42 protein-coding genes, 2 tRNA genes and 2 pseudogenes are annotated in these 48445 nt (G+C 39.0%); 18 read left to right on the top strand and 28 right to left on the bottom strand.

The annotated features are described in order from the left end of the window. Positions 1–96 precede the first annotated feature (96 nt). Positions 97–735 carry a SprT family zinc-dependent metalloprotease gene (locus tag GQR52_RS09030; RefSeq protein ID WP_165728270.1) on the bottom strand — a complete coding sequence of 213 codons (639 nt, stop codon included), beginning with the start codon at positions 733–735 and terminating at the stop codon, positions 97–99. Positions 736–1072: 337 nt separating this feature from the next. Between GQR52_RS09030 and GQR52_RS09025 the strand changes: the two genes are divergently transcribed. After that, positions 1073–4405: an MHYT domain-containing protein gene (locus GQR52_RS09025; RefSeq protein ID WP_165728207.1), complete on the top strand. Its 3333-nt coding sequence runs from the start codon at positions 1073–1075 to the stop codon at positions 4403–4405. Positions 4406–4408: 3 nt separating this feature from the next. Next, positions 4409–5401 (top strand): two-component system response regulator, encoded by a 993-nt coding sequence (locus GQR52_RS09020; protein ID WP_165728206.1) that lies wholly within the window; start codon positions 4409–4411, stop codon positions 5399–5401. Here the strand turns inward: GQR52_RS09020 and GQR52_RS09015 are convergent. Continuing rightward, on the bottom strand, positions 5398–5838 hold the full coding sequence (locus GQR52_RS09015; RefSeq protein WP_024590998.1) for a VOC family protein: 441 nt from the start codon (positions 5836–5838) through the stop codon (positions 5398–5400). The genes GQR52_RS09020 and GQR52_RS09015 overlap by 4 nt on opposite strands. 1 nt (position 5839) lies before the next feature. After that, on the bottom strand, positions 5840–6496 hold the full coding sequence (locus GQR52_RS09010) for an HD domain-containing protein (protein ID WP_165726322.1): 657 nt from the start codon (positions 6494–6496) through the stop codon (positions 5840–5842). Between the two features lie 139 nt (positions 6497–6635). Between GQR52_RS09010 and GQR52_RS09005 the strand changes: the two genes are divergently transcribed. Further along, complete coding sequence (locus GQR52_RS09005; RefSeq protein ID WP_007581068.1) at positions 6636–7826, top strand: class I SAM-dependent methyltransferase; 1191 nt, start codon at positions 6636–6638, stop codon at positions 7824–7826. 30 nt (positions 7827–7856) lie between these two features. Here the strand turns inward: GQR52_RS09005 and GQR52_RS09000 are convergent, their stop codons facing one another. The 13 genes and pseudogenes from GQR52_RS09000 to GQR52_RS08940 all read right to left on the bottom strand — a co-directional run bounded on the left by GQR52_RS09000 (position 7857) and on the right by GQR52_RS08940 (position 24210). Further along, positions 7857–8153, bottom strand: a complete 297-nt coding sequence (locus GQR52_RS09000) for a PilZ domain-containing protein (protein ID WP_007581065.1) — start codon at positions 8151–8153, stop codon at positions 7857–7859. 9 nt (positions 8154–8162) lie between these two features. Then, positions 8163–8543 carry a response regulator gene (locus tag GQR52_RS08995; protein WP_007581064.1) on the bottom strand — a complete coding sequence of 127 codons (381 nt, stop codon included), beginning with the start codon at positions 8541–8543 and terminating at the stop codon, positions 8163–8165. A 75-nt stretch (positions 8544–8618) separates the two neighbouring features. After that, positions 8619–12506, bottom strand: a complete 3888-nt coding sequence (gene hrpA, locus GQR52_RS08990; RefSeq protein WP_346774282.1) for an ATP-dependent RNA helicase HrpA — start codon at positions 12504–12506, stop codon at positions 8619–8621. Between the two features lie 272 nt (positions 12507–12778). Continuing rightward, positions 12779–13135: pseudogene (locus GQR52_RS08985) on the bottom strand (isoaspartyl peptidase/L-asparaginase); the annotation flags it as partial. 126 nt (positions 13136–13261) lie between these two features. Beyond that, on the bottom strand, positions 13262–13588 hold the full coding sequence (locus GQR52_RS08980) for a hypothetical protein (RefSeq protein WP_197176904.1): 327 nt from the start codon (positions 13586–13588) through the stop codon (positions 13262–13264). 167 nt (positions 13589–13755) lie between these two features. Continuing rightward, a pseudogene (locus GQR52_RS08975) lies at positions 13756–14433 on the bottom strand (isoaspartyl peptidase/L-asparaginase); the annotation flags it as partial. A gap of 289 nt (positions 14434–14722) precedes the next feature. Next, positions 14723–15427: a SapC family protein gene (locus GQR52_RS08970; protein WP_002961447.1), complete on the bottom strand. Its 705-nt coding sequence runs from the start codon at positions 15425–15427 to the stop codon at positions 14723–14725. Between the two features lie 336 nt (positions 15428–15763). After that, on the bottom strand, positions 15764–16474 hold the full coding sequence (gene pgl, locus GQR52_RS08965; protein ID WP_007581060.1) for a 6-phosphogluconolactonase: 711 nt from the start codon (positions 16472–16474) through the stop codon (positions 15764–15766). A 2-nt stretch (positions 16475–16476) separates the two neighbouring features. Further along, positions 16477–17949 carry a glucose-6-phosphate dehydrogenase gene (zwf, locus tag GQR52_RS08960; protein WP_101163306.1) on the bottom strand — a complete coding sequence of 491 codons (1473 nt, stop codon included), beginning with the start codon at positions 17947–17949 and terminating at the stop codon, positions 16477–16479. A gap of 268 nt (positions 17950–18217) precedes the next feature. Further along, a complete protein-coding gene (pgi, locus tag GQR52_RS08955; protein ID WP_165728204.1) occupies positions 18218–19864 on the bottom strand; it encodes a glucose-6-phosphate isomerase in 1647 nt (548 codons plus the stop codon). Positions 19865–20531: 667 nt separating this feature from the next. After that, on the bottom strand, positions 20532–22787 hold the full coding sequence (locus GQR52_RS08950; protein WP_165728203.1) for an aminotransferase class V-fold PLP-dependent enzyme: 2256 nt from the start codon (positions 22785–22787) through the stop codon (positions 20532–20534). Positions 22788–22922: 135 nt separating this feature from the next. Next, a complete protein-coding gene (locus GQR52_RS08945) occupies positions 22923–23999 on the bottom strand; it encodes an AI-2E family transporter (protein ID WP_165728202.1) in 1077 nt (358 codons plus the stop codon). Then, positions 23992–24210 (bottom strand): sulfurtransferase TusA family protein, encoded by a 219-nt coding sequence (locus GQR52_RS08940; protein ID WP_002961455.1) that lies wholly within the window; start codon positions 24208–24210, stop codon positions 23992–23994. Before GQR52_RS08940 ends, GQR52_RS08945 begins: the two co-directional genes overlap by 8 nt. Positions 24211–24355: 145 nt before the next feature. On the opposite strand from GQR52_RS08940, the gene GQR52_RS08935 reads away from it, so the two are divergent. The 5 genes from GQR52_RS08935 to GQR52_RS08915 are packed head-to-tail and all read left to right on the top strand — an operon-like array spanning position 24356 to position 27875. Then, positions 24356–25021, top strand: coding sequence for a hypothetical protein (locus GQR52_RS08935; RefSeq protein WP_165728201.1), 666 nt, complete (start codon positions 24356–24358; stop codon positions 25019–25021). Between the two features lies 1 nt (position 25022). Continuing rightward, the gene (locus tag GQR52_RS08930) at positions 25023–26480 is read left to right on the top strand and encodes a M48 family metalloprotease (protein WP_165728200.1); all 1458 of its coding nucleotides are present in this window, start codon (positions 25023–25025) and stop codon (positions 26478–26480) included. Positions 26481–26533: 53 nt separating this feature from the next. Then, a complete protein-coding gene (gene arsC, locus GQR52_RS08925) occupies positions 26534–26881 on the top strand; it encodes an arsenate reductase (glutaredoxin) (RefSeq protein ID WP_165728199.1) in 348 nt (115 codons plus the stop codon). Beyond that, complete coding sequence (gene wrbA / locus GQR52_RS08920) at positions 26881–27435, top strand: NAD(P)H:quinone oxidoreductase (protein WP_165728198.1); 555 nt, start codon at positions 26881–26883, stop codon at positions 27433–27435. Before arsC ends, wrbA begins: the two co-directional genes overlap by 1 nt. After that, complete coding sequence (locus GQR52_RS08915) at positions 27432–27875, top strand: DUF2069 domain-containing protein (RefSeq protein ID WP_165728197.1); 444 nt, start codon at positions 27432–27434, stop codon at positions 27873–27875. The genes wrbA and GQR52_RS08915 overlap by 4 nt, the downstream gene beginning before the upstream one ends. Positions 27876–27957: 82 nt before the next feature. Here the strand turns inward: GQR52_RS08915 and GQR52_RS08910 are convergent, their stop codons facing one another. Then, the gene (locus tag GQR52_RS08910; RefSeq protein WP_165728196.1) at positions 27958–29295 is read right to left on the bottom strand and encodes an ankyrin repeat domain-containing protein; all 1338 of its coding nucleotides are present in this window, start codon (positions 29293–29295) and stop codon (positions 27958–27960) included. A 230-nt stretch (positions 29296–29525) separates the two neighbouring features. Further along, positions 29526–30119 carry an ABC transporter substrate-binding protein gene (locus GQR52_RS08905; RefSeq protein WP_007583914.1) on the bottom strand — a complete coding sequence of 198 codons (594 nt, stop codon included), beginning with the start codon at positions 30117–30119 and terminating at the stop codon, positions 29526–29528. A gap of 244 nt (positions 30120–30363) precedes the next feature. On the opposite strand from GQR52_RS08905, the gene GQR52_RS08900 reads away from it, so the two are divergent. Together GQR52_RS08900 and GQR52_RS08895 are read left to right on the top strand one after the other, a co-directional pair. Further along, positions 30364–30900 (top strand): acyloxyacyl hydrolase, encoded by a 537-nt coding sequence (locus GQR52_RS08900; RefSeq protein WP_165728195.1) that lies wholly within the window; start codon positions 30364–30366, stop codon positions 30898–30900. Positions 30901–31026: 126 nt separating this feature from the next. Further along, positions 31027–31173: a DUF2897 family protein gene (locus GQR52_RS08895; protein WP_165728194.1), complete on the top strand. Its 147-nt coding sequence runs from the start codon at positions 31027–31029 to the stop codon at positions 31171–31173. Positions 31174–31226: 53 nt separating this feature from the next. Here GQR52_RS08895 and GQR52_RS08890 read toward each other — a convergent pair whose 3' ends face one another. Both GQR52_RS08890 and bamC read right to left on the bottom strand, forming a co-directional pair. After that, a complete protein-coding gene (locus GQR52_RS08890) occupies positions 31227–32597 on the bottom strand; it encodes a YjiH family protein (RefSeq protein WP_165728193.1) in 1371 nt (456 codons plus the stop codon). A gap of 66 nt (positions 32598–32663) precedes the next feature. Next, positions 32664–33725 carry an outer membrane protein assembly factor BamC gene (bamC, locus tag GQR52_RS08885; protein ID WP_165728192.1) on the bottom strand — a complete coding sequence of 354 codons (1062 nt, stop codon included), beginning with the start codon at positions 33723–33725 and terminating at the stop codon, positions 32664–32666. A 359-nt stretch (positions 33726–34084) separates the two neighbouring features. Here bamC and GQR52_RS08880 point away from each other — a divergent pair, with 359 nt between their 5' ends. The 4 genes from GQR52_RS08880 to GQR52_RS08865 all read left to right on the top strand — a co-directional run bounded on the left by GQR52_RS08880 (position 34085) and on the right by GQR52_RS08865 (position 37355). Beyond that, the gene (locus GQR52_RS08880; protein ID WP_149591933.1) at positions 34085–34618 is read left to right on the top strand and encodes an ACT domain-containing protein; all 534 of its coding nucleotides are present in this window, start codon (positions 34085–34087) and stop codon (positions 34616–34618) included. A gap of 11 nt (positions 34619–34629) precedes the next feature. Continuing rightward, a complete protein-coding gene (bcp, locus tag GQR52_RS08875) occupies positions 34630–35109 on the top strand; it encodes a thioredoxin-dependent thiol peroxidase (protein WP_002963124.1) in 480 nt (159 codons plus the stop codon). A gap of 373 nt (positions 35110–35482) precedes the next feature. Next, the gene (locus tag GQR52_RS08870; RefSeq protein ID WP_165728191.1) at positions 35483–36613 is read left to right on the top strand and encodes an ATP-binding protein; all 1131 of its coding nucleotides are present in this window, start codon (positions 35483–35485) and stop codon (positions 36611–36613) included. A gap of 1 nt (position 36614) precedes the next feature. Then, the gene (locus GQR52_RS08865) at positions 36615–37355 is read left to right on the top strand and encodes a hypothetical protein (protein ID WP_165728190.1); all 741 of its coding nucleotides are present in this window, start codon (positions 36615–36617) and stop codon (positions 37353–37355) included. 255 nt (positions 37356–37610) lie between these two features. Here GQR52_RS08865 and GQR52_RS08860 read toward each other — a convergent pair whose 3' ends face one another. Next, positions 37611–38354, bottom strand: coding sequence for a class I SAM-dependent methyltransferase (locus GQR52_RS08860; protein ID WP_165728189.1), 744 nt, complete (start codon positions 38352–38354; stop codon positions 37611–37613). A gap of 272 nt (positions 38355–38626) precedes the next feature. Continuing rightward, a complete protein-coding gene (gene queE / locus GQR52_RS08855) occupies positions 38627–39292 on the bottom strand; it encodes a 7-carboxy-7-deazaguanine synthase QueE (protein ID WP_002960417.1) in 666 nt (221 codons plus the stop codon). Between the two features lie 145 nt (positions 39293–39437). Here queE and queC point away from each other — a divergent pair, with 145 nt between their 5' ends. Continuing rightward, complete coding sequence (queC, locus tag GQR52_RS08850; protein ID WP_007583902.1) at positions 39438–40094, top strand: 7-cyano-7-deazaguanine synthase QueC; 657 nt, start codon at positions 39438–39440, stop codon at positions 40092–40094. Between the two features lie 93 nt (positions 40095–40187). On the opposite strand, the gene GQR52_RS08845 is transcribed toward queC, so the two are convergent. Then, positions 40188–40637, bottom strand: coding sequence for an isoprenylcysteine carboxylmethyltransferase family protein (locus GQR52_RS08845; protein ID WP_165728188.1), 450 nt, complete (start codon positions 40635–40637; stop codon positions 40188–40190). A 208-nt stretch (positions 40638–40845) separates the two neighbouring features. On the opposite strand from GQR52_RS08845, the gene GQR52_RS08840 reads away from it, so the two are divergent. After that, positions 40846–41088, top strand: coding sequence for a hypothetical protein (locus tag GQR52_RS08840; protein WP_007583900.1), 243 nt, complete (start codon positions 40846–40848; stop codon positions 41086–41088). 4 nt (positions 41089–41092) lie between these two features. Here GQR52_RS08840 and GQR52_RS08835 read toward each other — a convergent pair whose 3' ends face one another. The 5 genes from GQR52_RS08835 to GQR52_RS08815 form a co-directional block, all read right to left on the bottom strand. Then, on the bottom strand, positions 41093–42115 hold the full coding sequence (locus GQR52_RS08835) for a hypothetical protein (RefSeq protein WP_165728187.1): 1023 nt from the start codon (positions 42113–42115) through the stop codon (positions 41093–41095). A 101-nt stretch (positions 42116–42216) separates the two neighbouring features. Beyond that, complete coding sequence (locus GQR52_RS08830) at positions 42217–42897, bottom strand: tRNA (adenine(22)-N(1))-methyltransferase TrmK (RefSeq protein ID WP_165728186.1); 681 nt, start codon at positions 42895–42897, stop codon at positions 42217–42219. Next, the gene (locus GQR52_RS08825) at positions 42898–43836 is read right to left on the bottom strand and encodes a class I SAM-dependent methyltransferase (RefSeq protein WP_165728185.1); all 939 of its coding nucleotides are present in this window, start codon (positions 43834–43836) and stop codon (positions 42898–42900) included. It lies immediately after the preceding gene. Positions 43837–43838: 2 nt separating this feature from the next. After that, entirely contained in the window at positions 43839–45833 is a 1995-nt protein-coding gene (gene uvrB, locus GQR52_RS08820; protein ID WP_165728184.1) for an excinuclease ABC subunit UvrB, read from the bottom strand. Continuing rightward, positions 45830–47209: an MATE family efflux transporter gene (locus tag GQR52_RS08815; protein ID WP_024591018.1), complete on the bottom strand. Its 1380-nt coding sequence runs from the start codon at positions 47207–47209 to the stop codon at positions 45830–45832. The genes uvrB and GQR52_RS08815 overlap by 4 nt, the downstream gene beginning before the upstream one ends. A 1050-nt stretch (positions 47210–48259) precedes the next feature. Between GQR52_RS08815 and GQR52_RS08810 the strand changes: the two genes are divergently transcribed. Then, positions 48260–48336 (top strand) — tRNA-Asn (locus GQR52_RS08810). A gap of 21 nt (positions 48337–48357) precedes the next feature. Then, positions 48358–48434 (top strand) — tRNA-Asn (locus tag GQR52_RS08805). Positions 48435–48445 lie beyond the last annotated feature (11 nt).

The raw sequence follows: 48445 nt of genomic DNA, 5'->3' as shown, positions 1-48445 counted from the left end.
CCTATATTCCTATATTCCTATATTCCTATATTCCTATATTCCTATATTCCTATATTCCTATATTCCTATATTCCTATATTCCTATATTCAGTAACATCAAAACACCCACTGTAAACTCATACCATTTTGTTTTAACCAATTAGATGATGTTTTGTAATCGGGGAGAAACGCCTCTACGCGCTGCCAAAAAGCTTTGCTATGATTTAAATACTTTAAGTGGGCAAGCTCATGAACAATCACATAGTCTATAGCGTGGTAAGGAGCACCTATAAGATGTAAATTAAAAGTGAGTTCTCGCTTGCTATTACAACTCCCCCACTTTCGTTTATAAACACCTATTTTTAAATCATTTGGCAACTCTTCACCCATTTGAGTACAAAAATACGCTAAACGCATCTCTATGTATGCAATAAGCTGCTCTTTTAAATAAGTCTCTAATAGCTGTCGATAATTTTGATAAGTATTTTTAACTCGAGGAGATATTGTGATAAGCAAGTGGTCATCATACGGGGTTACTTTGGAATCTTGGCCTGAGTCCAGTTTCAAACAAATAGTTTCTGAAAAAACCCTGATTTTTTTAGATTCAAAGGGGTACTGCTTAGTGTCATCAATTGACGATTGTTTTTTTAATTGTTCTGCAACCCACTCTTGTTTGTCAAATAACCAAGTATCAATGTGTTTTTTTGCGACAAAATGTGGCGCATACACAGTTACCTTTTGACTATGCACTTTTATTGCGACTGTTTTGCGTCTAGTACTCTTTTTTAGTTGATATTCAAACACGACCTAAACTCTAAATATTGCATCCGTTTATATAATCCATATTACCATCAATTTTAAACTCTTAAGCATAAAGTCGCACTTAACTCCTAATCCGCTTTATTATAATAAGCTATAGATTGAGCCGTCTGTTTTATTTGAATTGAAAGTTAAAATATTTTATTTACTTCAATAACAAAAAATAAATAAACTTGGTTAAAATTCGTCACTTTATAGCGCGATTAGAAATAACGGTTCATTTATTAGTAAATTAGATTAAACTTGTAAAATAAAGATTATATTTCGAGCCGTTATGCTATCAGCTTTCTTCATTACAGACCAAGATCCAAGCCTAATACTCAATGGGGTTTACGACCCTCTTCTAGTCTCAATGTCTGTATTAATAGCCATTTTTGCTGCTTTTTTTACTACTAAGCTCATTGATTTAGCAAAAGAGACTAAATTCCCTCGTTATCAACGCTTAGCAAATATAACTGCAGCAACTGTATTTTCTTCTGGTATTTGGAGTATGCACTTTATAGGTATGTTAGCTTTTTCGCTATGTACTAATATAAGCTACGATCCAACAATCACACTACTCTCTTTTCTTCCTGCTTTATTAGCATGTCAGTATGCGGTATCAATACTTGTAAATAGTGATGGAAACTTTAGAGTGCTCAGCATTTGCTCCATCTTACTAGGGGCTGGTATTGGTACAATGCATTACAGCGGTATGGCTGCAATGGAGCTTTCCCCAATGTTGCGCTATGACCCACTGACCTTTGGCCTTTCAATTTTAGTTGCCGTCGCTCTTTCGTTTATAGCGTTATATAGCCGCTTTAATCTTGAAAAATTTTTTCCAAAACTATCATACCTACAAAATAGAGCCATCAGCGCTACAATATTAGGCTTTGCTGTTGCTGCTATGCATTATATGGGCATGGCATCTACACGCTTTGTTGCAACATCTCCTCTTTTATATGACGACGCAAATGCTTCTGCTGGGCTCACTTTTGTAGCCATCGCGGTTGCAACTGCAACGATTGCCATTACAAGCGTAGTAGCGGTACTTAATGGCATGGTCAGATATAAAATGTTACTTGAAGAAAAGTCAGCCGACGAGTCTCGCTTAAACGCAATTTTAGGCACAGCCATTGATGGAATCGTAACGATTGATCACACCGGCATTATTTTGAGCTTTAACGAATCAGCCAGTAAAATTTTTGGCTGGCACGAAAATGAAGTACAAAATCATAATATTAAAATGCTAATGGATGATGCTATCGCGATGCATCACGATAGCTACCTTTCTAAAGCTAAAAATATTGATTTAGGTAAAGTAATCGGTGTTAACCGTGAAATTTTTGCAAAGCATAAAAATGGCCACTTATTCCCGATTCGTTTGGGGATTGGAGAAGTTAATCAGCCAGGGCAAAATCCTCTATACGTAGGCTTCATAACCGACTTATCAGAGCAACGAGCTTTACAAAAAAGCCTTGAAGAAAAAGAGCAAAAATACCGCTCTTTAATGGATAACATGCCAGGTGTGGCTTTTAGGTGTAAATTTGATGATAACTGGACCATGCTTTTTATCAGCCCGAGCATCAACGAGTTAACGGGTTATAACCCTAATGAATTTACTGAACATTGCATTGAATTTAACGATCTAGTTTTAAAATCAGACCAGCAACCTATTGTAGATGCCGTCACAAAAGCCGTAGAAGAAAAACGTCAGTATTCAATCGAATACAGAATTCGCCACAGAAGCGGTAAAATCTTATGGCTTTTAGATAAAGGCAGCATCGACTTTGACCCCCAAGGCCAAGCAAAGTGGATTGATGGTGTTTTAGTTGATATTACAGAACGCAAAGAATATGAAGAAAAACTAGAGCAAGCTAAATTTAAAGCTGAAGAAGCTGCTTATGCAAAGCAATCTTTTATGGCTAATATGAGCCATGAAATACGCACCCCAATGAATTCTATAATAGGTTTTAGCGATCTATTAATGGACACTCCACTTGATCAAGAACAACAAAAACATTTAGTGACCGTAAATAATGCAGCGCGTTCATTACTTAGATTATTAAATGAAATTCTCGATTCCGCAAAACTAGAGCGCGGTAAGCTCACTATTGAGCCTATACACTTTAGTTTAAAGCCAGTAATAGACAGTATTATTTCTACTTTTTGGCTAGAAGCTAAAAAGAAAGATTTAGAACTTAAACTTCATATTAAAGAATCAGTAAGTGCTACTTATTACGGTGACCCAGATCGACTCAGGCAAGTACTTACTAATTTAATTGGTAATGCTATTAAGTTTACCGAAAAAGGCTCTGTTACCGTAACTGTTGCTATAACACAAAATCAGCATCTGTTTTTTGAAGTGCAAGATACCGGTATTGGTATTGCAAAAGATCGTATTCAAGCAGTGTTTCAACCTTTCGAACAAGCCGATGGTACTACTACTCGCCGTTTTGGTGGTACAGGTCTTGGTACTACCATAAGCAAACAACTTGTAGAGCTTATGGGCGGAACAATAAACTTAGTAAGTGAACTAGGTAAAGGCACCTGCTTTTACTTTTCATTGCCGCTTACTTTAGGTGACGAAACTAAAATAGATCATTTTGATGGTCTACACACACAACTGCCTGCACTTAGGGTGTTAGTAGTTGACGATATAGAGCAAAATACAGAACTACTTTCTTTACTCCTGTCACGCGATCAGCATGCAGTTACCAAGGCATCTAACGGACTTGAAGCGATTAAAGTGTTTGAAGAACAAGACTTTGATGTCATTTTAATGGATATACATATGCCATTGTGTGATGGCATAGAGGCAACACAAAAAATAAGAGCAATAGAAAATCAAAGACAAATTAAATACACGCCAATTATCGCGCTCACAGCCAGTGTATTACAACAAGATAAGCTTACGGCTAAAAAAGCAGGCATGAATGGCTTTGCAAATAAACCCGTCGATATAAATCAGCTAAACCAAGAAATAGCACAAGTGCTTGGTCTTGGTATTGCAAAAGAAATGGTTATATCGCAAAGCGATCCTAAAGCGCAGCATATAGATTTTGAAAAAGGGTTAGCTCTTTGGGGTTCTAAATGTAAGCAACTTACAGAGATTACTAAATTTATTAGTGGCAGTAATAAACGGTTCGAAACATTATTCAGTGATAAATTATCAAACATAAAAGATGTCGATAGCACCATTCACACACTTAAAGGTGTTGCTGGTAACTTAGGCCTAATAACATTAATGAAGTTATTAACCGATTTAGAGCAAAAACAAAGTGACGCTAAAGTTATTAGTACTTTAGAGGATATAAAAAACGAGCTACTTGTCATCTCACAATTGCTATCATCTAATACTTGCGATAAGCCAAGTAGTAAGCCTGAAGATAATAGTTCTGACACGCTATCAATTGATGAAATTAAGTCACTGTGTAAGACGCTTTATCAAGATGCACAAAATGCAGAGCTAAATGATGAGCTATTAGCAAAGCTGCAACGCGGCGCATCTTCAATCTATAAAAATGAAGTTGATGCTATAGCCGAGGCCTTTGATGAATTTGATTTTGATAAAGCACACGTAATACTAGAAACCTTACTTGAAAAACTAACAAACAATGAGTATTAATTAATGGATTTTACAACAGATAGGCCACGAGTATTAATTGTTGACGATGAGCCTGCAAATCTAAAAGTAATGCGCGAAGTGTTAGGTAATCAATATCGTATGTCGTTTGCTAAATCGGGTGATGCCGCATTGGCACTACTTGAAAAAGAACTACCAAAGCTAATCTTGCTCGACATAATGATGCCAGATATGAATGGTTTTGAAGTATGTCAAATAGTTAAAGGTAACCCTAAAACATCACACATCCCAATTATTTTTGTAACTGCACTTGGTGATGAAAGCGATGAATATAAAGGTTTTGAGTTAGGCGCCGTAGATTATATTACTAAGCCAATAAGCCCTGCTATTGTAAGAGCTAGAGTTAAAACTCACTTGTCGCTAGTGCAAGCTGAGCAATTAAAACAAGCACATGTAGATTTAGTACAACGCCTAGGCCGTGCTGCTGAATATAAAGATACTGACACTGGCGAACATATAGTGCGTATGAGCCAATACAGCAAAGTATTAGCATTAGCGCTAGGTATGGATGAGCAAAGTGCAGAGCTTTTACGCCAAGCCGCCCCAATGCACGATGTTGGGAAAATAGGTATCCCTGATGCTATCTTACTCAAGCCAGGAAAGTTAACTTTTGAAGAGTTTGAACATATGAAGAAACACGCCATAATTGGTGCACAAATATTAGCAAATTCTTCATCGCCATTATTACAACTCGCTCATAAACTTGCTATTGAACACCACGAAAAATGGGATGGTTCAGGCTATCCTAACGGGATCAAAGGCGAAGAAATATCAATTGAAGGTAGAATTGTTGCCGTTGCTGACGTTTTTGATGCTCTGACTTCAAAACGCCCTTATAAAGAGGCATGGAGTGTAGAGAAAACAGTTTTGCATATGCAAGAGCAAGCAGGAGCTCATTTTGATCCCGCTCTAATCGAACTATTTGTGAAAAACTTAGACGATATTCTTGCTATAAAAAATTCAAATCAAGAAAGCTAATTCTTTTTAGCGCTGTGAGAGCCAAGCTCAACATTTGGATAGTAAGACTTTATATAACGATAGTCATGTGAGGTAATTTCATGGCTATTACCGCTTTCATCTTTAAAGTACATAGAAAACGTTACACCATGATCCGCTAGCACTGCTTTTATGTTTAAACCCTCAAGATGATTACGCCATTGAATAAATTGATCCCCTGAGGCCAAAAATGCAATCCCTTTACTACGCCCCTCACCTTCAAAAAGTGCTAAACGAGTTGTTGAACTAGTATCTTCAAGTGTTAAAGGGCCGCGTCCGTCCTCATCCCAAAAGGCAAGCTCGGGTACTACACTAAAACCTAAAACACGCTCATACCACTTAACGGCATCAACCAAGTTATCAACATTTAAATGGCAATGATCAATCCCAGATAATTTAGGTATGCTTGTATTATTCACGTTACTCACCTATTTCTGACTTTAATTGCTCTAAAAAGTCATGCATATACCTTGTACGCCTGTTCGCTTCTGCTTTAGCAGATGGCGTATTCATACTATCGGCAATATGTAATAACTTTATAAAAAAGTGATCAAGCGTGTATGTTTTATCATCAGCCTCGCGTTCAACACAAAAAGGGTCTTCTGGATTGTACAATAGCCGAGAAATTGATCCGCCTACTTTCATGCATCGACTCACCCCAATAGCGCCCAATGCATCCATTCTGTCAGCATCTTGTACTATTTGCGCTTCAACTGTTTTAATTTTTATATTTGCGCTGAAACTATGAGCGGCAATGGCATGATGAATCTCATCAAAAAGTGACTCGTCATAATTAATAGATTTTAAAAATTCCAATGCCTTATCGGCTGCCATAGTAGAGGCTTTTGCACGATCAGGGTGGTTTTTAGCCACCGCCACACAGTCGTGCATCCACGCTGCAGGTAATACAACTGACATGTTTGCCTGCTCCGCATTACATAACTGTATTGCAACGCGCACCACGCGTTCTATATGGGTAATATCGTGAGCAACATCGGCATGCACTAAAGAGGTTATAAATTCTCTACATTGTGAATTAAGTATTTTTAAATCGGGGCTTAAAACGGCGTCAGGCACTATTAGGTTCCAAAAGCTAATGAATCGATAAATTATCCGTACTTTACCGTGCTTTATGCCCACCTTGCAAAACATTCATTGTATGTTGCTCCTTGCTTGACTAAAATACAGCGCTTATTTATTACTACTGAGAAGCCTTATGTCATCTGCCGTTTACCTACAAGCTGGTCGCGATAAATCATTAAAAAGAAAACACCCTTGGTTATTTTCAAAAGCCATCAAAAAAATTAAAGGTAAACCTGGATTAGGCGACACAGTAACGATTCACGATAGCGAAGGTAAGTTTTTAGCAACTGCTGCTTACAGCCCTCACTCACAAATTCGTGCACGTGTTTGGAGCTTTGACGAAAAAGAAGTAATTGATCAAAACTTTTTTGAACGCCGTTTACGTCGCTCATTAGAAGCACGTAGCCAAGTAATAGAAGAAGGCGGATTAACAGGGTTTCGATTATGTGCTGCTGAATCTGATTACTTACCAGGCGTTACAATCGATAAGTTTGATAATGTATTAGTGTGTCAGCTACTAAGTGCGGGTGCCGAGCGTCATAAAGGCGAGATTGTTGGCGCGTTGATGTCTATTTTCCCAGGTTCTAGCATTTACGAGCGCTCAGACGTAGAAGTACGCACTAAAGAAGGCTTAGAGCCAATAAAAGGCGCTCTTTGGGGTAACGAACCAACACAGCCGGTACTTATTGAGGAAAACGGTTTTAAAATTGAAGTCGATATAATTGATGGACATAAAACAGGCTTTTATTTAGACCAGCGCGATAGCCGCGCCGCACTTGAGCGCTTCTCAAAGGGTAAAACGGTACTTAACTGTTTTAGTTATACAGGTACATTTTCGTTGTACGCCCTGCGTGGTGGATGTGAGCATGTAACTAACGTAGACGTATCTCAACCCGCTTTAGATACAGCAAAACGTAATGTTGAGCATAATAACTTAGATTTAAATAAAGTAAGTTTTGTTAAGCAGGATGTATTTAAGTTACTACGCCAATACCGCGACGAAGGTAGACAGTTTGATACCATCGTAATGGACCCACCAAAGTTTGCTGATAATAAAGCGCAGCTAACCGGTGCGTGTCGTGGTTACAAAGATATCAACATGATTGCCATGCAAATACTAAAACCAGGTGGAACATTACTAACGTTCTCATGCTCTGGTTTAATGGAACAAAACTTATTTCAAAAAGTAGTAGCCGATGCAGCACTTGATGCAGGTAAAGACCTACTTATAATGGAGCGATTAAACCAGGCAGCTGATCACCCAATTGCTGGCAGCTACCCTGAAGGCTTTTACTTAAAAGGCTTAATCTGTAAGGTTTTTTAATATCTACTATTGAGTTTAACTGGATTCAAGTTAGTTAAACTGAATGATTTCAAGACCTGCTGTTACCGTGCCATCATCTTCTTTGCTGGCACGTATTACTTTTGCTGTTGCATTTAAAGGCGCAATACTTGGGTGAGTTGAATCAATGTTCACCGTCAGTAATGTATTAGGTTCAAGTAATTCATCTAAATGAATTGATAAACCTGTTGCACTTAAATCCACGCACTCTGCGGCAAAACTTAAACCCGCTATTGGTTCTATCGTTGTTAAATTTGCAGGTGTATTGATCTGCATGCGTCTAAAATTTCGCTTATCATCAGTAAACATACGTTACCTCTAAAAAACCGTGTTAATTTCTTCCAACAAAGCACCCACTGAAAATGGCTTTACAACATATGCGTTACAACCAGCGTCAAACCCTGCTTGTTTTTCAGATGGAGACTCTAGGCCCGATACCATAACAACAGGAATATTTTTTGTTTCAGGTGTGTGTTTCAGCATTCGGCATGTATCATAACCATCAAGACCAGGCATACAAACATCAAGCAAAATTATATCTGGCGGACTCGCAATTGCCGATGCAAGACAGCTTTGCCCTGAATCTGCATAACTAACATCAAATTTCGACGCGAGTGCTGCTTTGAGCATTTCAAAATTAAAATACTCGTCGTCTACCACTAAAAGTCGCTTTGTTTTATGTTCAATCGATGAGGACATAACTATGTCACTTCCTTTTCAAAACAAAAATAAATCCTCCTATTAAGGTACTAAGCTTAATAGAAAATGCAAGTTTTATTCTATCTCTTTTATCGCATTGAGTACCCGTTTAGCAGATATTGGGTAAGGCGTGCCGAGTGTTTGAGCAAATAGCGACACTCTAAGCTCTTGTTGCATCCAAAAAATAGCGGTTACTTCTTGTGGAATAGGCAAGCCTTTAGGCGTTTTATTAACTACTTTTTTGTACTCTTGAGCAACTTTATCCAACTCTAGTACGCATAACCTATCACGATTTGGATCCACAGGCAGCTTCTCTAAACGTTTTTGAATCGCTTTTAAATAACGAATTAAATCCGTTATTTTATCTGCGCCATGCGCGCTCACAAAACCTTTAAATATAAGTGACTCAAGCTGTGATTTTATATCGCCATGCGCGGTTATCATGGTTAAATCAACGCGCCCTTTCATTTTTTTATGCAGTGCGTGCGCAATACTTAATACTTGCTCAACTTGCGTTGCAATCGATACAACGGCATCACCTAGCTCACCTCGTATTTGCTCTTTTACTGTTTCAAATGCTTTTTCGTCGCGTATATCGCCGTGTTTCACTAATAAGCTATCAACACCTGCGGCGATACAATCATCAATTAAATCAGCTATTTTACCAAATGGATTAAAGTACAAACCCAGCTTTGCCTTATTCGGTAAGTTTTGTTGTAAGTACTTAATTGGCGACGGCACATTTAACAATACTAAACGGCGCAAACCTTGTTGATGCGCTTGCTGCGCTTTTGCTTCACTATCAAAAAGCTCCACTGCAGCGGCTGATTTTTTATCCACCAGCGCAGGGTATGCTTTTATTTCGTATTGACCTTGTTTTTTAACATATGACGCTGGCAGCTCACCAAAGTCCCATTGTGTTAGGTCTGATTTTTCAATGCCTTTATCGGCTACTTTAGACAGTGTTTCGGTTACTTCACCTTGCAGCTCTGCTTTAAGTTTGGCTAAATCAAGTCCACGAGCAAGTAACTTATCGTGTTCATCACGTACTTCAAACTGCAATCGTAAATGCGGTGCAAGCGCGGTTAAATCCCACGCTTCTGCATCAACTCTCACACCTGTCATTCTTAATAAGCGCGTAGCTAAAGCATCAATTAAGCTACCTTGCATTGGCTCAATAGCTGCAAGTACTGCATCTGCATAATTTGGTGCTGGCACAAAATTACGGCGAAGCGATTTAGGCAATGACTTTATAAGCCCACTTATTAGCTCATGTCTAAATGCAGGTATATGCCAGTCAAAACCACTCTCTTGTACTTGATTCAACAGTGCTACCGGTATTTGCACCGCAACACCATCAACCGCTTGTCCTGGGTCAAAATGATAAGCAAGCGGTAATATAATATTGTCTTGCTGCCATGTGTCAGGGTAGTCAAACTCAGTGATATTACTTGCACCATGCTGCATTAGCTCTTCACGGGTCATGTGTAAGTAATGTTTATTTTGTTGTTTTTGTGTTTTATACCATTTTAAAAATGCAGCGCGGTTATTAATTTCTTTGGGTATTTTTTTATCGTAAAACTCAAATAACGTTTGCTCATCAACTAAAATATCACGACGACGAGACTTATTTTCCAGTACTTGAATATCTTCAATAAGCTCACTGTTAAACGCTAAAAAGCCCTCGTTTAAGCCCAGCTCTTGCTCAACTAATGCAGTGCGTACAAAAAGCTCTCGGCTCACTTTAGGGTCAATATTGCTATAAACACAGCGGCGTTTATTTACAACAAGTAAGCCGTACAAAGTTTGCTGCTCAAACGCGATTACCGCACCTGGCTTTTTCTCCCAGTGTGGCTCTGTGTAGCTACGTTTTACTAAATGCTGTGCTAATGGTTCTACCCAGTTAATGTCTATTTTTGCATTTGTGCGGGCATATAATTTACTGGTTTCTACCAGCTCCGCTGACATGATCCATTTAGGACTCTTTTTAAATAAACCTGAACCCGGAAAAATATGAAACTGACTATTACGTGCACCTTTGTATATTTGCTTCTCATCTTTAAAGCCAATATGGCTCAGCATTCCGCTTAATAACGCTTTATGAACAAGTTCGCCATCAGCCGCTTGGCTGGTTGCTTTCATGCCCATTTCGTTACACACAGTACTTATTTGATAAACAATATCTTGCCACTCACGCAAACGCATATAGGCTAGGAAATCTTTTTGACACAGCTTTCTAAACTGGCCGTTAGTCAGCTCGCTTTGCTGCTCTTCTAAGTAATTCCATAAGTTCAAAAAAGCGATAAAGTCTGAATCTGGGTCGTCAAAGCGACCGTGTTTTTCGTTAGCTGCAGCACGTTTTTCTTGCGGGCGTTCGCGTGGATCTTGAATCGACAGCGCCGCTACAATAACAATCACTTCACGCAATGCGCCAAGTTTGTGAGCTGTGAGCACCATTTTAGCTAAACGAGGGTCTACCGGTAATCGGCTGAGTTCTCTACCTGAAGCGGTTAAACTCGTTTTACTATCACGTTTGTCTGGTTTTACTGCTTGTAGTTCTTCTAATAACGATAAACCATCACTTATATTACGGCTATCTGGTGCTTGCACAAACGGAAATTGCGCCATATCACCAAGCCCGAGTGCCAACATTTGCAAAATAACTGAGGCAAGATTAGTACGCAGTATTTCAGGGTCGGTAAACTCTGGGCGCGATAAAAAATCATCCTCAGAGTACAAGCGAATACAAATACCCGCTTCAACACGTCCACAACGACCCATACGCTGATTAGCACTTGCTTGCGATATAGGTTCTATTGGCAGGCGCTGAACTTTTGTACGATAACTGTAGCGGCTTATACGCGCAGTACCTGGATCTATGACATAACGAATACCAGGCACGGTTAGTGACGTTTCGGCTACGTTGGTCGATAAAATAATATGACGACGAGAATGTGGCGCAAATATACGGTTTTGCTCTGCGTTAGATAAGCGCGAGTAAAGTGGTAATACATCAGTGTGTTTTAAATTACGCTTGCTAAGTGCATCAGCGGTATCGCGTATTTCACGCTCACCGTTTAAAAATATCAGTATGTCGCCAGGACCTTTCGCGCACAGCTCGTCAACAGCATCAAAAATACCTTGTAGCTGATCGCCCTCGGCTTCCATATCTTCTTTATTAATATCGGCCGTTGGGTTGTAACGCACATCAACAGGGAAAGTACGGCCCGATACTTCTATAATGGGCGCATCATTAAAATGCTTTGAAAAGCGCTCAGGATCGATGGTTGCAGACGTAATTATTATTTTTAAATCGGGACGTTTTGGAAGTAGGTTTTTTAAGTAACCTAAAATAAAGTCGATGTTTAAACTACGCTCATGCGCTTCATCTATAATTATGGTGTCGTATTGGTTTAAAAATCGATCTTGCTGAATTTCTGCCAGTAAAATACCGTCAGTCATGAGTTTAACGTACGTATTATTAGAAACCTGATCGCTAAAACGAATTTTAAAACCGACTTGCTGACCAAGTTCGCACTTCATTTCTTCAGCAATACGGTTAGCCACCGTTCGCGCAGCGAGTCGGCGTGGTTGAGTATGGCCTATTAAGCCATCAACACCACGACCAAGCTCTAAACACATTTTAGGTATTTGAGTTGTTTTACCTGAGCCCGTCTCACCGGCAATAATAACCACTTGGTTATTTGCAATGGCGTCTTTAATTGTTTCCTTTTTTTGACTTACTGGCAATTGCTCAGGGTAAGTCACTTTAGGAAGGCCCGCTAAGCGTTTATCGCGTAATTCTTGGCTACGGGTTATATCAGCCGCTATTTTTTCAAGCGCGTTGGCATGCTTGTTTTCATCCGTTATTTTTTTTACGCCATGTAAGCGTTTTTTGAAAATGAATTGATCTTTTTTCAAGCACGTTTTTAGCTCGCCAAACAACTGACCTAGGTTTACCACCCGCATACCTTACAAAATTAGTTAAAGAGCCATAATTGTATCAAATTAAACGGCCGGGGTTAATCCTACAAAATGCATAACACGGGGTTGTTTGTTATATAAACGCTGCGATTCACCTAAACTGCGAATAATAAATCTATCTCAAGCAGTTATTTTCAGCGCTAACTGCACTGAAAATAACTGGCTAGCAATAAATGAATTAAAATATCATTGTGGTTCAATATGTTAGTAAATCTCTTAACCAGAGTTGAGGTTAATTAAATTACTTTGGCTTATTCGTCGTTAAAAATGCCCACGTAGGTCGCTTGCGTATTCGATTTACTTGCCCGATACATGCCAGAGGTATTAAACGGCAAGCTAATATTCCCCTTAGTATCAATAATAATAACGCCACCAGTGCCACCAATTGGCTTAAGCACACCGTTTATAACTTCATCTCCAGCTTCAGCTATGGTTTTACCTTGATACTTAACACGCGCACATATATCGCTCGCTACGTTATAGCGAATAAAATATTCACCGTGCCCTGTTGCCGATACTGCGCACGATTCGTTTTCAGCAAATGTCCCAGCACCAATTACCGGCGCGTCACCTACACGGCCATAACGTTTTGCCGTCATACCACCTGTAGGTGCTGTGTACATAAAGCTAAACTAAAGCTTGCTAAATTAAAATATCTGCTGAGTATGGGAACCTGAAACTCCAATGTATGCCAAAGAAAAACCTTTACGAGTTTCAAAATCCCACAGTGTCACTTAATCCAAAGCTTTAAGGAGCTCTAATAAAAAGCCCCTCCCTTTGTCGGTCAAGTAAGCTCGTCTTACTCTATAATCATTAGGATCATGTCTTAAAGTAACCAGATACATACCCTCTTTGGTAGGGGTGGCCCTGTCACTTAACATACGTAAATTACGGCTAACTGTAGCCTTAGGCATACCAAGCTTTTCTACTAACTCTGATGAGCTAATACCCTCTGAACTACTTACCTCGATAAAAATAGCCAACCCATTAGGAGGGAAGTCAGCATGGTATTTACGTAACAATTTTGCGAGGTTCATACCTCTCTTAAGTTCTTTCTGCATATTTAACCCGTATAGATCTTAATTAAATGTGATTGAGTTATCTTGAATGAAATTTCTTAGGGGAAGGATTCTACAATCAAAAAATTTACTTTTGTAGCTAGAAGATTGAACTTAAAACAATTTATTTTAATAAACCTGAATGGCTATGTTTAGCTAAATCTGACATCCGTGGATGTACCTGCCGCTAAATTACCGTTTTTATCAAGCGCCACTGCGCCAACCGTGCCCATTTTGTAAGAGTTAGGCAATGCTTTGTGCGCGGCTTGGTACTCTTTACTGGTTGCTTTGGCTTTATCTAATTTTTGTTTTGCTTTTAAAAGCGCTTTGTAACGAGGCTCGGTATCAAATAAGTTATTTTCGACAAGTTCAACACCTTGCTCTTTAGCAAACTCCTCAGCGCCTTGCCCACTAAGCATTACGTGTACAGAGTTGTTCATGACCAAACGCGCTAATTTAATCGGGCTCTCAATATGCTTTACACCCGCAACTGCACCTGCTTCACGGTTTCGACCATCCATTATGGATGCATCAAGCTCATGCCCGCCATCGTAAGTGTATACCGCTCCACGCCCTGCATTAAAATAAGGCGATTGCTCTAATACTGTAATTGCCGCAGTTACCGCATCTAAACTTTCACCGCCTTGGTGCAATACTTTATAACCTGTCTCTACGGCCTCTGTTAATTTAGCGCGGTACTGCTTTTCTTGAGCGGGTGTAAATCGTGCTTTTTCTATTGTCCCTGCCCCACCATGAATTGCAATGGCAAAAGGAGTCTCTGCAGCGAATACGCTATTACTTAAAGCAAAAAGGCTGCTCGCAAAAATTGCTAATAAGGGTGTTTTCATAATGAGTTCTTTTATGGGAAAGTTATAAACTAATGTGAATGGTTGCGGGCTTAATTTCAACTAAAGTGAGTTTAATGGCATAAAAAAAGCGCCTTAAGGCGCTTTTTAAAATTTTACGTGTTTGTAATACCAATTTTATTAAAAACATGATCATTCTAGCGTATTAAATAGCTCACTAACTACGTTGAAAATTATTTATATAGAACAACTATGTATCATAATTTTAGCCTTGTTATTGAGCCATTTCGTATCGCTATAATAGATCACTAATTTAATGCAATTGGTATAATTAAGCTTGTTTAGCTTTTAAACGCGCTAAACGTGCTACTTGATGAGTAGACGTTAAGAAAGAATAAATTGGTGCTAAGTAACCACGTTTACGAAGCTCTAAGAAATCAGCATCGCTTAACTCGTTTAGCTTTTTCTCATCGATAAGGTAAATACCGTTGATGTCTTTTTTCTCGCCTTTAATGTCTACTGTAAGCGTTTGCGCAATTAGTAGCTCTTTATCAGCAAGGAATTTAGTGAACGCTTCAGTTACTTGAGAAAACTCAATAAAAGATACAAGCGCTTCTTTACGACGTTTTAGGTAATCTGTTTCTTCGCCGTTTTCAAATAATGCATTACCTTCGTCTTCACCAACAAGCGCACTTGCTTCGTCAATTACGATACCGTATTGATCTTGATCTGGGTGTTTAACTAAGCCCAGTGGGTAACGAGTAGATGCCATAGGTGCAAATGCTGCAGTCCATTTACCATCTTCTACAAAAAGGTTTTCGCCTGGCTCTAAGCCAAACATAGCAACAGCTTGAAAAGTGCCGCTTTCGTTGTTTTTAACGAATGACATTGGAAACTCGTTTGCTACGCGTGCAAACTCATGTGCAACTACTGGCACTAAATGTTGAGTTTTCATGAATTCTACATTGATGCCGTTTTGAATTTTAGTGTTGGCATGTTTTTCGTTGTGTAAAGGCTGTACTTGTTGCTCCGCCATGTTACTGCTCCGTTTATTTTAATTTATATGTTTCATTGTTAATACCTTTAGGCTAATGCTTTTGAGCTAAAAAAGGAAGGGAAACTTTTATGACAACGACCATGAAAAAATAAAATTTAACTAAATCTGAACGTTGCTAAAAAACATACAGCTCAAACTCATAAATTTTGTTCAAAAACAACACACTTCATGGTTGATTTTAATACAAACCAAAGTTATTCATTAACATTGGTTAACAGTTAAGGACTGTTTTTTTGCGGTGTTTAGGCTTAAATTTGAGCAAATAAAAAAGGCCGCTTATATAAGCGGCCTTTAAAAGTTAAATTAGCACCTAAATTAAGGCGCCCAATATACTTCAATATTTATACTTGGGTGATTAAGCACAGCGCGAAGTGGCATGTCATTAACATCGCCGCCCGCTTTTGCTTGCTTATAAACAGCGAGTTTTTCTTCACCGCTAATTAAAAGCTTAACCACTTTAGATTGCGCAATAGCATTTAACGTAAGCGTCATTCGCTCAGTGATACTACCCGTCACATCACTTTGTATCGCATTAATTGCACATACTGTTTGCTCAGTTGTTAAACCGTGCTCTAAACCTTCTGCATTTGGGAATAACGACGCTGTATGACCATCTGGGCCCATGCCTAGAATAGTTACATCGTATGGCGCTTTTAAAGCACTGTAAGCGGCTTCACACACTTCACTGCCTTGCTGCGCGGTTGCAGCATCGTTTTTCATGGTTATAAAGTTTGCAGCACTGCCAAAATTTTGTAATAACGTGCTTTTAATAAACGCTTCGTTACTTTTTTCATGGCTTGGGTCTACCCAGCGTTCATCAACCATAGCAACATCAACATGTTGCCAATCTAAATCAAGCGTTGATAAATGCTTATAAGCGGGCGCAGGAGACGAGCCACCCGACACCATTAATACAGCACGGCCATCATTTTTAATACCATCACGTAGTGATTGCTCAAGCGTTGCAGAAAGCTCAGCTGTTAACGCATCTTTATCGTCAAAAAATTTTTCAACTAGTGTTGCCATGCTTATACCTTATCGCCTGTGTTAAACCACACGTGGCTTTTTTCTGCCAATAGTTCATCAGCATCCTCAGGACCCCAGCTACCAGCACGGTAAAGCGCAGGCTTGCCTTTGTCTTGCCAACGGTCAATGATTGGATCAATCCATTTCCACGCTTGACGAACTTCATCACGGTGAATAAATAATGATGGGTTATTTGCAGCGGCATCAAGCATTAAACGCTTGTACGCATCTGAGTGAAAACCATTGCTGTAAGCTTGTGAAAGCTCAATATTCATTGTTACTGGTTCAAGTTGCATTTGAAGGTTATCAAGACGCTTAGACATAAGCGTTAGTTGAATTGTTTCCTCTGGCTGCAAACGAATAACAAGACGATTGGGCTCGATATTACCCACGTTATCTTCGTAGATATTGTGAGATACTTTTTTGTATTCAACCACAATTTCTGCACAGCGCTTAGCCATACGTTTACCCGTACGAAGGTAAAATGGAACACCCGCCCAGCGCCAGTTATCAATATGCGCACGAATAGCTACAAACGTTTCTGTTTTACTAGAACCTTCATTTAGCTCTTCTAAGTAACCCGGTACAATTTTACCGTTTAAGTCACCTGGTACGTATTGACCACGCACAATATTTTCATCAACATCACCACCTACTAGTGGGCGAAGTGCTTCTAATACTTTTAATTTTTCGTTACGAATGCTGTTAGCGTTAAGCTTATTAGGCGACTCCATTGCAACTAAACAAAGTAGTTGTAATAAATGGTTTTGAACCATGTCACGAAGTGCACCGGCTTTATCGTAAAAACCAGCACGGCTTTCAAGGCCAACAGTTTCTGATAAGCTAATTTGGATGTTATCAATAGATTTAGCATCCCACATATTTTCAAACAATGAGTTTGAAAAACGTAGCGCCATTAAGTTTTGTACTGTTTCTTTACCTAAGTAATGGTCAATACGGAAAATTTGCTCTTCATTAAAAAATTCTGCAATTTTTCCATTAATTGCTTCAGCAGAATCACCGCAATAACCAATAGGCTTTTCAACAACAACGCGTGATGTAGGTGTAATTAAACCTTTAGTCGATAATATTTCACAACATGTGCCGTAAACAGCAGGCGGAAGCGATAAATAAAACACGCGAGACTTAGTGCTTTCGTGCTCATCTAAAATGCCTTTTAGCACATCCCAGTTGTCATCTGCTTCTGTAACATTACTTACCACTGGCACTAAAAAAGTAGAAAATGCTTTCCAATCTTTAGCGTTAAACTCACCTTTGCTTAAAAATTCTTGTAATGCTTTATGCGCTGTTTCTATGTATTCAGCACGTTTCGATTCTTCGCGTACTGTTGGTAGGATACGTGAGCCTTCAGGTAAGTTACCTTCTTGATATGCTCTGTACATTGCAGGTAGCAATTTGCGTAACGCAAGATCACCACCGCCCCCAAAAATTATAATATCAAAAGGATTAAGCATAGTTACTCTCTACGTTGTGATACCCAGTACACTTTATAAATGCGCGGGTATGCCTATTTATTGCTAGATTAGATGGCTTTTATAGCTGTATTTAAATAAAAGCCTGCTGAATTGTTCTGTATCGATGATTTATTATTATTTTTATCATTGCGCTTATTAAATGAGCCTTAGGGGCCCTGTATCTCCTCTCACAAAAATACAGACCCTAAGCACTCCAGCGCTACCCGTTCAAAGGTACTCGGTTTACTTACTTGCGTAAGCGAATTTTTTACTGCGTACGGTTTTGTTTGTAGTACGCCATTAAGCCGTTTGTCGAACTATCATGAGCGTGTTTAACGCTTTCATCAGTAAGTTCACTCTCAATTTTAGATGCTAAACCTTTACCCAGTTCTACACCCCATTGGTCAAACGAACATATTTCTAAAATAATGCCTTGGCAAAATATCTTATGCTCATACAGTGCAATTAAACGGCCCACTGTTTTAGCATCTACTGTATCTAATAGCATAGACGTTGTAGGACGATTGCCTTGATGAATTTTATGATTTAATAACTCATCAATCTCTGCTTGCGATTTACCCTTAGCGGTTAAATCAGCAGTAACTTGCGCTGCATCTACACCACTCATCATCGCTTCTGTTTGTGCAAAGAAGTTTGATAATAAAATATCGTGATGCTTATCAACATTCACTTGTGGTTTAACTGATGCAATAAAATCTGCAGGTACAATTACATTACCTTGGTGTAAACACTGATAAAACGCGTGCTGACCATTAATACCCGTCATGCCCCAAATAATTGGAACTGTAGTATAAGGTACCGTTTCGCCTGCAAAGTTAACGTGTTTACCGTTACTTTCCATTTCGCCTTGCTGTAAATACGCAGGCAACATATGCAGTGCTTGGTCGTACGGTAATATAGCTTGCGCTGTGTAGCCCAAAAAGCTCGTATTCCATACACTAAGCAACGCCATAATTAATGGTATATTTTGCTCAAACGGCGCAGATTTAAAGTGCTCGTCTATTTCAAACGCGCCTTCTAAAATTGCTTCAAAGGCGTCGTAGCCTAAATATAAAGCAATTGGTAAGCCTATCGCACTCCAAAGTGAAAAGCGACCGCCAACCCAATCCCACATAGTGAATACGTTTTCGTCGCTGATACCAAAGGCTGCCGTTTTTTCTAAATTTGTACTTACTGCAACAAAGTGTTTTGCAATTGTACTTTCATCTTTTGTTGTTTGTAAAAACCAGTCAACCGCTGTTTTAGCGTTTGTCATAGTTTCTGACGTAGTAAATGTTTTTGACGAAATAACAAATAATGTTGTTTCAGGGTCAATGGCTTTTAATATAGACGAAATTTGTACACCGTCAGCATTAGATACGTAATGAACATTTAACGTATCATCAGCAAGTGCTTTTAATGCCTCGGTTGCCATTTGTGGGCCAAGGTTAGAACCACCTACACCAATACTTACCACATCTTTTACCGCTTTACCGGTATAGCCTAACCATTTACCGCTACGAACTTTTTCTACAAACACTTTAATTTTAGCTAATTCGTTGTCTACGGCTTGTGTTACGTTTTCGCCATCCACTATTAATGGAGTGTGAGCACGATTACGAAGTGCCGTATGTAGTACTGAGCGATCCTCGGTGATATTGATTTTTTCACCGCTAAACATTTTATCGCGCCACGATGCAATATCGCATTCTTTAGCAAGCGACATTAAGTTATCAAAAACATCGTTATCAATAAGTTGCTTAGAATAGTCGAATAATACGCCTGATACTTGAGTCGAAAACTGAGAAAAGCGCGTGTCATCTTGTGCAAATAACGTTTTCAGATGTGTTTGTTTCATCTTAGCTGCACTTTGTTCTAGTGCTTGCCAACTTGCTAGTTGCGTTCGGTTAGACATGGAAATATCCTCTAGTTTTTTCAATCAATTGATTTAAAAATGTTTTTTATAAAAGCAAAACTCTTAACACTGCTTATTTACACTAAAATTAAGCGCCGATAGTATAGCTAAAAATGCAAAAAAAGTGTTGTTTTTATAATTTTAGATGCCGATGATAACGCAATTTTTAGCTTTTGACACCGGTATCATAAAAATTTTATAAATTAATTTACCCGCAATTTTAAAGGCAACGGGATAGCTTAATCAATCAAAATGAAATATTAATGAATTTTTATAAGCACAATAATTACTTTTTATAGTTATTCACTAATTATTAGGGCCTGTTTATCTTTCGAAGTTAAATTTGCAGCAGTGTGTTTGGCATTTAGGCAAGGCAGAGCCTATGTAGTGTGGTTATTCCCCATAAATAGGCGATAACGTGGAATAAATGCCAAACATGCGCTGCCCGAAGGGTTCTGCCTAGGGGCAATTTACTCTTTGTTACTCGGTTTTTACTTAGCCCACTAGGTTACAAACCTCACGCCGCGATTAAATAGCCCCTAGATTGAACAAATTTTAATCCTGAAAGGTCAACAGGCCCTAGGGCTTGTTTACCTTGCGAGCAAATAAACCTTAAAAACAAAAAAATCGGCCCTAAAGCCGATTTTGTATAAATTACAATCTTTGTTTAATTACTAAGCGCTAACCCGCCGCTTAGGTTATAAACCGTTTTGTATCCTAGTTGCATTAAATTAGTTGCAGCAATTTTTGAGCGGTTACCACTACGGCATAATAAAATGTACTTGTTATTTTTGTTTAATTGCCCTTCAAATACCGCATTTGCCATTCTACTAAGTGGTATATTTAATGTTTTTTCATCTAGCGTATTAAATAACTGAGTAACATTATTTGCTCCATGCTCATACGGCTCCCGAGTATCTATTAAATATGTATCGCTGGTGTTTAACATTACTTTAGCGTCATCAAAATTTAATTGCTGTGTATCAACCTCAGGTAACGCATTTACATAACCACACAATTGCGTGTTATCTACTTGTTTTGAAGCGTCGTACTGCTGTTTTTGTATTGCAAATTCATCAACTGAAATACTGCCGCTCACTAACGCATCAAGAAGTGGCGTTTGGTTTTGCTGTACAGCCCAGTTCATGGCAAAACATTGTTGGTAGTCGTGCCCTGAGCAAATAATACTGGTGCTATTAAGTTGCTCGCTCATTGCTAAAATAGAGCGTGCCATTGCTTTTGCATCCCCACCTATAAGCGATGTATTGCCAAGCCCTGCAGGCAGTATTAAATCGCCACAAAAACAGTAACGCGTTTCGCCATTACTGTTTTTTAATAAATAACTTACACTGTCTTTGCTGTGCCCAGGTGTAACTACTTTTTCAAGTACGTCGTTTGCCAAGTTAATACTTGCTGTATTTAGCGGCCAACCTAGCGAATCAACCTCACCTTTTATAACTCTTGAGTCAAGAACGCTGGTTAGTAAATTAGTCGCTGACTCTCGCTCTTGATGTAGATGGGTATTAAGCACCGCTGAAATAGTTAAGTTTTGTGTATTAGCTATTTTTTCAAAGCGCGGAATAAGCTCAATAATAGGATCGATAATTACAGCGTGCTTATCATCGCTCACATAAAGCCAACTACATGCACCTTGGTGCCTAAATTGAGTAAGGCCCAGTGCGCATACTTCTTGTTGTGGTGTGGTGCTGTCAGATACGATTAAACAGTTTGCCTGTAATATTGCTTTAAGAGCGCGAATACGCACACAAGCATCATCAATATCGTGTTGTGTTGCAGCAGGTCCATACGATAGCCTAATCGCGTTTTCGCTTTGCCACTTACTTGCACCCATTGCATCTAAAACAAAACTTGTTGATGCGCCTGTACTGCAAGCCGAGCCACCACTTACGCGAATGCCCGCAGCGTCAAATAAATCAATCACTTCTTTGCTCGTTAAATCGTTAACAGCAAAGTTAAGTGTGGTAGGCACGCTATAAGCAAAATCATGATTGAATGTAATATCGCCAAAGGTGTCTTTTATAGCGTTTTGTAACTGGCTTCGATAAGAGTTAAGTACGCTAACAGACTTAAACGTGTTGTCTGATTTATCAAGCAACATACTAAATAGCTTATTTAACCCTGCAATACCGGGTAGATTTTCGGTGCCTGAGCGCATTCCACTTTCTTGACCGCCACCCGCTATAAAAGGCGTGTACGCACTACCACTTCGAATATATAAAAAGCCAATACCTTTAGGTGCATAAAGCTTATGTCCCGAAAAAGGGGCATAATCTATTGTTGTATCGCTCAGCGCGAGCGCTTGTTTACCCAGCGCCTGAACGCAATCCACCATCCACGATACATTTTTATTACGGCGACGAATTACCTGCTCTATAGCGGGTAAATCTTGATACACACCGGTTTCGTTATTAACGGCCATGGTGCAAATCATCAATGCGTTATCTATATGCTGTGCTATAAAATCTAAATCTAAAATACCGTTGCTATCAACTGGAATAGCAAGTACCTCAGCATTAACGTCAAGTACGCTATTCCAGTGCTTAAGTGTGTTTGGCACCGCTTTGTGCTCAGTAGCGCCATATAATAATACGGGGTTTTTAATCGGGTGTTTTTTAGCCTCTATTAGCGTAGAAACCACCGCAGTTTGAATGCCTTCTGTTGCGCCAGAGGTAAATAAAATATCGCCATTACTTGCGCCAATAACCGTGTGTGCTTTTTGACGTGTTTGTTCTAATAAATGCTTGGCTTGTATACCTGTAATGTGCGGACTTGAAGGATTACCAAAACATATTTGCATGGTATGAGAAACAACATCAGCAATACAAGGCAACACAGGGGTCGTTGCGTTTGCATCAAGGTAAACCTGTTTTACTGGCTCATCGTGCAATAAAAACTCAGACATTAAAAAACGCACCTTATTACTAAAAAATATATCTTATTACCAATAGTACATAAATTTACAGGTAATGAGTAATAATCAATTAGCACTAGAGGTGCGTTTACTATTCTTTTTTAGACTAAAAGTCTGTTTACTTAATTATTCACTGGCCTCTTTACTTATCTCTTCATGCGTTGACGACCAAGCTGTTATTAGCGCTTTTACTAATGAAGCCAACGGGATGGCAAAAAATACGCCCCAAAATCCCCACAAGCCACCAAAAAATAATACCGCGACAATTATAAATACCGGATTTAAATCAACCGCCTCAGAAAACAGCAGTGGCACAAGCACGTTGCCATCAAGCGCCTGAATAATTCCGTAAATAATTAAAATGGTCCAAAACTGTGTTTCTAATCCAAACTGAAACAGCGCAACTGCCGCTACCGGAATAGTGACGAGTGCCGCGCCAATAAATGGAATTAATACCGACAAGCCAACAAGCACACCAAGTAATGCGGCGTAGCGTAAATCTAAAACAGTAAATGCAATAAAAGACACACCACCAACAATTAAAATTTCAAACACTTTACCGCGAATGTAATTCATAATTTGTTGATTCATTTCGTGCCACACTTGCAAAATTAAGCGTCGTTGCTGCGGGATCAGTTTAGCAATACTCCCCGTTAGCTCCAGCTTATCTTTAAGCATAAAAAACACCAGTAACGGCACAAGTACTAAATATATAAGCCATGCAACAACATCTTTTAATGACGTAAGTGAAAACGACAATACAGTTTGACCAAACTCAATGATTTTAGCTTCTACCGTTGCAACAATAGCTTGTACTTGATCTATGTTAATTAAACTTGGGTATTGTTCAGGTAAAGCCATTAAATAAGACTTCCCTTGCTCTAACATATGCGGGGTTTCTTGCACTAAGTTACTGGTTTGCTTCCAAAGCACTGGGCCAATAACCAAAATAAGGGTGAGCATAATGCTAATAAATATCAACATTACAATAATCGTTGCAGTAAAACGTTTTAAGCCAACGCGCTCTAAATGAATAACCGGCCAATCAAGTAAATAAGCAATAACCAATGCTACAAGCACAGGAACAATTAACGAGCCAAAAAAGTAAAGTAAGGCCACTGAGGCTAATAATAAAAATAATAAGGTAGACGAATGAGGATCCGAGAACTTCCTTTCGTACCATGTTTTTACGTATTCAAACATGTAATGGCTCCACTAATAACAACCCACGTTGTTTATCAAAATTGTAACTATAAGCATTTTTTTGCAAAAAACGTTCAATATCGTTCGCACTTTCACCTTTATTAAGACTAAAAGTGATACGTTGTTTTGAAGATTGCGCACTTCGTAGCGCAAGTTTAAACTGCACAAATTGCTGAGGGCATTTAAACTCTTTTAAATCGCGCTCTACCATAACTACTTTATCCGTATAGTAAATGAATAATAAGTCGCATATTGTCGGTCAATATACTTATATACCCAAACCGTTGTAACTTTTTGTTAAAACAATACCTGCAATAGTTTATCCTTATAACATAACTAGCAGTAAGGATAAGTTAATGCCTGGCACGCATAATAAAGCGCAACTACCCAGTAATCCAACACTCAAAGAGATTAATTGGTTTAAAAAGCAAATTAATTGGGGCGAACTACCTCCTTTTTATCACCTTGTTGCCTCATCAATAAGCGAATCTGAAGGGATTTTAGATCATGGATTCGATAATGCAGTTAAACAACTTATAGATAAACGCAATTGGAACTTAGATTTATTAGAAGGCCATGAAGACAGCTTTGGTGTAATACATACTAAACATAAGCCACGTATAGCGCTGCACCAAGTATTTACCGACAGAGGCTTTGAGTTATGGGCACAGCCTTATGCTAAAGATGTTATTGTTGACCAATACGTAAAAGATAATCGCTTTATGGAATTTAGAGTGTGGGATCCGCATTCAATGAAAAATCTAATCAGAATAAATCAATTACATAAGTTTATTGGCTTTTATTTTGAACGAGGCGACAAAGCAGATAAAGCCATTATTTTACATGCACATAAAGTAGTACATAAAATTATTACTTTTTTGCAGCGAGAATTGAACGTTGTAAAGCTTGATGGAGTCACAATAAAAGAACTATACCAATTGTGCGAAAAAGACAGCCGTGCAAGCAGTGACGAAATAGACATAGCCAAAATTGCAATTGGCGAACCAATTAACAAGGAATAAAATGCAGCTAAAATCAGCATTTATCACTTTATGCAGTGCCGCGCTTACGTTCAGCTTATTAGTAAGCGAACCTTTAAAAGCGCAAACTAACTTTACTCTTCCTGATTTAGGAACATCTGCATTACAAGCGCTGCCACTTGAAAAAGAAAAAGCTATTGGCGAAGTAATGATGATGCAAATACGCGGTTCATCGCCCGTTATAAACGACCCTGTGCTAGATGAATACCTCACGACTATTGGCCGTAAACTTGTTGCTAATGCTAACGATGTGCGCTTTCCGTTTTCGTTTTTTTGGATAAACAACTCAGAAATAAACGCCTTCGCCTTTTACGGCGGGCATGTAGGTGTGCACACAGGGTTAATAGCACAAGCCGATAACGAGAGCCAGTTTGCCTCTGTACTTGGCCACGAAATTGCTCACGTAACACAGCGCCACTTAGCACGTAGAATTCAACAACAACAGGATAACAGCGCGCTGACCATTGCCGGTATGATTGCCGGTATACTGGCAACAGTTGTTGCACCCGACGCCGGCATTGCCATTATATCAGCGAGCCAAACGCAGTCTGCTTTTAGTCAGTTAACGCATAGCCGCTCAGCCGAGCAAGAAGCCGACCGTATAGGTATGCAAACTCTTAATAATGCGGGTTTTGATGCACGTGCATCGAGCGAATTTTTAACTAAACTTGCAGCGCAAATTCGCTATAAATACAAGCCACCTGCGTTTTTGCTTACTCACCCATTACCAGAGAGCCGCGTATCAGACGTACGCTTGCGGGCAGAGCAGTATCCTCAACGCCATATAAACGCGAGCCTTGAGTTTAGTTTAGCAAAAAGTCGCGTACTGGCACGTTATTACAACAAACCAGAAAAAGCGGAAGACCTATTTAGAAAGCTCCTTCGCGAAAACACCTACAACAATACAGCATTAAAATACGGTTTAGCTATTAGTTTGCTTGATCAAAAAAAGCTTGATGAAGCAGCGCCAATGTTAGATGAGCTTTTAAAAAACGATCCTAAAAACCTATTCTATATAGACACTCATACCGATTTACTCATCGCACAAAAAAAGGCAGATGAAGCCGTTAAATTTTTAGCGGATTTAAATCAGTATCGCCCTAATAATCAGGTAATTACACTTAACTATGCCAACTCAGCACTTGAAGCTGAGCAATATGAACTTGCCGAAAACATTTTAAAGAGTTTTTTGCTTGAAAAGCCAGATCACAACTTAGGTAAACAACTCCTTGCTGACGCGTATAAAAAACAAGATAAATTAGCCTCTTACCACGAAGCTAACGCTGATGTATTAGCGCAATATGGTGCTTACTTAAAAGCCGCTGATGAAATCCAAAAAGCGCTTAATTTCGTAGAATCAACAGAACTTGTAAAACAACAGCGTTTAAAAGCACTGCTTACTCAGTATCGACTTTTACAAAAAGAGCTAGCGAGGCTTTAAGTCTGCAAGCGCTTACCCTAAAATAGACGCAATTCACACTTTGGAATCATTTTATGTCTGTTACTATTTACCACAACCCTCGCTGCTCTAAATCGCGCGAAACGCTGGCGCTACTGCAAAGTAAAGCGGTAGAGCCAAATATTGTAGAGTATTTAAAAACGCCTCTTACTCACGAGCAAATTTCAATGCTTGTAAGTCAGCTTGGTTTTTCATCAGTACGCGAACTAATGCGCACTAAAGAAGATGCTTACAAAGAACTTAATTTGAAAGATGAAAGCAGTGAGTCAGCATTAATAGACGCCATGGTACAAAATCCAAAGCTAATTGAACGCCCTATTGTTGTTAATAACAATAAAGCAGCTATTGGTCGTCCGCCTGAAAACGTACTAAGCGTTTTATAATGAGCGAAACCATTGTGGTACTTTACCACTCAAGCCATGGCTCAGTTGAAGCAATGGCTCACGAAATAGCAGAATCAATTGAGCAACAAGGCGCAACTGCCCTGCTGCGTACTTTTGTAGCTAAAAATCCGCACGACATTGTAATAACCAAAGATGATTTAATAAATTGTGATGGTTTAGCATTTGGTACGCCAACGCGATTTGGCATGATGGCCTCTCAAGCTAAAAGCTTTTGGGAAACTACCAGCGACTTATGGTTAAAAGGTCAGCTAATAGATAAGCCAGCGTGTGTGTTTTCGTCATCAAGCAGTATGCATGGTGGTAATGAAGCAACCTTACTTAACTTATCTCTGCCACTATTACACCACGGTATGATGCTACTGGGCGTGCCGTACGATGTACCCGAACTACTTGCAACACAAACAGGTGGAACACCATACGGTGCAACACACGTTGCTGGCAGCGCTAATAGTGCACAGCTAAGCAAAGACGAAATTAAAATATGCCAAAGCGTTGGTAAACGCCTTACTCACATTGCGAGAAAACTTAAATGAATACCGCTGACAACCCAGCTAAAAAGCCGATTACAGTAAAGTTTCAGCGTGCCGCACTATTTGGCTATGTAGGTTTACTTGTTCTTATTCCACTGTGGATGTATTTTGTGCCACCTCTAAATGGTAATGCGAGTTTAGTGTCTTTATTTGTACCTATTATTCCGTTACTACTGCCGTTAAGAGGCATAATTAAAGACAGTACATACACTTATGCGTGGGCTAACTTTGTTGTAATGCTGTATTTTATTCACGGGCTTACCATGCTGTGGGCAGCGCCAGATGAGTTAATTTGGGTATTGCTAGAGCTTGTGTTTGCCTCTTCAATGTTTATTGGCTGTACGTATTATGCAAGGCATCGCGGACAAGAGCAGGGGTTAAAAATCCGTAAGCTTAAAGAAGAACTAGCTGAAGAAAAAGCAGCAAATGAGCACGGTAAATAAGGCTTAACCATAAACGGTTATAAATACAAAAAACGCGCTTAAATTGCTTTAAGCGCGTTTTTTATTAGCTGTTTAAAAGTGACTAAACTAAATCACTTAAGGCAGCTAGCACCACAATGCTCGCTAACCCTATTTGAGCCACTAAGCTAATAAACGAAAAGCCCCTAAGCACAAATAAACCCCAAGGGTGTTTAATATGCGGATATAACGCGCAACGTTTTAAAGTGGTTGCAAAGAAAAAACAAATCACCGCCGCCATAGTTAAACCCAGCGTCAGCTCACTTTTAATAGAGAGTGTTTCATCAAAAAAGAAGAACAACTGTAAAGGCAGCAGTATAGTGACGATAGCGTGCAGCACATGTACTTTTTTAATGCGATCAAACTGCCCTTCTGGCGAAAGCTCTTTAATACCAAAGTCACGTTCTAAGCATTTAACTAAGTTATTGGCTTTTATACTTACCGCTAAACGGTAACAGCTTAAACCTTCTTTATTGCGCGCTCTAAAGTCGTATCCGGCTTTAATTAGCAGTACCATAAGTGATTCATTTTTAGCAAATACAGCATAATGAAGTGCTGTATTACCTAAATTATCAACCGCTTTTTTGTCTTGCTTTGCAAGTAGCGTTTCAACCACATTTACAAAGCCTTTTTCGGCGGCCCACATAAAAGCTGTTTTATTGTTTTCATCAGCAAGAACACCTGTAGCGCCTTGCTCAATAAAGCGCATTGCCATTGTTTGCTTGGCTGTTTTTTTACGCAGGTGCGTTAATAATGCTTTTTCTAGCAGTACAACAGAGTCAACATCAGGAGAAACCTGTGTAAGCAACGTAAAATAATCTTTACCCGCTGCTACTTTTTCGCTGGCAAGTTCAGAAAGAGTATCTAAATCAGCAATAGACTCTGGAATAAACGCACTTAAACGCTCTCTAAAATCAACTTCTTTCCAAAGCGCTAATGTATCCTTTGCCGAAAGCTTACTGTTATTATTTAGCGCATGCTCAATTAACGTGAAATAGCGCTTACTAAAAAACAAATCAACTAAAGACAGTGGCGTATCTATGGTGTTTTGCGCAGCCACACTTGCGTATTTTTCAAGGCGTTGGCATAGCATAAGCACTAAGCTTTCAGGGGTGTATTCATTATCGTAGTAATGGCTTTTAACCGCACTAATATACGCTTGTGCGTCTTCGTCATATTCAGAGATATGTTGAAAGTAACATTCTTCAAATGGTTCTAGCGGGGTTAGCCATGCCAAATAATAAATAGGCGGTAACACGGTGGTGCATACACCATCGTCTTCATTTGTAGAACGACAAGCAGGCCAAGCTTCCAAAGCATCTAAAATAAAGGCACCGTTTTGTTCTACCAGTCCTTTAATAAGTAATGGGTATTCCTTTGGCCAAATCAGTACATTTTCCATTAAAACAACACAACTCCAGTGTGGCTTGGGGGTGGTAAGTTATATCAGTTTTTAGCTGACACCACGCTTAATCAAAGTGTCGATATTCTAGCACACCTTTGTTTTGCTGCTAGCGCAAAATTACGCAATAACAACAATCCTTTACTTACAAATATAAAAACGGCCAAGTACATAAGTAATTGGCCGTTTTTGAGGTTGGAGTTGGGCTTAATCAGAGCCAGACAAATAGTCTATTTACTTTTTAACTCGCTAATAACTTGATCTAAACCCACTTCAGAAATACGTTGAATAATCTCTTTTTGCTTAGCACTTAATAGTGAAATGCCTTCGGCAACAATATCGTATACTTTCCACTCATCATTTTTACCTAAACGAAGCTTAAAACTTAAGTCAATTGTAGGCGCATTTGGCTCAATAATTTGTGTATTAACTGTTGCGTACTCAGAGTCACTTTTTGCGTTATTACGCTCAAATACTACTTTTTGACCTGTGTACTTCATTAGTGCACCAGCGTATGTGCCTGTTAAGTAATGCTCTACTGCATCTATAAATTGAACAGCCTGTTCGCGCTCAATGCCTTTAATGTGCTTACCTAATAATTTAAACGACACAAACTTAACATCAATATGTGGCATTAAACGTTTTTCAACAATGGCAGCCATCGCTTCTTTGCTTGCTGTGCCTTTTGAATTTACTTGGCCAATGTCTGCAAATAGCTTATCGGCTACTGATTCAAGTAACTGATCTGGCGATTGCTGAGTTTGTGCAAATAACGAACTACTAAAAAAAGCAGTGGCTAAAACGAATAGTTTAAAGAGTTTCATAATTGTATATGTCTGTGTGATTAAGATGGCTGTAATTTACGCGAACTATACGCAATAAAAAAGGCACAAATAAGCAACTTATTAATGCCCAAATCGCACCAATAAAATAACTAAAATAAATTCAAGCAGTTAGAAAACTCCATTAACAGGCCATATACAACCGGCATTTTGTCCTCATTGTAATTGTTAATAGGTCGCCCTTATCATTTAGTTATCACTTGAATCAAACAGACATTTGGCACCTATGAAAACGTCACTTAAAACACTTATTATCTCTTTTGTATTAGTAGTTTCACTTTTTGGCAAATTTGCTTTTGCTCAATCGAACCACGGTTATGCCGTTGATTTTCTCAAAGGCGAAGGTAACGTAAACGGCGTTAAGCTTGCGTATCAGTATCATGCACCTAGCATGCAAAATATAATTGGTGATGCACGCTTTTACTTTGAAACCAGCGTAAATATGTGGGAATACCGCCACGGCGATGAAACACAATCAAACCTAGTACTTGCTATGTCACCTGTGCTGCAATTTCCTGCCTTTAGTTTTAACAACACCCCATTTTATGTAGAAGCAGGGATTGGTGTATCACTGATTGATGAAACGCAGTTTGCCGGTAAAAACATAAGTACTCACTACCAGTTTGAAGACCGCATAGGCCTTGTTGCCGACTTTGGTCATACTAACGTTGCCCTTAGAGTTATTCACTATTCAAACGCAGGCTTTAAAGAGCCAAACCCAGGGCTTAACTTTTTAACGCTTTCGGTAGCTAGACGTTTTTAAGGTTATTGATTGTGTTTAAGGTTATTGATTGTTTTTAAAGTTATTGATTATGTTTTGAGTAATTTAATTGCTGTTATAGCGTAAAACGGTCACACTTAAACGTACTAAATATTAAGTGATACTGCGATGCAAACTTGGCATATTGTAATTATTGTCGCCGTTGTTTTTACTATTGTCATTGGTAATATTGCGCTGATTAAACTCTCTGCAAAAACGGAGTTTAAAAAGCCCAACGCCAATATTAAAAATACAACAGACACAAAAAAGCCCTGATTAATCAGGGCTTTTTTAATAATACCAATTCGCTTAATTATATTTTCGTTAATTTAGCCTACTAACCAATGCGCCATTAGCGCAATAACAGGTAAAGTAATTAGCGTTCGCAAAATAAATATAATAAACAACTCTAAAATATTTACCGGTATTTTACTGCCAAGTAAAAGTGCGCCCACCTCAGACATATAAATAAGCTGAGTTACACTCATTGCGGCAATAATAAAGCGCGTTACATCACTTTCAATTGTTCCTGCTGCTAATATTGACGGAATAAACATATCAGCAAAACCAACCATAATAGTTTGCGACGCTGCTGCCGCTTCGGGTACTTGTAATAACTCTAAAAATGGCACAAACGGCATACCTAAATACTGAAATATAGGCGTATGCTCAGCAATGATCAGTGCAAATGTACCTACCGCCATAACTACAGGCAATACACCAAACACCATATCAAGCGCGTTATGTAAGCCCTCTTTTATAGTACCTTTAACACCCGTTGAGTTATCTGCTTTAGCTAATGCAACATCTAACGAATGACCAAATAAGGTTTTATGACCCGGAATTGTTTCAGCGTCTCTATCTGGCTCAGTGCCATCAATCAGTAAGTCTTTTTTAAAGCGCAGTGGAGGTAATCGCGGCACAATAATAGCGGCAACAATACCGGCTAAACATACCGTTGCGTAAAACGGTGCAAATAGGTATTCAAGTTTAACTTGCCCAAGCACCACTAAACTAAACGTAATTGAAACCGCTGAAAACGTAGTACCAATAATAGCCGCTTCGCGTTGTGTATAGTGCTTTTGATCGTACTGCCTTGCAGTCATCAAAATACCCACACTACCATCACCTAACCACGATGCAGTACAGTCAACCGCGCTTCTACCAGGTACACCAAATACAGGGCGCATTACTTTAGTCATTAACGTACCAGCAAGCTCTAGTAGACCAAAGTTAATTAATAGCGGCAGTAATAAGCCCGCTAAAATAAATACCGAAAACAACACCGGCAATAAGTCATTTAATACCAGCGCGCCAGTATTGGCCGAGGTAATCATCTCGCTGCCTAGGCTTAAGTACGTCATTAAACCAAACGCCATACCAAATAAGCGCACCACCAGCCATGTCCAGCTCACATCAAATAAATGCTTTAACAAAGATGAGTTACATATAGCGGCGGGTTTAAACACTTTAGTAATTACAGAAATAACCCCTGTAATACAAATAATGAGAGTAATAATTGCTTGAGCAGAGCCAAGCATCATTGCTTGAACCGCTTTTGCCATAACGGCAATAGGAATGGTCATCCCTTGCGAGGTACTAATGGGTGTCATAAATAAAAACACACCAATTAACGAAGGAACCAAAAAAGTAAACCAAGTGCGCCACGTGTAGTGTGAACGATGAGGTAGCTGAGACATATTTATTAACCTATAAAAACCACAAAAAGAGCATAGCGCTCTTTTTGTGGTAAAACTTATTATTATTTAAATTTTAATGCCGCGCTGAATGAGTGCTGCTTCTAATGCTTGTTGTAAACCATTCATAGTACCTGGCTCAAGCGTTTCGCCTTTGTCATCCATCCACGTTAAGCTAGTACCGCCTTCTTTAGTTTTACTTACTAAAATTTGGTATTGGCCTTCATCAATAGGTAGTTGAGCTACGTCATCACCCCAAATTGAATCCCAAACACTTGTTTCTGGTTTAGTGTAATCAGCAGTAATTAAGCCCGTATCTGGGTTAATTTCAACAATAGTGAACGACAAGCGCTCTAAAAATCCAGAGAAACGGTCAAAAACAGCTTCGTAAGATTGCTCAGTTACAAGTGCTGCATTACCTTTGTTATCAAAGCCCATTTCAAGAGAAATAATACCTTGGCGTTTACGCATATCAACTTCAAGTTGACGGTAACGGTAATCAAACTCGCTCACTACTTGGTTAAGCGCACGTACTTCTAACTGCTGTTTTAACAAATCAGTTAGCGTATGGTCGCCTTTAAAATCAATCAGCTCTACACGTAAAGACGCAGTACGCTGATGTGACTTTTCTTCAATAGTGAATCTAAATTTTTCTAAGTCATCGTTAACTTCATCGCCCCACCACCAAAAACTTTCTTCCGTTTTGATAATTGAGTACCAATCAGTTTCAATAGTACCTAGTAGCTTGTCTTCTTTAGTGGTTGCTGCATTGTTATCAGCGAGGACTGATTGAATCGTGTCCCAAAGAAATTCATCTAAATCAGCAATGCCATCGTTTTTATCAAAATAAATACGCGCTTGTTTATCTGTCTCTTCTACCCAACTGCCTTTAGCAATTGTTAATACTTGTGCCGGTGGGCGGTAATTTGTAGCTTCAGGATTGTTGTCGTATTGACCTACATCCATTTTATAAACTGGGTCTTGAGCTGGTTGAGATAACGACGTTGGTGCTTTTACAGGCTCATGCGTACGATAGTTACGCTCATTATGTGCTTGATTAGTAAATACACTACATCCTGATAAACTTACCAATACACTTACTGCAAGTGCTTTTGGGATCCAATACTGCACAGATATTTCTCCTTAGCATACCCTTTAATTGTTTTAACAAATATATGAGTGGGTAATGCCGATTTGGTTCAGTGTAAAATCAATATTAACTTTACATTTATTATTTGGCTGCCTAAATGCAATAAAGTTCAGCACTTCAACTTAGCAATAAAACTAAGCGCAAATAAGCAAATTTTAGCTATGGTACTTTCCCGTGCCAGTAAAAACAAGAAACACCGTACTTTAAAAGCGCTTAATTAGCGTGTGCTGTAGTTTAGAGCCCTTTTTGTGTTAAACTTCGCCGCCGTGCAACTTCTCGTGTGTATTTTTGGTGTTGCCAACTCGGTTGATATAATCCAAGTAACAAGGTATTTGAACTCATGACTGCATTTTCAAATCATCAAATTGTTTTAACAGCGATTGGCGAAGACAGACCCGGTATTGTAAGTGAACTAACCCAACTCGTTAGCGATTGCCACTGCAACATTATTGACAGCCGTATTGCTATTTTAGGCTGCGAATTTACCTTCATAATGCTACTAAGCGGCGACATGTCGGCAATAAGCCGCATAGAGCACGTACTGCCAACTAAAGCCATGGAACTTGGCCTGCTAACCATGATGAAGCGTACAGCAAGTCATACTCCTGAGGAGTTTTGTGCAGGTTACACACTAGAATACACAGGCATAGACACCCCTGGCACATTGAGCAAAGTAACGCGCTTTTTTGCCGACAATAATATTAGTATTTGCTCACTTAAGTCAGACACTTATTCTCAAGAAGACAACATTAAAATGCGTTGTGAACTTGAATTCAACATACCTGTTGATGTAGATATAGATCAATTTAAAATTAGTTTTGAGAGCCTTTCTCACACGCTAAACGTAGATTATATTTTTAAACGAATTCGTTAAGGATGCTAAACATGAACACAATTAGTCCATTACAAGCAGGCGATACTGCACCCGCTTTTAGCCTACAAAACCAAAACGACGAAACAGTAACATTAAGCGAGCTGTTAAAAGAGCAACAAGTGCTTGTGTACTTTTACCCTAAAGCGTCAACGCCGGGCTGTACTGTACAAGCCGAAAACCTACGCGATGAGCAAGCACAGCTTGCTAAATTTAACACCCGCGTTGTAGGTATTAGCCCAGATCCAATTAAGCGCCTTAAAAACTTTGAAACTAAAAAAGAGCTTAATTTTGATTTATTAGCCGACGAAGACCACGCCATTGCAGAAGCATTTGGTGTATGGGGCTACAAAAAGTTTATGGGTAAAGAGTACGATGGTATTCATCGCCTAACGTTTTTAGTAGGCCAAGACGGTAAAATTAAACACCTATTTGATAAGTTTAAAACTAAAGATCATCATCAAGTGGTTTTGGATTATTTAGCAGCAGAATAAGTTAGCTATTAGCGAAATACAGAAAAGCGTTGCTCACGGGCAACGCTTTTTTTATGTTAGTTATTAAATATTTTAGTTAAAGTAGTAGCATGATGGAGGAATAAAGCAATAATTTTGATGCCTGAACTGAAAGTTTGATATTTTTATTTTAGAGCAGCGAGACAATCTTGAGCTACTGCACTCCTAGAATATTCAGTAAGGCTAGGCTCCGTTACTATGCGCTTTCAATATAGTCAGTTAGGTGAGTTTAATTAAAAATTACGCTACAATACTTTTTGGAAAAACTTTAATCTGAACACTGTGTGGTAACCAATTTCGTTAATTTTTGTAGCAAATATATTCATCGCATCGATGGGGGTTAGGAAATAATAATATGATTAAGTCTATATGGGTTGATAATTTTAAATCACTAGTTGACTTTAAGATCGACTTGGCAAAGTTCAACTGTGTTGTTGGGTTGAATGGCGCTGGTAAATCAACATTGCTTCAAGCACTAGATTTTGTCTCGCAACTAATGATTGGTGATATTGAGGAATGGCTAAAAATACGCCATTGGGATAGTTCAGAATTGAACTCAAAGCTAACTAAAAAAAGCAATATTGAATTCAAAGTTGTGTTAGATATTGATTCCTCAATCGTAGAGTGGTCAGGAGGTTTTAACCGCACTTCCCTTAGTTGCACTAAAGAAACAATTACGGAAAATGGGAATAGAATTCTTTTTGTTGAAGATGGAAGTTACGTATTCAATGGTAAACGACGTGAGATTAATTTTGAATACCAAGGTTCATTATTGTCTAGACTTAAAGAAAATGATCAATGGAAAATATTAAAGTCAGTAAAAGATGAAATACTTAACATTCGTTCCCTGGATCTCATAAGTCCTGAATTACTAAGGAGCCAAAGCCGATTATCTGAAGGTAAACTCGGGCTGGGGGGGGAAAAATTATCGGCTTTTATCCATGAGTCAGGCCCAAAAGCTAAAAGTAAGTTGACGCAAGAGCTGTGTGATGTTTATCCACAGCTAGATACTATTTTGACCAAATCTTTACGCTCTGGCTGGAAACAGCTTGAAATTAAAGAACATTATGGTGAACGAAAGTTAACCTCAGCTGCCAGACATGTTAATGATGGAATGTTAAGACTGATGGCTATACTTATTCAGTTAGAAATTGGTAATGCTTTCTTATTATTCGATGAAATTGAAAATGGAATAAATCCAGAGCTTATTGAGTATCTTATAGATCATCTTGTAAATACTGATGATCAGATTTTGGTTACAACGCATAGCCCAATGGTTTTGAATTTTATGGATGATGATGTAGCAAAAGAGGGTGTGAACTATCTATATAAAACAAATAATGGCTTTACACGTTCAATTAAGCTATTTGATATCCCCTCAATGGCTTCAAAGTTAGAATTTATGGGGCCAGGTGAAGCATTTATTGATACAGATCTGACCCAACTTTATAAAGAAATCGGCAAAATTCAATCATCGGAGGCATAGCATGTATTTGTTATTAAGCGGTGAAGGGGTTGGTGATATTGGTGTTTGCAAACTTCCTGCAGATCGCTGCGAACGAAATGATTTCAGTGAAGGTCCTATGACACTCATTATCGATCAATTGATAGGGATATTTTTGGGTTATGAGATGTCTCACCTTGAAACTGAACGTGTCAGCTATGTCTCTAAAGCTTACCTGAAAAGCAATAAGCTACCACCAATGAAAAAAGCAATGTCATTGAAAGGAAAAAAGAAACCTCCAGAAACGAAATATTATTTTGAGAATGCTCGAATTCTAGCCTCCATCGCTAAAACTAAAAGTATAGAGGTTGATGATAAAGTCGTTGCTATTTTATTTAGGGATTCTGATGGCACTGCGTCCGCAGGACGAGGTGATTGGGTGGATAAACGTAACTCTATGATTCAAGGGTTTAGAGCCGAGACTTTCGACTTGGGCGTGCCTATGGTACCTAAGCCAAAGTCTGAGGGATGGTTACTTTGCGCAACGAAAGATAATACATATAAAGATTGTGAAGCATTGGAAGATGAGTCTGGAAACGATGACTCAGGTAGAGAATCTCTAAAAGATCAACTTGCAGCTTCATTAGATGGAGATATAAATAGAGATAGCCTGAACAAACTGATTATTGAGAAGGTTATAGATATTGAAAAGATAGACATGTCTTCGTTCAATATTTTTAAAGAAGACCTTCAAAATGCAGTAGGTTTGGCAATAAAGAAATGAAGGTTTTAAAGTTGAAAGAACTATTAAACCAGAACTAATTTAACAACTAAGGAGAAACCATAGGGGTCAAATTTTGACTTCATACATCATAATTAATTAGCTATTTATATCCGCAGAAACTTAAATAATTTACTTTTCGGATGGCGCTTCGCTTATCCGACCTACGTTTTCAAATATATAATGCGGGGTTATTGGGGGCGTGGTATTGGAGGTTCGTTGGGTTTCGCTACGCTCTACCCAACATACGTGTTTAACTTAAATTTTTACGCAGACAAAAATGGCGTTGCCTGAGCGCTCTGCCCATGGGGTTATTTTGTCGTAGTCATGTTCAAATATGTGGATTTCGAAGTACGGCTTTAAGGCTTCTTTGAGCTCGGTATAACTAAAAGCCACCATTGGGTGCTCGTCGTGCCATACGAGTGTTTTGTCTGCGGTGGTTTTTTCTATATTGAGTTTTAATAACTGTTTACTGCCGCTGCCACTGTAGTGCCAACCAGAGCGAAATGTGAAGAAGCTATTTTCGCTTGTTGCGGTGTGCTCTACAAATGAATCGCTGTCGATTTTGTTTTTATCAACCGTGTTAAAACAAAATATTCCACCTACATTTAATGCGCTGTGTACGCTGGCAAGGCATTCTTTTAACTTATTAATACCGTCGCAGTAGTGGATTGAATACAAAAAGCAGGTAATTAAATCCAATTGCTCGGTTACTTTAAACTCACTCATATTTTGCAATGAAAATTGCGCTTCTGGGCAACGAATTTGTGCTTTATCGAGCATTGGCTGGTTTAAATCAAGCCCACTACTTTTATAGCCGTAATCAATAAAGTGGCGTACGTGCGGGCCGGTGCCACACGCTAAATCGAGATGGGTATTTGCGCCATTACCAAAAATTTGGTGCAGCCTGTGAATAGAATTGCTTTGGGCTTGATAATCTATATCTGCGCACATTAAGTCGTAGTAATCAGAAAGGTCGGTGTAGAGTGCATTTGCGGACATATAAGCCTAGTGGTAAGTAGTAGAATATTTTTAAGTCGCGCATAGTAAACTAATTAGCACAATTAACGAAGAAGATATGAGCTTTAGGGTAGATGTAATCTTAGGTTATAAAGTTCAGGCTATAAAGTACAGGGTTGTCGGATGGCGCTTTGCTTATACGGCCTGTGTATTTAAATATTATAGAGCGTTGTTATAAAACGGTGTGAAATTGGAGATTCGTTGGGTTTCGCTACGCTCTACCCAACCTACGTACTATAACTTTAAGCTACTCTTTAACTAATTCCTAAATACTTATGTACTTGTATTGATAGGCGCCAGTTTTTGGCAATGCAGGTGTCGATTGCTAATTTGGTTGCTGATACTTTTTGGCTTATTGGCTGTAAGTAAACAAGCTTTGGATTAACACCTGTTTTAGCAAATAATTCTTCTAGCTCTTCTACGTGCTTTTGCATAGCAACGGGGTGTTTAATTTCGTTTGCACGCTTCATGGTGCTGGTAAGTACTTCATAACCGCCGCGCATGTTGATTTTTGGCGATACCGTAACCCATGTTTGCTCTGGGGCAAGTATTTCAAACGTGCCGCTGGTTTCTATTTGTGTGCTAAAACCGTGTTCGTGTAATAAGTTACATACTGGGTTTAAATCGAACATGCATGGCTCGCCGCCGGTAATTACTACGTGCTTTGCAGTATAACCACGCGATTGAAATAACGCTAAAATTTGCTCTGCACTGGCGTTAGCCCAATGATCAGAGTCGGCTTTTTTTTCTACGGTTTCATCCAGCGATACTTTATATACATTATCAACATCCCACGTTTGCTTAGTGTCGCACCAAGAGCAGCCTACTGGGCAGCCTTGCAAACGTAAAAATATTGAGGGTGTGCCAGTAAAACTAGCTTCACCTTGAATGGTTTCAAACACTTCATTAATTTTGTACAAAAGAGATCTCACTTACTACCTAGCAGCCAAATTGCTACTATTAAAAAACCAAAAAGCGCTGTGCAAAAATTGTTATTTAAGCTGCGGGCGTGTAGTATATCGCGCCCTGATATAAACCTCTATTAAAACTAAGAGCAAAACAGATATGACGCAAAAAGTAGTTGTTATTTATTCCGGCGGTATGGACTCATTTACCGTATTAAATAAAGCCCTGCAACAAGGCCATGATGTATATGCCCTATCATTTGACTATGGTCAGCGTCATGTAAAAGAGCTTAAAGTGGCGGCAAGTGTGTGTGAAAAATTAAACGTTCCGCATAAGATTGTTGATATTTCGGCGATTAACCAACTTATTGGTGGCTCATCACTTACTGATGATATTGATGTACCTGAAGGCCATTACGAAGAAGAAAGCATGAAAAGTACGATTGTACCTAATCGTAATATGATTTTGCTCTCGCTTGCTGTTGGTTACGCGGTATCGCTTAAAGCTGGCCAAGTTTATTACGGCGCTCACTCTGGGGATCATGCTATTTACCCTGACTGCCGTCCTGAATTTGTGCAAAAAATGGATGATGTGTGTCGTATTGCTAACTACGACGCTGTAGAAATTTTTAGCCCATACTTAAACAATACTAAAATTGGTATTTTAACCGACGGTATTGAAATGGGATTAGATTACAGCCAAACGTGGACTTGTTATAACGGCCGTGAAAAGGCCTGTGGTAAATGTGGCGCGTGCCAAGAACGCCTTGAAGCATTTGCACTAAATAACATTACAGACCCGTTAGAATACGAATAAGCAGCAATTAATTAGTAATACAGTTGCTACAAACAAAAAAGGCTATCATCGATAGCCTTTTTTGTTTGTTTAATTTTAACGAATGGGTATAAATTACAACCAGCGCTTTACGCGCGCTTTGTAAGCCGTAAACTCTTCACCAAATAATTTAGTGAGCGCACGCTCCTCGGGTATTATTTGAAAAAACGTTAAATACGCAATAAAACCGATAATACATAAAAGTGCCCACAAGGAACTTAACCAAATACCCCACCCTGCTAAAATAAATGCAAAACCCACATACATAGGATTACGTGAGATTTTATAAATGCCACTGGTAATAAGTTTTGATGCTTGCTCTGGTTTATTAGGGTTTACAGTGGTGTTTGCTAGTTTAAAACTCACCACCCCTGCAATACAAAAAAAACACCCTATAATGACCAAACTTGCTGCTAGGTAGGTAATAAATACGGTGAAATCAATAACACTGTAATGCGCAATAAGCGCCATTATGCCTGCAAAAAACAGCACAACAATAACGGGAGGTATTTTATTATTTAACATGGCAACTCACTGTATTGGCTAAAATATGTTTATTATATGGTGACACTGACGTTATTAAACAATATCTAAAGTGTATAAATGATGAACACACTCAAAGCTGAGCTTAAGTGAACTATACAAATTAAGTTACAATTGTCAGCTTTATCAAAAGCGCTTAAAGGTTATACTTTAACCATAAACGAATAATAAAATGATAAGGAATGAGATTATGTCTGGAACTACGATGATTGTACTTATTGTACTAATTTCGGTTGGCTCAGGAGTGGTATACGATATGTATAAAAAGCATCTTGAGTTTAAGCATAAAATGCAAAACAACAACAGCGATGCTCACAAACAATTAGCTGAAACAAACGCACAAGTGCTTGCACTAAAAGAGCGTGTACAAACACTTGAGGCTATTGTTACTGATTCAAGCTTTAGCGTTAAAGATGAAATTAATAAGCTTTAAATTGTTATAAGTAATTTGGATATAAATGTGCATTTTCTGGCTGCTCAATGCCATGAGCAGCTAAAAACCCACCAATAGCTTGCCCGCAGCCCTGTGGTGCTCGCCCGCTGTCTATCTCAAAATTTAACTGGTTAGCATGTTGCTTACCCATAGAGCAAAGCCCTACAGTACTTGGCGAGCGCATAGCGATACTTAAGTTACCTATTTGTTCAACCACAACGTGCTTACTAAAGCGCGCAAAACCTTTGTACTTAAATTGCTCGTTTACGTAGTCATTACTTGTAGCTACCAATGCCGCAATTAAGCCATGTAAAAAACTATTAGCAGATGAGTCTGCTGTTAAAAACGAAATAGTTTTGTTATTAAACTCGCTAAGTTGGCAATCTTCACACAAAAGCTCAACGGTATATAAATGTTGTTCTGCTATTTGCTGCTGGCTTTTAAGCTCAATACTTTTTCCTGCAAATACAATGCGTTTAAGCACTTCATCAACTTGGCTTTCAACACTTGCGCTTTTAACAAGCTCAGGGTTTTGCGCCATAACAGGTAAGTCGTGATGGTTATTAAATGGCGTGCTTGTTGCGCCGCTTTGCGTTAACTGAAATAGCTCTCTTACTTCATGCTCACGCGCTACTTTTAACGCTAAAAATGCAGTTTGAATAAGCTCTGAAGTAGGTAAGTTTTCCTCTACTATCCAGCGCCTGCCAAATAATAGCTTTTTGGCTTTACCTTCATTTATAGATGCACTTTTTTGATAGTTATCTGGGCTCAGCACTGCTACTTGCAGGTAAATTTCTTCACCTTTTTGTGCAGCAAGCACTCTAAAGTGAGCCGAAAATTCTATACTATCAAGCACTTCGTTTACGCTTTCAAGCGTGTGCTTGTAACGTAAAAAATGTTGTGGCACTACCCAGCTACTATTAGCCAATTGCACAAGGGGTGCATAAGAAATAGGTTGCTCGTAACTGTGTTGCCATTTTTGCTCATTGCTAAGCAAATGATTAATGTGACTCTTGTTATCTGACATAAATAAACCAAATAAACTCGCGTTGTGCGATATAAACTATGAACACATTACGTCGTCAATGTCGTAATTAGATCACATGTACGCCCTACTTTCGGGCTTTTTTAACTATCGGTGAGTTCTTGATAGTCTGTTATAACTTTTTGATAGTATGGCTTATCTTTATTGAGCATTTTATTATAATGATTTATGAGTTGCCGTTGGTACATAGCGTGCTCTCTACTCGCAAAGTCCCACATATTATTACCGGTATGACTAATCTCATTATTGCTACTAAAGCTCACTTCAATCACTTCATAAAAACGTTTGTTGTCGTAAACTATTTGCTCACTTACAAGCCCTAAACCTAATTGCTTTAAACCGACTCGCAACTTATAAGTGTGATGCACTGGGCATAAAATAAACCGAACATTATTTAAATGCTCACTTACGTTATTAGCAGTAATTTGTTGTATTAAACTTAACAACAGCTCACCGCCAACACCCGCTATTACAACTACTTGGCTTTTACTTTGAGCAATTTCAATTTTGCCTACATCCTGACATAAGACCTGCCACTGCGGATTTTTATTACAGGTTTTTTGTAATTTATTAATAGATGATAATTGCGTTTCTAGGTCGTTCATTAAAGTGGCGACTATATCTACAAAAATAACCTGGTTTGCAGCTGCGCGTTTTAATAGCGCCATGCCTAAATAACCATGGTCGCAGCAGCAATCCCAAATAATATCGTGATGCTGCGAAATTAATGTATCAATGGCAGTTAGGCGTTTGCTGAGCTTCATTTAATCAGCAGATTGTGACGTTTTGTAGATAAGTGCTTTTAAGCTTCTGTCGCTGTCTACTTCAATAAAACGCTCGGTAGGGGCTAGGCGCTCAACAAATTCAATTGCGCCTTGGGTGTGCTCGTTTATTAACGCCTTAAACGCCTCTTCGCTAAGCTCTGGGCTATTAGCACATAATAACAATTGTGTGGTATCGCAAAGTAGCTCTGGCAACCTGCGCAGCACTTTTTGATAGTCTTTAGTTAAAATAAAGCTGCCTTTTTGAAAGCTTGGCGGATCAACTATTATTAAGTCAAACGGGGCTGCTTTTTTTAGTTTTCCAAACGACTTTAAAATATCGTGAGGTAAAAAACTTACGCCACGCTCAAAACCGTTTAGTTGATGGTTTTGCTTACCGACTTTAAGAACACCTTTGCTCATATCCATGTTCATTACATGATCTGCCCCGCCTTGCATGGCTGCAAGCGAAAACCCACATGTATACGAAAATAAGTTAAGCACTTTGCCATGCTTACTATTGGCCATTACAAACTCACGGCCGCTGCGCATATCGGGAAATATTCCGGTATTTTGACGGCTCTGTAAATCAACCAAAAAACGAATGCCGTTTTCGGTTACAACATGCGGGTTAGGTAATTGCCCATAAACCACAGTGTTTTGGCTTTGTACGCCAGCGCGTTGCTGATACACAAGTGAGCTAATAAGCTCTGGCTGGTTTTTTTGTGCCCACTGCCACACAACATCGGTAAGCTCGCTTAGTGTTTGTTCGTAAATTTCGTCGTACGAAACCAAAAACAAACTAGGCGGATAAAAGTCTAAATTAATATGACTTAACGCCTCAACACTATGGCCACGGCCATGAAAAACACGGCACAGTTCATTTTTTAAAATTGGCGCATCTTCAAGCGCAGTAATAAGAGGAGTAAAGTTTGCTGTCATTTTTAATTAATCAACTGTTGTTGTAGTTCATGTATTTCATCGCGAACAGAGCCCGCTTTTTCAAATTCTAGATCGCTTGCGTATGCATGCATTTTGGTTTCAAGCTGCTTAATTTGCACTGTAATTTCTTTCGCACTAAGTACCTTTTTAGAGTCTTTACGAACAAGTCTAAGGTTATCTTTAGGGCCGGCTTCTTCGCCTACATCCATCGCATCAAGAATCTTTTTGGCTAGTGAATGCGGTTCAATACCGTGTTCAATATTATAAGCATGCTGAATTTCGCGTCTGCGCGCTGTTTCGTCCATGGCCTTAGCCATCGATTTTGTGATTCTGTCGCCATATAAAATAGCGCGACCATCTAAGTGACGTGCAGCACGACCAATGGTTTGAATAATTGAACGCGCTGAGCGTAAAAAACCTTCTTTATCGGCATCAAGTATGGCTACTAGCGCCACTTCTGGCATATCTAGGCCTTCTCGAAGTAAGTTAATACCCACTAACACATCAAACACGCCCGCACGTAAATCACGAATAATTTCAACGCGCTCAACCGTGTCTATGTCTGAATGTAGGTAACGCACTTTTACGTCGTGCTCACTTAGGTAATCGGTTAAATCCTCCGACATACGTTTGGTCAAAGTGGTTACAAGTACACGCTCGCCCTTCTCTACACTTTTATAAATTTCTGAAAGTAAGTCATCAACCTGATCGCCCACTGGGCGCACTTCAATAAGTGGATCGAGCAAGCCTGTTGGACGAATTACTTGCTCTGCGATTGCGCCCACACAACGCTCTAATTCAAAATCACCAGGTGTAGCCGATACATAAATTGTTTGTGGTGAAATAGCTTCAAATTCTTCAAAGCGCAGCGGCCTGTTGTCCATTGCTGAGGGCATTCTGAAGCCATATTCAACTAAGTTTTCTTTTCGGCTTCTGTCGCCTTTATACATAGCCCCAATTTGCGATACGGTTACGTGCGATTCATCAATAATCATCAATGCATCGTCTGGGAGGTAATCAAGTAATGTGGGCGGCGGATCGCCCGGCGTACGGCCCGATAAATAGCGGCTGTAGTTTTCTATACCAGAGCAATAACCTAGCTCTCGCATCATTTCTATATCGTATTGCGTACGCTGCGTTACGCGTTGCTCTTCTACTAATTTATTAGCGCTGAGTAACTGGGCTCTTCGATCTTTTAGTTCTTCTTGTATTTTATCGATAGCACCGAGTATTTTTTCACGCGGGGTAACATAGTGTGTTTTTGGATAGATAGTGGTGCGTATTATATGCTTTTCGACGGCGCCGGTAAGCGGGTCAAAAATACTTAAGCGCTCTATTTCGTCATCAAACATTTCTACGCGAATTGCGAAGGTGCTAGATTCTGCAGGAAATATATCAACCACTTCACCACGAACACGATATGTACCACGGCTAAAATCTATATCGTTGCGGGTGTATTGTATTTCAGCTAGGCGACGTAGCATGTCGCGTTGGTCTACTTTTTCGCCCACTTTTAAAAGTAGCATCATTTTCATGTATGATTTAGGGTCGCCCAAACCATAAATAGCCGATACCGACGCCACAATAATAGTGTCGCGACGCTCAAGCAGTGCTTTGGTCGCACTTAAACGCATTTGTTCTATATGCTCGTTTATCGAGGCATCTTTTTCAATAAATGTGTCGCTAGATACAACATAGGCTTCTGGCTGGTAGTAATCGTAATACGATACAAAATACTCAACCGCATTTTTAGGGAAAAACTCTTTCATTTCCCCATATAGCTGCGCGGCAAGCGTTTTATTGTGCGCCATTATTATTGTTGGACGGTTTAAATCGTTAATAATATTAGCCATGGTAAAGGTTTTACCTGTACCGGTGGCACCTAATAAAGTTTGGTGTGCAAGGCCTGCTTCTAATCCTTCGCATAGCTGCTTAATCGCTGTGGGCTGATCGCCTGCTGGTTTAAAATGTGATTTTAACTGAAAATGGTCGCTCAATTATTGCACTCCTGTAACGATTCGCCGCTCAGCGCTTCTAGTTTTTTCATAAACCATTTGTATGCCACTATTGCTGTAAATAAGTTACCTAAAGCAGCGCCAATAAATAGCCCTAATAATCCGGCTATTTCGTTGCCTACATAAGCAAATGGTACATAAAATATGAATAACCGAATGACACTTAATACCAATGCGTACATTGGTTTGTGTAAAGCATTAAACGATGAATTTGATAATATGATCACCCCTTGTAAGCCATAACTTAGCGGGATGGTATAAATAAAGAGTTTAATTACATCTATTACGGCTTGTTCTTTACCAAATAATTGGCTTATAACACCTGAAAATGCAATGAGTAATACGTAAATGGCAAATTGCCATACCATTACAAATTTTAGTGTGCCGGTATACGCTTCTTTAACGCGGCATAATTTGCCAGCGCCAAAGTTTTGGCTAACAAATGGCGGTAATGTCATCGATAGTGCAAGCACTAATATACTTGCAATAGATTCTATTCGACTTCCCACTCCAAATGCAGCTACGGCCTCTGGCCCGTGATGCGCAACCATAGCGGTCATTACGGCCATTGCAACCGGTGTAAGCATGTTTGCGCCGGCAGCAGGCAAACCAATTTTTAATATTTTACGAATAGCGCCCGTCACTGTTTGCTTGCCTGCTTTTAGGCTCAACAAGCGTTTTTTAACCGCTAATATATATAAAATAATAACCACAGCAACCGACCATGCAATAACGCTTGCTATGGCCGCGCCTTGAATACCTAACGCTGGTACTGGCCCAAAACCAAATATCAATATAGGGTCGAGTACGGCGTTTATGAGCCCTGCTCCACCCATTACTATACTTGGCGTTTTTGTATCGCCACTGGCGCGCAGTACCGAGTTACCAATCATTGGAGTTATTAAAAATACACTACCGATAAACCATATATTCATGTATTCGTGTATTAACGGCAATACTTGTGCGCCCGCTCCTAGCAAAGTAAATATGGGGTCAATCAGTAAATACCCAACAGATGACAACACAATAACCAGAACCACACCAACCATTAAAGAAATACTGGCGTCAAAACGCGCTTCATCTATTTTATTACTACCGAGCGCTTTTGCTATTACCGCCGATGTACCGATCCCCAGCCCTATTGCTAAGCTAATAACGGTAAAGGTAACCGGAAATGTAAAGCTCACCGCTGCAAGCGGCTCAGTGCCTAGTAAGCTTATAAAGAATGTATCGACAATATTGAACATCATTAGCGTGATCATGCCGAATATCATCGGGATGGTCATCGTCTTTAATGTGGGCAAGATGGGATCGTTTAGTAAATCTGGGCGAGTCTGGGATTTTGAAATTGCGCGCATGAAATAAATAGGCCTCTTTTACTGAACGAATCATTTTAAAGCATCAAGGCAGTTCAAGCCACGGATTTATCACTACAATTGAAGTAATTAAAGAAGTAAAGATTCGAAAAAATAGTAAAACTTAGTTTTTGCATCTTTTTGTTAAAATAGAGCCTAAACACACCAAAAACCAATTAAAACACATTTTTATAACTTTTATTACAAACAAGCTGTGTTATCTGGTGCTTTTTTACACAAAGGCATGACTTGATTTATCGTTACGAAAAAATTCACTCATCGAGTTACACCCTTTAGCCATAAAAACATAACCGACTGTTTTTAAACAAATTAAAAATAGTGATTTAAAAGCTTGAAATCGTTGTAGCACCCTAAACCATTGGTGCCGATGATGTTCTTAAAGTTTCATAAACAGAGTTATCCACAGAAACCGTGGATAACTCATTCAAACCCGCATTTATAAAGGCTTTGAGAGAGCCTCCATTTTCAGTGATATCCAACCAATTGACCATTTGTTAATTGTGGCATTTTTATAAACTCACGCTAAAAACTGTAGCTCACCAATTTTTCTTCTTAACATAGTTGTACGTTAGGTATAAAAAAACGTTTAATACAAAGTTAAGTTATTGATTGCTCTATTTTTGAACGGATAAAAAAATACTCATTTTATACATAGTGATTAGATCACAATTTAGATCAAAAAATATTTCTGTGAATATACGCATAGATATATTTTTAGAAAATTAAAACAAAAACGAATTAAATACGAGAAATATCGCTAAGTAAAAAATGAGTTTTTATGTTTTTGAGTTGTTTTTTAATAACAAGCCACTTTAATACCGTGTTTAATTTAACCAATTTGAAGGCTCAGCAATAATAAAAGTCACATTGTTATTCTTAAATTTTTAAAAAAGTAACTTTAATAGAGCTATAAAACACGCAGATCGAACACAAAAACAACGAATAAACCTCTTTTTTCAATTTATGACTTTTATATGTTGACACTTTGCGGCGCGGTCATTAATATTTCGCCCCGTTGAAAGGCAAGACGCTTCCCCCTTAGCTCAGTTGGTTAGAGCGACGGACTGTTAATCCGCAGGTCCCCCGTTCGAGTCGGGGAGGGGGAGCCAAGTTTTTCAACCATAAACGATTCCCCCTTAGCTCAGTTGGTTAGAGCGACGGACTGTTAATCCGCAGGTCCCCCGTTCGAGTCGGGGAGGGGGAGCCAAGTTTATGTTT

It is taken from the genome of Pseudoalteromonas sp. 31A1 (assembly GCF_011378815.1).
In the GTDB taxonomy this organism is placed as follows: Bacteria; Pseudomonadota; Gammaproteobacteria; order Enterobacterales; family Alteromonadaceae; genus Pseudoalteromonas; species Pseudoalteromonas arctica.
The sequence above is the reverse complement of the archived record's forward strand: the minus strand, read 5'-3'. Positions and strand labels throughout refer to the sequence as shown.

What these genes read in the sequence shown, in the direction of transcription:
- GQR52_RS09025 (WP_165728207.1), top strand. Translation starts at nt 1,073, where the DNA reads ATGCTATCAGCTTTCTTCATTACAGACCAAGATCCAAGCCTAATACTC.
- GQR52_RS09020 (WP_165728206.1), top strand. Translation starts at nt 4,409, where the DNA reads ATGGATTTTACAACAGATAGGCCACGAGTATTAATTGTTGACGATGAG.
- GQR52_RS09005 (WP_007581068.1), top strand. Translation starts at nt 6,636, where the DNA reads ATGTCATCTGCCGTTTACCTACAAGCTGGTCGCGATAAATCATTAAAA.
- GQR52_RS09000 (WP_007581065.1), bottom strand. Translation starts at nt 8,153, where the DNA reads ATGTTTACTGATGATAAGCGAAATTTTAGACGCATGCAGATCAATACA.
- GQR52_RS08995 (WP_007581064.1), bottom strand. Translation starts at nt 8,543, where the DNA reads ATGTCCTCATCGATTGAACATAAAACAAAGCGACTTTTAGTGGTAGAC.
- GQR52_RS08980 (WP_197176904.1), bottom strand. Translation starts at nt 13,588, where the DNA reads ATGCAGAAAGAACTTAAGAGAGGTATGAACCTCGCAAAATTGTTACGT.
- GQR52_RS08970 (WP_002961447.1), bottom strand. Translation starts at nt 15,427, where the DNA reads ATGGCGGAGCAACAAGTACAGCCTTTACACAACGAAAAACATGCCAAC.
- pgl (WP_007581060.1), bottom strand. Translation starts at nt 16,474, where the DNA reads ATGGCAACACTAGTTGAAAAATTTTTTGACGATAAAGATGCGTTAACA.
- zwf (WP_101163306.1), bottom strand. Translation starts at nt 17,949, where the DNA reads ATGCTTAATCCTTTTGATATTATAATTTTTGGGGGCGGTGGTGATCTT.
- pgi (WP_165728204.1), bottom strand. Translation starts at nt 19,864, where the DNA reads ATGTCTAACCGAACGCAACTAGCAAGTTGGCAAGCACTAGAACAAAGT.
- GQR52_RS08950 (WP_165728203.1), bottom strand. Translation starts at nt 22,787, where the DNA reads ATGTCTGAGTTTTTATTGCACGATGAGCCAGTAAAACAGGTTTACCTT.
- GQR52_RS08945 (WP_165728202.1), bottom strand. Translation starts at nt 23,999, where the DNA reads ATGTTTGAATACGTAAAAACATGGTACGAAAGGAAGTTCTCGGATCCT.
- GQR52_RS08940 (WP_002961455.1), bottom strand. Translation starts at nt 24,210, where the DNA reads ATGGTAGAGCGCGATTTAAAAGAGTTTAAATGCCCTCAGCAATTTGTG.
- GQR52_RS08935 (WP_165728201.1), top strand. Translation starts at nt 24,356, where the DNA reads ATGCCTGGCACGCATAATAAAGCGCAACTACCCAGTAATCCAACACTC.
- GQR52_RS08930 (WP_165728200.1), top strand. Translation starts at nt 25,023, where the DNA reads ATGCAGCTAAAATCAGCATTTATCACTTTATGCAGTGCCGCGCTTACG.
- arsC (WP_165728199.1), top strand. Translation starts at nt 26,534, where the DNA reads ATGTCTGTTACTATTTACCACAACCCTCGCTGCTCTAAATCGCGCGAA.
- wrbA (WP_165728198.1), top strand. Translation starts at nt 26,881, where the DNA reads ATGAGCGAAACCATTGTGGTACTTTACCACTCAAGCCATGGCTCAGTT.
- GQR52_RS08915 (WP_165728197.1), top strand. Translation starts at nt 27,432, where the DNA reads ATGAATACCGCTGACAACCCAGCTAAAAAGCCGATTACAGTAAAGTTT.
- GQR52_RS08910 (WP_165728196.1), bottom strand. Translation starts at nt 29,295, where the DNA reads ATGGAAAATGTACTGATTTGGCCAAAGGAATACCCATTACTTATTAAA.
- GQR52_RS08905 (WP_007583914.1), bottom strand. Translation starts at nt 30,119, where the DNA reads ATGAAACTCTTTAAACTATTCGTTTTAGCCACTGCTTTTTTTAGTAGT.
- GQR52_RS08900 (WP_165728195.1), top strand. Translation starts at nt 30,364, where the DNA reads ATGAAAACGTCACTTAAAACACTTATTATCTCTTTTGTATTAGTAGTT.
- GQR52_RS08895 (WP_165728194.1), top strand. Translation starts at nt 31,027, where the DNA reads ATGCAAACTTGGCATATTGTAATTATTGTCGCCGTTGTTTTTACTATT.
- GQR52_RS08890 (WP_165728193.1), bottom strand. Translation starts at nt 32,597, where the DNA reads ATGTCTCAGCTACCTCATCGTTCACACTACACGTGGCGCACTTGGTTT.
- GQR52_RS08880 (WP_149591933.1), top strand. Translation starts at nt 34,085, where the DNA reads ATGACTGCATTTTCAAATCATCAAATTGTTTTAACAGCGATTGGCGAA.
- bcp (WP_002963124.1), top strand. Translation starts at nt 34,630, where the DNA reads ATGAACACAATTAGTCCATTACAAGCAGGCGATACTGCACCCGCTTTT.
- GQR52_RS08870 (WP_165728191.1), top strand. Translation starts at nt 35,483, where the DNA reads ATGATTAAGTCTATATGGGTTGATAATTTTAAATCACTAGTTGACTTT.
- GQR52_RS08865 (WP_165728190.1), top strand. Translation starts at nt 36,615, where the DNA reads ATGTATTTGTTATTAAGCGGTGAAGGGGTTGGTGATATTGGTGTTTGC.
- GQR52_RS08860 (WP_165728189.1), bottom strand. Translation starts at nt 38,354, where the DNA reads ATGTCCGCAAATGCACTCTACACCGACCTTTCTGATTACTACGACTTA.
- queC (WP_007583902.1), top strand. Translation starts at nt 39,438, where the DNA reads ATGACGCAAAAAGTAGTTGTTATTTATTCCGGCGGTATGGACTCATTT.
- GQR52_RS08845 (WP_165728188.1), bottom strand. Translation starts at nt 40,637, where the DNA reads ATGTTAAATAATAAAATACCTCCCGTTATTGTTGTGCTGTTTTTTGCA.
- GQR52_RS08840 (WP_007583900.1), top strand. Translation starts at nt 40,846, where the DNA reads ATGTCTGGAACTACGATGATTGTACTTATTGTACTAATTTCGGTTGGC.
- GQR52_RS08835 (WP_165728187.1), bottom strand. Translation starts at nt 42,115, where the DNA reads ATGTCAGATAACAAGAGTCACATTAATCATTTGCTTAGCAATGAGCAA.
- GQR52_RS08830 (WP_165728186.1), bottom strand. Translation starts at nt 42,897, where the DNA reads ATGAAGCTCAGCAAACGCCTAACTGCCATTGATACATTAATTTCGCAG.
- GQR52_RS08825 (WP_165728185.1), bottom strand. Translation starts at nt 43,836, where the DNA reads ATGACAGCAAACTTTACTCCTCTTATTACTGCGCTTGAAGATGCGCCA.
- GQR52_RS08815 (WP_024591018.1), bottom strand. Translation starts at nt 47,209, where the DNA reads ATGCGCGCAATTTCAAAATCCCAGACTCGCCCAGATTTACTAAACGAT.